The sequence below is a fragment of the Paraburkholderia fungorum genome (assembly GCF_046027605.1).
GTDB lineage: Bacteria > Pseudomonadota > Gammaproteobacteria > Burkholderiales > Burkholderiaceae > Paraburkholderia > Paraburkholderia fungorum_F.
The window spans coordinates 1-57671 of sequence record NZ_JAQQEF010000035.1; the positions used below are offsets into that span (position 1 = coordinate 1).

General features: G+C 59.4%; 47 protein-coding genes and 1 pseudogene (1 of these 48 running past the window's edge). 39 read left to right on the forward strand and 9 right to left on the reverse strand.

Features of this window, described 5'->3' with window-relative positions:
• Nucleotides 1-67: 67 nt before the first annotated feature.
• The 3 genes from PQR53_RS34700 to PQR53_RS34710 all read right to left on the reverse strand — a co-directional run bounded on the left by PQR53_RS34700 (nucleotide 68) and on the right by PQR53_RS34710 (nucleotide 4666).
• Nucleotides 68-1153 carry a lipocalin-like domain-containing protein gene (locus PQR53_RS34700; protein ID WP_408464455.1) on the reverse strand — a complete coding sequence of 362 codons (1086 nt, stop codon included), beginning with the start codon at nucleotides 1151-1153 and terminating at the stop codon, nucleotides 68-70.
• Nucleotides 1154-1356: 203 nt separating this feature from the next.
• Nucleotides 1357-3927, reverse strand: a complete 2571-nt coding sequence (locus PQR53_RS34705; protein WP_408464565.1) for an FtsX-like permease family protein — start codon at nucleotides 3925-3927, stop codon at nucleotides 1357-1359.
• Nucleotides 3917-4666, reverse strand: a complete 750-nt coding sequence (locus PQR53_RS34710; RefSeq protein ID WP_408464457.1) for an ABC transporter ATP-binding protein — start codon at nucleotides 4664-4666, stop codon at nucleotides 3917-3919. Before PQR53_RS34710 ends, PQR53_RS34705 begins: the two co-directional genes overlap by 11 nt.
• Nucleotides 4667-5354: 688 nt before the next feature.
• Between PQR53_RS34710 and PQR53_RS34715 the strand changes: the two genes are divergently transcribed.
• The 5 genes from PQR53_RS34715 (at nucleotide 5355) to cyoD (ending at nucleotide 11163) form a co-directional block, all read left to right on the forward strand.
• Nucleotides 5355-6908: an NADH-quinone oxidoreductase subunit M gene (locus tag PQR53_RS34715; protein ID WP_408464459.1), complete on the forward strand. Its 1554-nt coding sequence runs from the start codon at nucleotides 5355-5357 to the stop codon at nucleotides 6906-6908.
• Nucleotides 6909-7282: 374 nt separating this feature from the next.
• Nucleotides 7283-8182 (forward strand): ubiquinol oxidase subunit II, encoded by a 900-nt coding sequence (gene cyoA, locus PQR53_RS34720; RefSeq protein ID WP_408464461.1) that lies wholly within the window; start codon nucleotides 7283-7285, stop codon nucleotides 8180-8182.
• 3 nt (nucleotides 8183-8185) lie between these two features.
• Nucleotides 8186-10204: a cytochrome o ubiquinol oxidase subunit I gene (gene cyoB / locus PQR53_RS34725; protein ID WP_408464463.1), complete on the forward strand. Its 2019-nt coding sequence runs from the start codon at nucleotides 8186-8188 to the stop codon at nucleotides 10202-10204.
• A complete protein-coding gene (gene cyoC / locus PQR53_RS34730) occupies nucleotides 10204-10821 on the forward strand; it encodes a cytochrome o ubiquinol oxidase subunit III (RefSeq protein ID WP_408464465.1) in 618 nt (205 codons plus the stop codon). The genes cyoB and cyoC overlap by 1 nt, the downstream gene beginning before the upstream one ends.
• The gene (gene cyoD, locus PQR53_RS34735) at nucleotides 10822-11163 is read left to right on the forward strand and encodes a cytochrome o ubiquinol oxidase subunit IV (RefSeq protein ID WP_408464467.1); all 342 of its coding nucleotides are present in this window, start codon (nucleotides 10822-10824) and stop codon (nucleotides 11161-11163) included.
• Between the two features lie 95 nt (nucleotides 11164-11258).
• Here the strand turns inward: cyoD and PQR53_RS34740 are convergent, their stop codons facing one another.
• The gene (locus tag PQR53_RS34740) at nucleotides 11259-11825 is read right to left on the reverse strand and encodes an MASE1 domain-containing protein (RefSeq protein WP_408464469.1); all 567 of its coding nucleotides are present in this window, start codon (nucleotides 11823-11825) and stop codon (nucleotides 11259-11261) included.
• A 92-nt stretch (nucleotides 11826-11917) separates the two neighbouring features.
• Between PQR53_RS34740 and PQR53_RS34745 the strand changes: the two genes are divergently transcribed.
• From PQR53_RS34745 to PQR53_RS34825, 17 genes and pseudogenes are all read left to right on the forward strand, one after another.
• Nucleotides 11918-12265, forward strand: a complete 348-nt coding sequence (locus tag PQR53_RS34745) for a winged helix-turn-helix domain-containing protein (protein WP_159002849.1) — start codon at nucleotides 11918-11920, stop codon at nucleotides 12263-12265.
• Nucleotides 12266-13337: 1072 nt separating this feature from the next.
• On the forward strand, nucleotides 13338-13982 hold the full coding sequence (locus PQR53_RS34750; protein WP_408464471.1) for a hypothetical protein: 645 nt from the start codon (nucleotides 13338-13340) through the stop codon (nucleotides 13980-13982).
• Nucleotide 13983: 1 nt separating this feature from the next.
• Nucleotides 13984-16950 (forward strand): YjbH domain-containing protein, encoded by a 2967-nt coding sequence (locus PQR53_RS34755; protein ID WP_408464473.1) that lies wholly within the window; start codon nucleotides 13984-13986, stop codon nucleotides 16948-16950.
• 496 nt (nucleotides 16951-17446) lie between these two features.
• On the forward strand, nucleotides 17447-18634 hold the full coding sequence (locus PQR53_RS34760) for an MraY family glycosyltransferase (protein WP_408464567.1): 1188 nt from the start codon (nucleotides 17447-17449) through the stop codon (nucleotides 18632-18634).
• 106 nt (nucleotides 18635-18740) lie between these two features.
• Nucleotides 18741-21197: a polysaccharide biosynthesis/export family protein gene (locus PQR53_RS34765; protein ID WP_459251638.1), complete on the forward strand. Its 2457-nt coding sequence runs from the start codon at nucleotides 18741-18743 to the stop codon at nucleotides 21195-21197.
• Between the two features lie 2 nt (nucleotides 21198-21199).
• Nucleotides 21200-22435, forward strand: coding sequence for a GumC family protein (locus PQR53_RS34770; protein WP_408464475.1), 1236 nt, complete (start codon nucleotides 21200-21202; stop codon nucleotides 22433-22435).
• A gap of 132 nt (nucleotides 22436-22567) precedes the next feature.
• Nucleotides 22568-23701 carry an NAD-dependent epimerase/dehydratase family protein gene (locus tag PQR53_RS34775; RefSeq protein ID WP_408464477.1) on the forward strand — a complete coding sequence of 378 codons (1134 nt, stop codon included), beginning with the start codon at nucleotides 22568-22570 and terminating at the stop codon, nucleotides 23699-23701.
• Between the two features lie 11 nt (nucleotides 23702-23712).
• Nucleotides 23713-25056 carry a hypothetical protein gene (locus PQR53_RS34780; RefSeq protein ID WP_408464479.1) on the forward strand — a complete coding sequence of 448 codons (1344 nt, stop codon included), beginning with the start codon at nucleotides 23713-23715 and terminating at the stop codon, nucleotides 25054-25056.
• 56 nt (nucleotides 25057-25112) lie between these two features.
• The gene (locus tag PQR53_RS34785; RefSeq protein WP_408464481.1) at nucleotides 25113-25691 is read left to right on the forward strand and encodes an acyltransferase; all 579 of its coding nucleotides are present in this window, start codon (nucleotides 25113-25115) and stop codon (nucleotides 25689-25691) included.
• A 4-nt stretch (nucleotides 25692-25695) separates the two neighbouring features.
• On the forward strand, nucleotides 25696-26304 hold the full coding sequence (locus PQR53_RS34790; RefSeq protein ID WP_408464483.1) for an acyltransferase: 609 nt from the start codon (nucleotides 25696-25698) through the stop codon (nucleotides 26302-26304).
• Nucleotides 26305-26353: 49 nt separating this feature from the next.
• Nucleotides 26354-27232 (forward strand): glycosyltransferase family 2 protein, encoded by an 879-nt coding sequence (locus tag PQR53_RS34795; RefSeq protein ID WP_408464485.1) that lies wholly within the window; start codon nucleotides 26354-26356, stop codon nucleotides 27230-27232.
• Nucleotides 27229-28491, forward strand: coding sequence for a hypothetical protein (locus PQR53_RS34800; protein ID WP_408464487.1), 1263 nt, complete (start codon nucleotides 27229-27231; stop codon nucleotides 28489-28491). Before PQR53_RS34795 ends, PQR53_RS34800 begins: the two co-directional genes overlap by 4 nt.
• 3 nt (nucleotides 28492-28494) lie before the next feature.
• Entirely contained in the window at nucleotides 28495-29517 is a 1023-nt protein-coding gene (locus PQR53_RS34805; RefSeq protein ID WP_408464489.1) for a glycosyltransferase family 4 protein, read from the forward strand.
• A gap of 44 nt (nucleotides 29518-29561) precedes the next feature.
• Nucleotides 29562-30122, forward strand: a complete 561-nt coding sequence (locus PQR53_RS34810; RefSeq protein ID WP_408464491.1) for a serine O-acetyltransferase — start codon at nucleotides 29562-29564, stop codon at nucleotides 30120-30122.
• Nucleotides 30119-31165 carry a WaaS/CpsH family glycosyltransferase gene (locus PQR53_RS34815; protein ID WP_408464493.1) on the forward strand — a complete coding sequence of 349 codons (1047 nt, stop codon included), beginning with the start codon at nucleotides 30119-30121 and terminating at the stop codon, nucleotides 31163-31165. Before PQR53_RS34810 ends, PQR53_RS34815 begins: the two co-directional genes overlap by 4 nt.
• Nucleotides 31166-31471: 306 nt before the next feature.
• Nucleotides 31472-32102 (forward strand): annotated as a pseudogene (locus PQR53_RS34820) (sugar phosphate nucleotidyltransferase).
• A 1340-nt stretch (nucleotides 32103-33442) separates the two neighbouring features.
• Nucleotides 33443-34873: a mannose-1-phosphate guanylyltransferase/mannose-6-phosphate isomerase gene (locus tag PQR53_RS34825; RefSeq protein WP_408464495.1), complete on the forward strand. Its 1431-nt coding sequence runs from the start codon at nucleotides 33443-33445 to the stop codon at nucleotides 34871-34873.
• A gap of 747 nt (nucleotides 34874-35620) precedes the next feature.
• Here the strand turns inward: PQR53_RS34825 and PQR53_RS34830 are convergent.
• Complete coding sequence (locus PQR53_RS34830; protein WP_408464497.1) at nucleotides 35621-36313, reverse strand: HAD family hydrolase; 693 nt, start codon at nucleotides 36311-36313, stop codon at nucleotides 35621-35623.
• Nucleotides 36314-36559: 246 nt separating this feature from the next.
• Between PQR53_RS34830 and PQR53_RS34835 the strand changes: the two genes are divergently transcribed.
• The 6 genes from PQR53_RS34835 to PQR53_RS34860 all read left to right on the forward strand — a co-directional run bounded on the left by PQR53_RS34835 (nucleotide 36560) and on the right by PQR53_RS34860 (nucleotide 41413).
• A complete protein-coding gene (locus PQR53_RS34835) occupies nucleotides 36560-36880 on the forward strand; it encodes a YXWGXW repeat-containing protein (RefSeq protein WP_408464499.1) in 321 nt (106 codons plus the stop codon).
• A gap of 126 nt (nucleotides 36881-37006) precedes the next feature.
• A complete protein-coding gene (locus tag PQR53_RS34840; protein ID WP_408464501.1) occupies nucleotides 37007-37621 on the forward strand; it encodes an RNA polymerase sigma factor in 615 nt (204 codons plus the stop codon).
• On the forward strand, nucleotides 37618-38037 hold the full coding sequence (locus tag PQR53_RS34845; RefSeq protein ID WP_408464503.1) for a hypothetical protein: 420 nt from the start codon (nucleotides 37618-37620) through the stop codon (nucleotides 38035-38037). Before PQR53_RS34840 ends, PQR53_RS34845 begins: the two co-directional genes overlap by 4 nt.
• Entirely contained in the window at nucleotides 38034-38600 is a 567-nt protein-coding gene (locus tag PQR53_RS34850; protein WP_408464505.1) for a periplasmic heavy metal sensor, read from the forward strand. Before PQR53_RS34845 ends, PQR53_RS34850 begins: the two co-directional genes overlap by 4 nt.
• A gap of 75 nt (nucleotides 38601-38675) precedes the next feature.
• Nucleotides 38676-40259, forward strand: coding sequence for a DUF1800 domain-containing protein (locus PQR53_RS34855; protein ID WP_408464507.1), 1584 nt, complete (start codon nucleotides 38676-38678; stop codon nucleotides 40257-40259).
• Between the two features lie 5 nt (nucleotides 40260-40264).
• A complete protein-coding gene (locus PQR53_RS34860) occupies nucleotides 40265-41413 on the forward strand; it encodes a DUF1501 domain-containing protein (RefSeq protein ID WP_408464509.1) in 1149 nt (382 codons plus the stop codon).
• A gap of 230 nt (nucleotides 41414-41643) precedes the next feature.
• Here PQR53_RS34860 and PQR53_RS34865 read toward each other — a convergent pair whose 3' ends face one another.
• Nucleotides 41644-42006, reverse strand: a complete 363-nt coding sequence (locus PQR53_RS34865; protein WP_408464511.1) for a BON domain-containing protein — start codon at nucleotides 42004-42006, stop codon at nucleotides 41644-41646.
• Nucleotides 42007-42818: 812 nt separating this feature from the next.
• Here PQR53_RS34865 and PQR53_RS34870 point away from each other — a divergent pair.
• The 3 genes from PQR53_RS34870 (at nucleotide 42819) to PQR53_RS34880 (ending at nucleotide 45792) form a co-directional block, all read left to right on the forward strand.
• Complete coding sequence (locus PQR53_RS34870) at nucleotides 42819-43025, forward strand: hypothetical protein (RefSeq protein ID WP_408464513.1); 207 nt, start codon at nucleotides 42819-42821, stop codon at nucleotides 43023-43025.
• 112 nt (nucleotides 43026-43137) lie between these two features.
• Nucleotides 43138-43911 (forward strand): SDR family oxidoreductase, encoded by a 774-nt coding sequence (locus tag PQR53_RS34875; protein ID WP_408464515.1) that lies wholly within the window; start codon nucleotides 43138-43140, stop codon nucleotides 43909-43911.
• A 162-nt stretch (nucleotides 43912-44073) separates the two neighbouring features.
• Nucleotides 44074-45792, forward strand: a complete 1719-nt coding sequence (locus tag PQR53_RS34880) for a long-chain fatty acid--CoA ligase (protein WP_408464517.1) — start codon at nucleotides 44074-44076, stop codon at nucleotides 45790-45792.
• A 6-nt stretch (nucleotides 45793-45798) separates the two neighbouring features.
• Here the strand turns inward: PQR53_RS34880 and PQR53_RS34885 are convergent, their stop codons facing one another.
• Nucleotides 45799-46710 (reverse strand): LysR family transcriptional regulator, encoded by a 912-nt coding sequence (locus PQR53_RS34885; RefSeq protein ID WP_408464519.1) that lies wholly within the window; start codon nucleotides 46708-46710, stop codon nucleotides 45799-45801.
• 160 nt (nucleotides 46711-46870) lie between these two features.
• On the opposite strand from PQR53_RS34885, the gene PQR53_RS34890 reads away from it, so the two are divergent.
• The 5 genes from PQR53_RS34890 (at nucleotide 46871) to PQR53_RS34910 (ending at nucleotide 52353) form a co-directional block, all read left to right on the forward strand.
• Entirely contained in the window at nucleotides 46871-47965 is a 1095-nt protein-coding gene (locus PQR53_RS34890) for a tartrate dehydrogenase (protein WP_408464521.1), read from the forward strand.
• A gap of 111 nt (nucleotides 47966-48076) precedes the next feature.
• Entirely contained in the window at nucleotides 48077-49372 is a 1296-nt protein-coding gene (locus PQR53_RS34895) for an MFS transporter (protein ID WP_408464523.1), read from the forward strand.
• Nucleotides 49373-49559: 187 nt separating this feature from the next.
• Nucleotides 49560-50690 carry a VIT1/CCC1 transporter family protein gene (locus PQR53_RS34900; protein ID WP_408464525.1) on the forward strand — a complete coding sequence of 377 codons (1131 nt, stop codon included), beginning with the start codon at nucleotides 49560-49562 and terminating at the stop codon, nucleotides 50688-50690.
• Between the two features lie 249 nt (nucleotides 50691-50939).
• The gene (locus PQR53_RS34905) at nucleotides 50940-51965 is read left to right on the forward strand and encodes a DNA-binding protein (protein WP_408464527.1); all 1026 of its coding nucleotides are present in this window, start codon (nucleotides 50940-50942) and stop codon (nucleotides 51963-51965) included.
• 52 nt (nucleotides 51966-52017) lie between these two features.
• The gene (locus tag PQR53_RS34910) at nucleotides 52018-52353 is read left to right on the forward strand and encodes a YbjQ family protein (RefSeq protein ID WP_408464529.1); all 336 of its coding nucleotides are present in this window, start codon (nucleotides 52018-52020) and stop codon (nucleotides 52351-52353) included.
• Nucleotides 52354-52437: 84 nt separating this feature from the next.
• Here the strand turns inward: PQR53_RS34910 and PQR53_RS34915 are convergent, their stop codons facing one another.
• The gene (locus PQR53_RS34915; RefSeq protein WP_408464531.1) at nucleotides 52438-53469 is read right to left on the reverse strand and encodes a hypothetical protein; all 1032 of its coding nucleotides are present in this window, start codon (nucleotides 53467-53469) and stop codon (nucleotides 52438-52440) included.
• A gap of 444 nt (nucleotides 53470-53913) precedes the next feature.
• On the opposite strand from PQR53_RS34915, the gene PQR53_RS34920 reads away from it, so the two are divergent.
• On the forward strand, nucleotides 53914-55086 hold the full coding sequence (locus PQR53_RS34920; protein WP_408464533.1) for a porin: 1173 nt from the start codon (nucleotides 53914-53916) through the stop codon (nucleotides 55084-55086).
• Between the two features lie 38 nt (nucleotides 55087-55124).
• On the opposite strand, the gene PQR53_RS34925 is transcribed toward PQR53_RS34920, so the two are convergent.
• Nucleotides 55125-56078, reverse strand: a complete 954-nt coding sequence (locus PQR53_RS34925) for a LysR family transcriptional regulator (RefSeq protein WP_408464535.1) — start codon at nucleotides 56076-56078, stop codon at nucleotides 55125-55127.
• Between the two features lie 142 nt (nucleotides 56079-56220).
• Between PQR53_RS34925 and PQR53_RS34930 the strand changes: the two genes are divergently transcribed.
• Both PQR53_RS34930 and PQR53_RS34935 read left to right on the forward strand, forming a co-directional pair.
• Nucleotides 56221-57066 (forward strand): alpha/beta fold hydrolase, encoded by an 846-nt coding sequence (locus PQR53_RS34930; RefSeq protein WP_408464537.1) that lies wholly within the window; start codon nucleotides 56221-56223, stop codon nucleotides 57064-57066.
• A protein-coding gene (locus PQR53_RS34935) for a hypothetical protein (RefSeq protein ID WP_408464539.1) crosses the window boundary here: on the forward strand, nucleotides 57063-57671 show its 5' portion. It continues 12 nt past the right edge of the window; only the first 609 of its 621 coding nucleotides appear in the window; its start codon is at nucleotides 57063-57065; the stop codon falls past the right edge of the window. Before PQR53_RS34930 ends, PQR53_RS34935 begins: the two co-directional genes overlap by 4 nt.

A 57671-nucleotide genomic window follows, 5' to 3' on the forward strand; every position in this document is an offset into this window, starting at 1 on the left:
CGCCCCAAAAACGCGGCAAAAGAACGCCGGGCGCAATCTTGCCAGATGCGCGCCTACTCTTCCCGCATCACTCCTTCCCCATCCGGAGCGCATTCGCGTAACCCGTCAGCTCCAGATAAGCACGTCCGACGTCCACGCCTTCGCGGCTCACCCGCACGGCGCCTTCCCAATACACTGCGCCGGTCGATTGACGGGAATCGAGTTCCTGGTCGTCCATCAATGGATCGAGGTGCCATGTAAGCGTACCGGTTTTGACTGTCATCGAAACGGGATACGGCGTGTTCGTGCGTGGCGAGCGCCACGTGCGCACCGGAGTGAAGTCGACCTGATCGAGGCCGAATGTTGTCACCTGGCCGTCGCGATTTCTCAGCGCTGCATGTGCCCACAGCGCGTGTCCATCGCGACTGCGGACCTTGAAAGCCATCAAGGCCGAGCCATCTGACAAGTTGGCGCCGAGCCAATCCCATCCGACCGCGTCGGTAGCGAGCAGCGTGCTCGACCATTCATGATCGAGCCACGCCGCACCGGTAACAACTGTTTCGCCTCCCGATTTCCCGCCTGCCACAACCGGTCGAACTACGCCGCCGGTCACACGCAATTGCGGCTCGCTGTAGTAATAGCTCGCCTGTTCGGGTCGCGGACCTTTTCGTGAGTAGCCTTGCTCACCCTGTACCAGTGGCGATTGCGTTGGCGTCAGCGCGAGATGCAATGCGAATCCGTTCGCGTCGACCGTGACGTCGTAGTGGCCGTCGGCAGCACGGGTGATTTTCCATGCGTCGAGTTTGACGTCGGTATTGTTCGGCTTCGCATACGCCAGCCCGAAGCCCTGGCGCGCAATGCGCTGATCGTGCGCAAGATGACCGACAGCGGGATCGCTCAATGCGGCATGCGCAATGATCAATTGCGACGGCGCGAACGCACTCGGATCGGCCGCATCATGTCCAGTTGCCGAGCGAAAGAAGGTAATCTGGAAACCGAGCGGTTGATTGTCCGGGGTAGTGAGCCAGCCCGTCGCGTACCACCACTCGGTGCGAAAAGCCGGGTGTGCGCCAGTGTCTTGAGGCAGCACGATCGAATGGCCCGGCACGACCGCCGCGAACTCGGGTGTCGCGGCGACCGCAGATGCGGTGGCCACCAAACCCAGGCAAAGCAACGCCGCATGAATCGCAGCGCTAAGTCGCCGTGCACTTGCCAGGCGGGGCAGTGTAGCCGATGACCCGCCTGGAACGCTGTGCGCCAGACAGACCCGACCGCCTCGATAAGAGCGAGCCGCCACTCGATACGTCACTCGATACGTCGCTCCGTCCACCGCGTCATCCATCGACACCCGCACCATCTCACGCGGCAATTCCCTCATCACCAATCCTCCTTCACCGCGCGCACCGCATCCACCGATACCGCGCCGCGTCCTGCCATCACCGCCGTCGAACACGACGAAGCCAGCATCACCAACGCCACTGTGCCGAGCACCGTCCATGGAACATGCAGCGACATGCTCCAATGAAACGACTGCGGATTGACGACGAACACGAGGATCAGACTGATCGCGAACCCGAGAACGAAGCCCATCGCAATGCCACAAGCGGTGAGCATCCCGCCTTCGAATGCAAGAATCGCGAGAACCTGCGAGCGGGTCACGCCCACATGCCGCAGCATGCCGAACTCACGGGCCCGCGCGAGTGTTTGTGCGGAAAACGTCGCCGCGACGCCGAACAGTCCGATTACGATCGCGACTCCCTCGAGCAGATACGTGACGGCAAAACTCCGGTCGAAGATAACCAGCGTATGTGCCCGGATCTCTCCCGGTTGCGACAGATCCAGCGACGCGCCGAAGGGCAGCGCCCGCAGCCCGGTAATCACACGTTCAACGCTCGTTCCGGGTTGAACAGTGACAGCCACATCCGTCGCGCTCGTGTCGGCGGTCAAACGCCGATAATCCGCAAGCCGTATCTGGATCGCGCCGGTCTGACGTACGTAATCACGCCATACGCCGGCCACGACGAATACGTGACCGTGTTCGCCGAGCGGCAACTGCACGCGTTGGCCAAGCTTGTATCCATACAGATCGACCATTGCTTCGGATACCCAAACAGGTGTTTCCCCACTATGCAGTTGAGACGAAGGCAGCACCGCGCCCGTCATCTGCAGATTCGCGCCGGGATCGGCGGCATCGATTTCGCGCGCGAGCACGGCGACGTCCGGCCGTGCAGGATCGAGCGTGAGATGTGAGGTACGGGCAAACGCAGCCGTCCTGATGCCGGGCACAGCCGCCAGCAGCGTCTGTTCGTCGGGGCGTAGGGCGCCCGTATCGCCGTTCGGCGCCGCGCGCACGTACAGATCGGCCGAGAGCAGATGGCCCAACCAGTCTTCGACGGAAACGCGGAAGCTCGCCACCATGATCGCCATCGCGACGATCAGCGCGAAGCTCGACAACACGCCGCCCATGGCAATCGACGCATGACCCGGCGCATTCGCGAGGCGCGCCAACGCCAACGTGCTCGCCGCGCCGGCGCGACGCCGCGCGCTGAACGCACGGCTCGCGGCACCAAAAATCAAAGCGGTCACGCGTGGCATCAGTGCGATCCCGCCGACCAGCAGCAGCGCAACGGCCAGGTAGCCGCCGATGGGCGCATCGAACAACGGCGGCACCCGCGTCAAAACGGCGGCAACCAGCAGACATGCCAAAGCGGGCCAAGGCGTAGCGAGCCGCGCCAATGCGCCTTCTTCCGCGCCGGCTTTGAGCGCCGCTGCGGGCCGCGCACGTGCCGCCTCCAGCGCGGGGGCCAGACTGCCTAGCACCGACACGGCAATACCGAGCGTCAGAAACAACGCGGTCGCCAGCGGTTCGAAACCGACGTGCGGTTGCACGCCAGGAAAGTAGCCACCGCCCAGGTCGCTGCCGAAAAAGCGCAACGCACCGCTCGCCATCGCATAGCCAAGCACGAGTCCGGACAGCGAACCGAGCAGGCCGAGCAACGCGCCTTCCATCAGGATCTGACGTAACAACTGGCCACGCGTCAGTCCAAGCACACGCAGCATCGCGAACTGGGCACGGCGCCGCACAACGCCCAGCGCCTGCGTTGAAAACACGAGGAAGGCGCCGGTGAAAAGTGCCACCAGCGCGAGCACATTCATATTGATCCGATACGCGCGCGACAGACGATCGGTGCGGTTTTCGGCATCGCGTGTCTCGGCGATCACCCACTGGCTGCCGAGTCGCGCTTGCAGGTCCCGCTTGAAGCGTTCACGGTCGATGCCGCGTACGAGTTGTACGTCGATGCGAGACAGCTTGCCCACCTTACCGAACTTCCACTGAGCGGCGGCAATATCCATCACCGCCAGACGCTGACCCGGCCGTGTCCTCACGAGGCCACCGGCCACGCGCAAGTGCACGATCGAGGTGCCACTTTGCAGCGCCACGTCATCGCCGATCTTCACTTTCAACCATTGTTGTGCCGCCACCGAGAGAAACACCGTATCAGCCGAGAGCGTATCGAACGGCCGTTGCGGCGATGGCACGCCGATCAGATCGGGCGCAAGGCGGCTCGCCTTGAAGACGTCGATGCCGAGCACCGGCAGCGCCGCGCTCTGGTCCGGAACAGTCACATCAAGAGCGAGTACGGGACTCGTCAGCGCGACACCAGGCTCAGTCGACAAACGCGGATAGATGGACTCGTCGAATAGCGGCTGTGCGGCACGCACCTGCAGATCGGCCTGGCCCGACAGGCTGCGCGCCGCCGCCGAGAATTCATTGAAAGCCGCGCTGTTGATCAATTGAACCGCGTAGCCCAGCGCGACGCCGAGCGCGATCGTTGCAATCGCAACCAGTGCGCGTCCGCGATGACTGCGCCACTCTGCGTCCAACAACCAACGCGCGAGCATGCGATGACCTCGCATTCGCAGCAACAGGCGTGGCTCAGCGTCCATCATCGGCGGAACGCGCAGGGGTTCGAGCGTCGGCGTACGAGGCCGAAAAGGCGTTGCGTCCGGACGATGCATGCAGGCCGCCGTCGCTCAGAATCAGGATTCGATCCGCCACGGCCGCGGCTGCTTCCGAGTGCGTGACCATGATCGTGGCCGCACCGGTTGCCTTGCTTTGCGTGCGGAACAGACCGAGCACGTCGTGTGCGGTATCGGGATCGAGATTGCCGGTGGGTTCGTCGGCGAGAATCAGTTTCGGGCGATGCACAAGCGCCCGCGCAATGGCGACGCGTTGCAATTCGCCGCCCGACAACTGGCGCGGAAAATCATCGCCACGGCCGCTCAAGCCGACCGCCGCGAGCATGTCGAGCGCGCCGGCTGTGGGCAGCTCGTTGAGCAGCAGCGGCAGCGCGACATTCTGCGCAAGTGTCAGATGGGGCAGGACGTGAAACGCCTGGAACACGAAGCCCAGTTTTTGCCGGCGCAAACGCGTCGCCGCATTGTCATCCAGACGCGAGACCGCGCTGCCGTCGATGATCACATCGCCGCTATCCGCGCTGTCGAGTCCTGCCACGAGATTCAGCAGCGTCGATTTGCCGACGCCGGAGTCACCCATGATCGCGACGAATTCACCCGGCGCGAGTGTGAAATCGAGGTGCGCCAGCACGATGCGGCCGGCGCCGTAGGTCTTGCTGAGCCCGCGGCACTCGAGCGCGGGAACGACACCTTCATCTCGAAGCACCATGCGATATCCGATAAGTCAGGCCGGTGAGGGCGGTGTCGCGCTGTGCGAAGAACGGGCGCGCCGCGTATGAGCGTCGGCCCTGTGAACCGCCGAAGTATATTCGGCTTCTGTAAGGCTCGCAGGCGCATGCCGTCATCGTTGAAACCCAACTGAAAGCGGGCCGCCGAGCATTCAAGCCAGTTCATTTCCGAGGCTCGCGGCTATTTCTTTAGAGTGCCGGGTCAAAAAAATTTTCTGTTTGCGGACGCGCTAAATTTTTGATGGGTGCTCGAAATCGGTCTTTATAGCGTCTTATGCACCAGCATGATTCATTCCATTCCTGGACATGGCGTGGAAGCGTTTTTGCAAGAGTAGTTAAGCGGCCTCCAACTGCTTTCTTCTGCGTGCAAAAAGCATGGTGTATACCCTGCCTCGAAGGCTTTGTGCATCTGCACACTTTTCGATGTTTCGCAAGGGCCGACGTGGAGACGATGCGTTGTTTCAAGCGTTTCAGCCTTTGTTGCGCTGCAAAAGTATTCTTATCTTGGTAATCTCCCACCCTTGTTCATTCGACTGCGGGTAAACGCGAGGCAGGCAGCACTGTTTCGACGTCGATTTCAGCGAAATCCAGCCTACATATCCATTTCAATGCTTTCGTTTTCGAAGGCGTTGATGCGGCGTTTTGTATCTCAAGTTTTCAACAGAACACATGTCATTGCCTCCGCTTCTTAGCCTACTCATCTGGATCCCTATTGTCGCCGGCCTTGTGGTTTTGCGTGCCGGATCTGACGCGGCACGTAGTCGCACGCGATGGCTCGCGCTGATCGGCGCGGTCGCGGGTTTCCTGCCGGTGATTCCGCTGGTGTCGAATTTCCGCAACGACGTGACGTCGATGCAGTTCGTCGAGAACGTGCGCTGGTCGCCCACGTTCGATATTGCGTGGCACGTGGGTGTGGACGGGATTTCGCTGTGGCTCGTCGCGTTGACGGCGCTGACCACGATCATCATCGTGGTTGCCTCGTGGGAGTCGATCACCGAGCGCACCGCACAGTACTTCGGCGCCTTCCTGATGCTCTCGGGTTTCATGCAGGGCGTGTTCACGTCGATGGACGGCATGTTGTTCTTCATCTCGTTCGAAGCGACGTTGATCCCGCTGTACCTGCTGATCGGTACATGGGGCCATTCGAACCGCTCGTATGCCGCGGTGAAGTTCTTCTTCGTCTCGTTCCTCGGTTCGCTGATGATGCTGATGTCGATGCTGTATCTGTACAGTCAGACACACAGCTTCGACCTCGCGCTGTGGCGTGAAACGCACCTCGGCACCTGGCCGCAGGTCTTGATCTTCCTCGGCTTCCTGGCAGCGTTCGGCGTGAAGGTACCGATGTGGCCGCTGCACACGTGGCTGCCCGACGTCCACCTGGACGGCCCGACCGGCGCCGCCGTGATGATCGGTATGCTCAAGCTGGGCGGCTACGGCCTGCTGCGTTTCGCGCTGCCGATCGCACCGCAGGCCAGCCATTTCTTCGCGCCGATGATCATCACGCTTTCGCTCATCGCGGTGATCTATTCGAGCTTGCTGGCACTGGTGCAGACCGACATGCGCCGTTTGCTCGCGTATTCGACGATCGCTCACATGGGTCTCGTGACGCTCGGCCTGTTCGTCTTCAACCGTATCGGCCAGGCGGGCGCGATCGTACAGATGCTGTCATACGGTGTGGTTTCCGGTGCCATGCTGCTGTGCACGGGCATGCTTTACGACCGCACGAAGACCGCTTCGATCGCCGAGTACGGCGGCGTCGCCAACACCATGCCGCGTTTCGCCGCCTTCGTGATGCTGTTCTCGATGGCCAATATCGGTCTGCCGGGTACCTCGGGTTTCGTCGGCGAGTTCATGGTGTTGATGGGCGCGATTCGCTTCAATTTCTGGATCGGTGCCATCGCGGCTTCCACGTTGGTGCTCAGCGCGGCCTACACGCTGTGGATGTACAAGCGCGTGATTTTCGGCGCGATTGCCAATGCACGCGTCGCGAAGCTGCAGGACCTCGGCAAGCGCGAGTTCGTCCTGCTCGGCGCGATGGCTTTGCTGGTGCTGGCCATCGGTATCAATCCGAAGCCGTTCACCGATGCAATCGACCCTTCGGTCGGTACGCTGCTGGCCCAATCGGAACGAAGCGAGCATCCGTCGGACGCCGTGCCGGCTGACGGTGGCGAGCATCTGCAGGCGGCGGCACCTGCAACCGTCGCGGCACGCACACCGGGCTGATCGGAACGAAGCGCTGAGCGGGTGCAGCATTCGAAGCAAGGATGCTGCCTTCGCCGGCGCGGGCCTTTTCGCATCGACACACGTCTCTTTGCGAGCGTATAGCGCGGCGCAACCATTCAGATGGCGCTGCGTTTTAATGCTTGTTTGAAGGGACTTTAGTGATCCGGCGGCTCAGTCGGTACGTTGCGGAACCGCATGGTAGACCCTCGCGTGCGCACAGCCATGCGGCAACATGTCACACGGTGCTGCGACGCAATAGATCGTTGCGAAAATGAGTGTTTATATCCACTTGACGCGCCCTTATTATGCGAGCGCTTATTAATGGAGAACGGTTCAATGACGTTCGTGGAAGACGTAAAGAAAGGGCAATGCATATGAAAGGAAAGACTCTGGGCGGGTCGATAAGTTTCCTTTCCACCGGCCTCGTGTTGTTGCTCTCGGGTTGCAGCAACCTCGATATTCTGAATCCGAAGGGGAGTGTGGGTCTGGCCGAACGTGAGCTGATTACCACGTCGACCGTGGCCATGCTGATCGTGGTCGTTCCGGTGATCGCACTCACGTTGCTGTTCGCGTGGCGTTACCGCGCTTCGAACAGGAACGCCGAATACCGTCCGGGCTGGGTACATTCGACGGGTATTGAAATCGCCATCTGGACGATTCCGACGCTGATCATTCTGTTCCTCGCCGTGCTGACGTGGAAGAGCACGCACGAGCTCGATCCGTATAAGCCGCTCGAGTCGCAGGTCAAGCCGATCAACGTCGAAGTCGTCGCACTCGACTGGAAGTGGCTTTTCATCTATCCCGACCTCGGCATTGCCTCGGTGAACCAGTTGGCGATTCCGGTCGGCACACCGGTGAACTTCCTCATTACGTCCGACACGGTGATGAACTCGTTCTTCATCCCGCAACTCGGCGGCCAGATCTACGCGATGGCGGGTATGCAAACGCGTCTGCATCTGATCGCGGACGAGGCCGGCAACTATGCCGGCACCTCGGCGAATTTCAGCGGCAAGGGCTTCTCGGACATGAAGTTCCGTACGCTCGCCACGTCGCCTGAAGAGTTCAATGCGTGGGTTGCGAAAGTGCGCGCGTCGTCGGACACACTCAGCATGGACCGTTACCACGCGGTCTCGGCGCCGAGCGAGAAGGATCCTGTGCGCTACTTCTCGTCGGTCGATCCGAAGCTCTTTCACAACATCATTGCCCGATACAACAACGGTAACGTCATGGACAACATGAAGGACGCTAACTGTGCGCCAAAGGGTAAGGGGTAACGCATGTTCGGAAAACTTTCACTAGACTCGATCCCGTACCACGAGCCGATCATCATGGTGACGGCTGCCGGGATCGCCCTCGGCGGTGCGCTCGTTCTGGGTCTGATCACCTATTTTGGCAAGTGGCGCTACCTGTGGACCGAATGGCTCACGTCGGTCGACCACAAGAAGCTCGGCGTGATGTACATCGTGGTTGCGCTCATCATGCTGTTCCGCGGCTTCTCGGACGCGATCATGATGCGTACCCAGCTAGCGCTGTCGTATAACGCGCCAGGCTTCTTGCCGCCGCACCATTACGACCAGATCTTTACCGCGCACGGCGTCATCATGATCTTCTTCATGGCGATGACGTTCATGGTCGGCCTGATGAACATCATCGTGCCGTTGCAGATCGGTGCCCGCGATGTTGCGTTCCCGTTCCTCAACTCGTTGAGCTTCTGGATGACCGCTATCAGCGCGATCCTGATCAACATCTCGCTGGTGGTCGGTGAATTCGCGCAAACGGGCTGGCTGGCTTATCCGCCACTGTCCGAATTGCAGTTCAGTCCAGGTGTCGGGGTCGATTATTACCTGTGGAGTCTGCAGCTCTCCGGTATCGGCACGTTGCTGACTGGGGTGAACTTCTTCGCGACCATCGTCAAGATGCGCGCGCCGGGCATGACGTTCATGAAGATGCCGGTGTTCACGTGGACCGCGCTGTGCACGAACGTGCTGATCATGGCTTCGTTCCCGATCCTGACCGTGACGCTCGCGCTGCTCGGTCTGGACCGTTACCTCGGCATGCACTTCTTCACGAACGACGGCGGCGGCAACGCGATGATGTACCTGAACCTGATCTGGGCATGGGGTCACCCTGAGGTGTACATCCTGATCCTGCCGGCGTTCGGTATTTTCTCGGAAGTCGTGGCGACCTTCGCGAAGAAGCCGCTGTTCGGCTACAAGACGATGGTGTGGGCGACCTGCGCGATCATGGTTCTGTCGTTCCTCGTGTGGCTGCACCACTTCTTCACGATGGGTTCGGGCGCTGACGTCAACGCGTTCTTCGGTATCGCGACGATGGTCATTGCCATTCCGACCGGCGTGAAAGTGTTCAACTGGCTGTTCACGATCTACAAGGGCCGTCTACAGTTCACGACGCCGATCCTGTGGACCCTCGGCTTCATGGTCACCTTCACGATCGGCGGTATGACCGGCGTGATGATGGCGATTCCGGGCGCGGACTTCGTGCTGCACAACAGCCTGTTCCTGATCGCTCACTTCCACAACGTGATTATTGGTGGCGTGCTGTTCGGCTACCTGGCTGGTTTCAACTACTGGTTCCCGAAGGCGTTCGGCTTCAAGCTGAATGAGAAGTGGGGTAAGGCGTCGTTCTGGTTCTGGCAGATCGGTTTCTGGGTTGCGTTCACGCCGCTGTACGTGCTGGGCTTCATGGGCATGACGCGTCGTCTGAATCACTATGACAATCCGGATTGGCACCCGTGGCTGATGTTCGCGTGGGTCGGTGCTGTGCTGATCGCCATCGGTATCGTTTGCCAGGCGGTGCAACTGGTCGTCAGCATCCGCGACCGCAACCTGCCGCAAAACCGCGACGTCACGGGCGATCCGTGGGACGGTCACACGCTGGAATGGGCAACGAGCTCGCCGCCGGCCTCGTACAACTTCGCGATCATTCCGGACGTGCGTGAACTGGACGCATTCGCTGAAATGAAGTTGCGCAAGAATCAGCCGAAGCCGGTGTATAGCGACATTCACATGCCGTCGAACACATCCGCGGGTCTGGTTGTGGCGATGTTCTCGCTGGTGCTGGGTTTTGCCGCTGTGTGGCATATCTGGTGGCTCGCGATTATTGGTCTGGTCGGCGCGATCGGTACTGTGATCATTTACAGCTTCCAGAAGAACGAAGGTTTTTACATTCCGGCCGCCACGGTCGCGGCGATTGAAGCAAACCGCTCCGGTTCCGGTGCGCAGGTCGGGATTGACGGAAAACGCGTTGGTGCGCAGGTCACGTTGGAGGTGGATTGATGTCAAACAACACGCTTACGGCGGACTCGCATCATCACGATGCGCATCATGCCGATCATCCGCCGTCGCATTCGGTATTCGGCTTCTGGCTGTACCTGATGACCGACTGCATCATCTTCGCGTCGCTGTTTGCGGTGTTCGCGGTGATGGGCCACCAGTTCGCCGGCGGTCCGAGCGGCAAGGATCTCTTCGAGATTCCCGGCGTCGCGCTCGAAACGACGATGCTGCTGCTGAGCAGCATCACGTACGGCTTCGCAATGCTGGGCGCGCACAAGAACCGCAAGGGCGTGCTGCTGTTCTGGCTCGGCGTGACGTTTCTGCTGGGCCTCGCGTTCCTCGTGCTGGAAATGCGCGAGTTCTCGCACCTGATCGCTGAAGGCGCGGGCCCGAGCCGCAGCGCGTTCCTGTCGTCGTTCTTTACGCTGGTCGGCACGCACGGTTTGCACGTGACGTTCGGCCTGATCTGGATGGTGGTGCTCTCGATTCAGGTGATGGGTCATCGCGATCTGACCGAACGCGACATGATTCGCCTGACGTGCCTGAGCCTTTTCTGGCACTTTCTGGACGTCGTGTGGATTGGCGTCTTCACCTTTGTCTATCTTGCGAGCGTGATCTAAATGGACCATAGCCATAATGGACACTCGTCACATTCGGGTGAAAGTCACGGCAGCCTTGGCAGCTACGCGACGGGTTTTATCCTGTCGGTCATCCTGACTGTTGCGGCGTTCGGCCTCGTCATGAACGGGACGCTGACGGGCGAGAAGGCACTGCTCGCCATCGCGGGTCTTGCTCTCGTGCAGATCGTCGTGCATCTGGTTTTCTTCTTGCACATGAATACGTCGTCGGCGCAGCGGTGGAACGTGACGGCATTTGCTTTCACGGTGTTGACCGCGGTTATTGTGGTTGGCGGTACGTTGTGGGTTATGCATAACGTTAGTATGAATATGATGTCGCGCTGAGCTTAAAAAGTTTTAGCGTGAAATAAAGCCCCGCAAGATGAAGATCTTGCGGGGCTTTTCTATTTGGCCAGTGCAGTGCTTGCTGCCGGCTATTTTCAACTGCCGTCGCTCAAGGGAGCGACGTAGCGCTTCGGCAGCAGGCACAGCAGGAATTTCATCGTGTAGATGACGATCAGGGTGCCGAGCAGATCTCCGACGAACATCGCGATAAAGCGGTTGAAGATATCCTGCGTATCGCCGCGCAGAAAGAACCAGATGTGATGCAGAAGCGGACTTGCTACAGAGTACGCGAGCACCAGTACGAGCAGACGCTTCGCGGTGAGATTGGTGAGCGAAGAACGCAATCCGTAAAATTCCTGCGCGAGCCGATAGACCGCGTAGGGCGCTACAGCCGCGATGATGCCGCCCATGAAAGAGCGCACCACGTCGTTCGGAAAGAAATAGAAGCAGTTGACGAGCCAGCTGGCCAGCAGCAGGCCGAGCGCGCCGTCGCCGCCGAGCAGGAGCGTTGCCAGCAGTCGGATGCCTGCCGGCAAATAGATCCAGTTCACGCCACGCACGAATTCCGAGTGTGTGAAGATATCCTGATTCGCCCAGAGCGCAAAGATGAATACCGCGGCGGTGCCGACGACCGAGCAGAAATGCAAACGTAAGCTTGCCATCGAGGTAGAATTATTGGACCCGCAGTCATTAACGTTGCCATGTTAGCGCACGGGTTCTATTCCCTGCGCATCGCTTGCCCGCTAGAGCACACATGACCCGTCCCGCTGATATCTACCTTCGCTTTCTGCAGTTGACCGATGCCTTGCGCGGCTTGCCCTCGCTGCCGTCGCTCGACCCGCTGGAGGAGCGCATTCTTGCGCTGGTGGCGCGGGCCAGTCAGACGCGCGAACGGCTGTCGGTGAGAGACATGATGGCGAAGAGCGAGCTGGGTTCGCCGGCCATGCTGCATGCGCGTTTGAAGTCGATGCGCGAGAAAGGATGGATCAGTCTTGCCGACACTGAAGACGCGCGGCGCAAACAGATCGAACTCACGCAAGCGGCGTTGCGGCATTTTGATAAGTTGTCGGAGTGTCTGGTTAAGGCGGCGAAGAACGGGTAAGGCTTCGGGCAGTACGGATTGATACGCTCGGTCGCGTTATTAAATGCTTTGCGGACGCTGTTGATTAGATAGAGCGAGTCCAGTTTATAAAATGCCTAAACGTATATATCGGCAAGCTCGGCAAAAACTTGAGGATTTTTTTCGGCACTGACCGCGTGCTGAACTACCGCGCCAAAATAACCTTCTGGATGCTTCCTCGCGCTTGCGAAGCGGCGCGTAAACCGTTATATTTTTTATATCAAAAAAAGAACCTGAGAGAGTTGTAGTGCGGCAAGCGCGAGAAGACCAGGACCGCCGGGGCGTTAGTGATGACGCTTCGGCGGCGCCGCATTGTCAGTGAGCGAGGCGGGCAGCGCTGCGCGGTTGCAACAGTTTGAACTGTCGAGAAATTGTGGTAAGCCGCCGGAAAAGTTGCAGTGCGTGAGCTTTTCAGAGCGTTTAACGTTTGCGCGTGTGCCACGGCTATTTTTGTACCGGATAGATGCAGACGCTCAGTGTTTCAAACGGATGAAGGCGGCCTTCGGCGCATCAATAAAGCAACGGGAAGATTAAGTGTGAAGTTAATAGATGCGCAGTCTCAATATTTCTCATATACTCGCGATGAAACACACCTAGGAACGGATTTAGTCGTTCCGAGTTGAAGACCTCCTTCCAGAAGAGATAGAAGAACTATGAAGACCTTGATTGCTTCGGCGGTTGTACTGGCGTTGGCCGCGCCTTCGTTTGCGTTTGCGCAGACGGCTCCGGCGGCAGTGGCTGGCCAAGTTTCCGGTGCGGGCGCCGGTGGTGGTGCTGCGGGCACTGGTGCCGTTGCTGGCGCAGCTGGTGCCGCGGGCGCCGGTACTTTCGCCGGTGTGAGCATCGGTGTGGCGGCTGCTGTCGGTGCCGGCGTTGCAGCGGCGGCTGCGGTTGCAGCTGTTGCGGCTGCGGGCGGCGGGGGTGGCTCCACTGGTACGACGGGTACCACTGGTACGAACTGACGCTATTGCACTTATCTGCTCGGCTGAATGCAAAGGGCCCCGTTGGGGCCCTTTGTTTGCGCCTGAGATGTATGCCGTATTCGAACTAAAACATGTTGGCGCGTCTGCTTTCGCTTTGCTGCATCACATTGCTATGCAGTTGCTCGACCTCGATGCAGGCCATCGTCGATGTCACTAATCTATTTCGCCACACCAGTGACGGTCAGGTGGGGAGCGCTCAACTTGACAATCGTTACCGCTATTTGCGCGTGTCCATTCGTGGTCGGGCGACGTTGTTGATTCTCGGCTATGTCGACAACGATCCGCTTGGCCCGGTCGAAACCTGGTATAGCGGTGGTGGTAAAGAAACAGTGCGGCTGCAAAATGGGCGATTCGTCGGCGGTGCGGGGCTGCCGGTCGAATGGGTTAACGTGAGTCTATCGGCGCAGCCTGACTGGAATACGGTGAAGCAGCCGGTGCAAATCACGCGCCGGCGCGACGTCATGCCAGGCTACGAATACGGGCTGACCGACACGCTGACCGTCACTCCGGTCCGGGCGCCGCGCGGCACAGACTTTTCCGGCAAGACTGATGGCTCATTGCAGTGGTTCGAAGAATCATCGTCCGGTAGCGCGGCACTTCCGCCATCTCACTACGCGGTGCGGACCATCGGCGGTAAATCGCAGGTGATCTACGGCGAGCAGTGTCTCAACCAGTCCTTATGCATTAGCTGGCAACGCTGGCCCGCCAATTCCTAGCATGTCCATAAAGAAAACTGCGAGCCGCGACCGCTGCGGCTACGCGTGGCTGTCCTGCGTCTTCGCCTGCGTACTGCCTATGCATGCGCTGGCCGGCGTGAACGAGTCCATTGCGGTCCCCGTCTACCTCGGCGACTGGCTTGCTGCCCGTGAGACCAGCATCCCGCTTGCCGCACCCAGTGCAAAGCCCGGCGCGCTCTATAGTCCGGGATTGAGCTGGCGATCCGCAAAGGAAGTGGACGTTCAGGAGCAGCGCCGTCAGCGCCTTCTTGGTGATATCAATGCGCTGCCCGCGTTGAAGCCCAGTGCCTTGGCCGCGCGCGACCGGATTGCCGATCTGATCGCCGCGCGTAACGCGACAGGTCGCGTCGTCGTCAAAAGCGCCGACGCTCACTGGCTGCAGACCAATGCTGCGCAAGATCCCTATCTGGAGCGCGGCGACGTCATCGTCATACCCGATCGTCCTTCGACAGTGACTGTGGTTCGCTCGGACGGCACGCTGTGCGTGCGTCCCCATGCGCCAGACGTGGAGGCGTTGCAATACGTATTGGCGTGCGACTCGAGCGCGGCGCCCGACATGGCATGGATCGCGCAGCCCGACGGCACCGTCACCGCGAATAAGGTTGCTGCATGGAATCGCAGCGCACAGGATCTACCCGCGCCGGGCAGTTGGATATGGGCACCCGACCGCGGCAGCATCTGGACCCCCGACGTGTCGCTCGCTATCGCCAGCTTCCTCGCGACGCAGGGCGTATCGGGTTTCGACGCAGCCGGCGCTCCGCTGCAACAGTCCGGGCCAGCGCCGCGTCAGCAGACAGAACTTTTCTTTGGCACGCCGACGCGGTCGTCCAGTTTCCCTGTTACCGGTGGCGACTGGGGCACCGTCGGTATTCTGCAGACACCGACCGCGCGGATGAACAAGGCAGGCGAAGGGTCGATCAGTCTGAGTCAAGTAACACCGTATACGCGGCTCAATTTCACTCTTCAACCGCTCGACTGGCTGGAAGTGGGCTTCCGCTACTCCGACCTCAGTAATCACCTGTATGGCCCGGAGTCGTTGAGCGGCACGCAGACCTACAAGGACAAGAGTATTGACGTGAAATTCCGGCTTTGGCGCGAGTCTGCTTACATTCCGGAGTTCGCTGTTGGCTTCCGCGATATTGCCGGAACGGGGTTGTTCTCCGGCGAATATCTGGTCGCAAGCAAACGCACCGGTCCGTTCGATTGGAGTCTGGGACTCGGGTGGGGCTACGTCGGGGCGCGCGGCGACCTGTCGAATCCTTTGTCAGTATTGAGCAGCAGGTTCAATACACGTAACGATGCTTCGACAGCTAGCGGTGGCGCGATCAATACAGGTAGCTGGTTTCGTGGCCGTACGTCGCCTTTCGGTGGTGTCCAATACCAGACGCCATGGGAACCGCTGGTCTTGAAGCTGGAATACGACGGCAATGATTACAAGCACGAGCCATTCGGCACCGTATTGCCAACGAGATCGCCGATCAACGTTGGCGTTGTATATCGGGCGACCCGCCATGTCGATCTGACAGTGGGGTATGAGCGGGGCGAGCAAGTGATGTTCGGCGTGTCGCTGCACGGCAATCTGGCGAACGCTTCGATGCCGAAGATTGGAGATCCGCCGCGCCCGCCAGTTACCGAACCGGCGATCGGCGCGGCGTCGCCTGTGGTGGCACCGTCGCCCGCTGGCAGCACGGCGCCTCCGGTCTCGCGGATTGTCCCAGTGATTGCCGACCAGGGTTGGAGTACCACGGTCGCGGACCTGCAGAAACAAACTGGATGGCACATTCAGAGTATTCGGGAGCTTGGGCCGGAGTTGCTGGTCGAGTTCGACTATGTCGACGCATTCTATTTGCAGGACCGGATCGACCGCGTTGCCACCATCCTGAATCGCGACGCGCCGCTCGAAGTGCGCAGCTTTCGCATCGTCCCGCTTCGATATGGTGTACCGGTCGCCGACTTCCGGGTGCAGCGCGCGCAATGGCTGGCCAGTCACACGCGGGCGTTGATCCCGCAGGAGCAGGGCGCCGTCGTGACGAACGATGTGCCGCTCACCCGGCAATCGATCGATATGCTGCCTCCGGTATTCGAGCAAGAACCCAAACGTTTCCATATTTCCGTCGGGCCAGCCTACCAGCAGACACTCGGCGGCCCCAATGGCTTTCTTCTGTATCAACTCTCGGCGAACGCACTGGCCGAGTTTCGGTTGACGCGCGACCTCTGGCTCAGTGGCGATTTGAATGTCGGTCTTGTCAACAACTACAACAAGTTCACATACGACGCGCCAAGCGACTTGCCACGCGTGCGGACCTATTTGCGCGAGTACCTTACTTCCTCCCGGGTGACGATTCCTTTCCTCCAGGCGACGAAATTCGGCAAACTCGGCAATGACCAGTACTTCAGCGTGTACGGCGGTTTACTTGAAAGCATGTTTGCGGGTGTGGGTGGTGAGTGGCTTTATCGCCCGCAAGACAGCCGGCTTGCGATTGGTGTGGACTTGAACGCTGTGCGCCAGCGCGGTTTCCGCCAGGACTTTGCTCTGCGTGACTATCAGGCGCTGACGGGCCATCTGACGGCGTATTGGAATACAGGTTGGCAAAACGTGCAGGTGAATCTGAGCGTCGGGCAGTACCTTGCCAAAGACAAGGGCGTAACCCTGGACATTTCGCGGCACTTTCATAACGGCGTAATTATGGGTGCGTACGCAACTAAAACGAATGTGTCGTCCGCTGAGTTTGGTGAGGGCAGTTTCGACAAGGGTATCTACGTAACGATTCCGTTTGACGCGATGATGACGCGTTCGAGCGGTGGTGTTGCGGACCTCCGTTGGTCCCCACTTACGCGCGATGGTGGCGCAAAGCTCGATCGCCAGTATCCGCTTTACAACATGACCGACATGAATGATCCACGCAGCCTTTGGTATGGCCCAGGCGGTGAACCTGATGCGCCGTAAGGAGGTGAGCGCGTTACGTGAAAGTTCTTGCGCCGTAATCGTATTCTTGTCTTCATGTTGTAATAGTGTGGCCGTGCAGTCGCAAACGTTTGCGTTAGCGCAACTGCACATACGCGCTGAATTGAGTAGCTAATTAGTAACAAAGAGCTACGCTCCGATTTTTTTTTGCTAGACTTGCCGCAATCATTTTTACGTTGTCGAGGCAACATAACGCGGTAAAAAACAATTGACTGAGAGAGCGTCTCCATAGCCTTTGACGCCGTATTTCTTAAAACACCCGGCATGTTCTTTCCGGACGATCCGATCGGGTCGGCGGAGTAGCTGTGCGCCTCCACCCTCATGGTGGGCGCAATGCCGCTAACTTTGCAAGGCCAAGCATTGTTTTAAGGTGTCAGCGGAAATTCGTATCGGGGGCACGGTTGTCGAACCAATGCTAAGCAGCATGTTTCGCGACTTGATGCGGACGGACAAAGTATTCACAAAAAAGAGTCGTTCGATGATCGGCATAGCATTGGCATTTGCAGCGTCGTTTTCTGTGACGTGGGCGGTAGTGTATTTTTCACCTCAGTTTGGGCGATTCTTATTCGACCATGATCTCGATGGCGTGCAGAAATTCCACGTTGCGCCCGTTCCGCGCATTGGCGGTCTGGGCATATTTATCGCAGTCATTGTGTGCATTGGCGCGGCCATCGTCGTCAACACGGGGCTCGGCGATGAGTTGTTTTGGCTCGTGTGCTGTTCCTTACCCGCGTTTGGCTCTGGCTTCATTGAAGACCTGACCAAAAAGGTCTCTCCTCGTGTGCGTCTGCTGAGCACCATGCTCGCCACGCTGCTGGCTTGCTTTGCATTTAATGCGATCGTACGACGCCTCGATTTGCCGCTGATCGATGTCGCACTCAGTGCGGCGCCGGTAGCGATCGGTTTTACTGTGATCGCGGTAGCGGGCATGGCCAATTCGATCAATATTATTGATGGATTCAACGGGCTCGCGTCGACGGTGTCGGTGATGATCTTCGCGTCGATCGCATTTGTCTCGTATCAAGTTGGCGACCCGCTCGTGCTCACGGTCGCGCTGACGATGATCGGCGCAATTCTCGGTTTCGTGATCTGGAATTTTCCGGGGGGTGCGATTTTTCTAGGTGACGGCGGGGCGTATTTCATCGGTTTCATGCTGGGCGAGTCGCTTGTGCTTTTGATTGTTCGACATCCGGAGGTGTCGGCATCTTATGCAATGGTGGCGCTGTATCCGTTGTTCGAAACGTTATTCTCCATCTACCGGCGCAAGTTTGTTCGAGGCACATCGCCGGGTGCGCCCGATGGCGTACATCTGCATACGTTGATCTATCGTCGCGTCATGCTGATTGGCGCCGGAGCGTCTGAACTGCGCACGCGCACGCGACGTAATTCGATGACATCACCTTATCTATGGGTGCTGAACCTGTTTGCGGTGGTGCCGGCTACATTGTTCTGGGACGATCGCGGGTGGCTTCTTGCTTCCACGATCCTCTTTATCGCGCTGTACGTTTCCTTGTATTCGTCCATTGTCAAATTTCGCACACCGTCGTGGTTGATTGCACGGCATCGGCCGCCGTTGCTTGTCGAGCGGGTGTTTGAGAATATGTCCGATCAGGAGTCCCACGCAGCCGAGATTTGTGAAGCGGAGTGCGTTGCCGAGAAGCAATAACCCGGAACCACCCGTCTACGCGCAGTGTGTGGTTCTAATGTCAACTGCGTCGCGTTACCCGCCAGCTGTTGTCCCATTAAAAGTTTTTGCTGTTCGAGCGATGATCGTGTTCAAGAAGCCCCGAGTTTTGCCGCATGTCCGTTTGTCTCGCCTAATTAGTAGCCGCTTTGCAACTCGCGCGCGGATCGTCCTTGCGGTCATGCTCTGTCCTATTGCGCCCTTGTCGTATGCGCAGACGGCTGCGACAGGAATTCCGGCATTGCCGCCGCTTCCGCCGTCGATGCAATCCAGTGACGTGTCTTCGGCGGGTGGTGTATCTGCATTGCCATCTATCGCACGCGATGCGCGGGCGAGCGGATCTCAATCGTTGGGCGATGTAGGTGTGGTCAATCTGAACGACCCGTCGGGTAACAATGCTAACCCGGCTGATCCGTCGGCAGCAGCGACCAATGTGCATCGCATGGATTGCGTTAATGGGGCGACAGACGGATGTAGACCGGCGTCTGCGCCGAGCGCGCAGCCGTCGCCACCGACTGAATTCGAGAATTTCGTAACACAGAATACCGGGAAGAGGTTGCCGTTGTTCGGCTACAACCTCTTCTCGCGTAGCGGGGGAGCGTACGGCGCGGTTGAAAATATGCCCGCGCCGGCCGATTACACTATCGGACCGGGCGATGAAATATTGATGCATGCCTGGGGTGGTGTGGAAGGCGATCTGCACCTGGTGGTCGACCGTAACGGGCAGGTCGCCATTCCCAAGGTCGGCACTGTGGTGGTTGCGGGCGTTCGCGCGTCCGATCTCGATAGCGTGCTGAAGAAACAGATTGGGCGCTACTACACGAACTTCAGTGTCAACGCGACGCTTGGCCGCCTCAGGTCGATTCAGGTGTACGTCGTGGGGCAGGCCATGGCGCCCGGCGCCTACACCATATCGAGCCTTTCGACGCTGGTAAGCGCGTTGTTTTCGACCGGCGGTCCCGCTCCCACGGGCTCTATGCGTGCAATTCAGCTGCGTCGCGGCGGCGCAGTGATTGCCACCGTAGACATGTATGCGTTCATCACGCAAGGCAGTGCGGCGGGCGACGTGCATCTGCTGCCAGGCGACGTGATTGTCATTCCCCCGGCAGGACCCCGCGTTGCAGTGATGGGTGCACTCGATTCTCCTGCGATATACGAGTTGCGCGGTCAAGAAGAGTCGTTGCGCGGTCTGCTCGGCTATGCGGGCGGGACCACGGCACTTACCACACCGGACAAGGTCCAGATCGAACGTGTCAACCGGGACAATCCTTCTGCGCCGCGCTCGGTCGAAGAACGCAAGCTCGATGAGCAGGGCCTCGCCAGTACTGTTAAGGACGGGGATATCGTTACGCTCTTCGGTACAAGTCCGGCGTTTGCGAATGCAGTGACACTACGCGGCAATGTCGCGGCGCCGTTGCGGTATCCGTATAAGCCGAATATGACGCTAGCCGATCTGATCCCAGATCCGGAGGCGCTTCTTACGCCCGATTACTTTCTGCGCAAGAACGTGCTGGTTCAGTTCGACGGCCAGAGGCGCGCTGACGCGAACCAGGTAGCGGGCGATGTTAAAAACCTCATCGACGAACCGAACTGGAACTATGCAGTTATCGAGCGATTCGATCGTGCGACGCTGAGCGAGAGGCTGATCCCTTTCAATCTCGGCGATGTGGTGCTGAGGAAAGATCCCCGTGCGAACATCGCGCTCCAACCGGGTGACGTGGTGACCATCTTCGGTAAGAAAGATTTGCGTAATCCGCTCGCGACCAGCTCTCGGCTGGTACGCGTCGATGGGGAAGTGCGCGCACCCGGCGTTTACCAATTGCATGCTGGCGAATCTCTGCAGCAGGTGTTGCAGAGGGCGGGGGGGGTCACGCCGCAAGGGTATCTGTTCGGAACGTTCTTTACTCGAGAGGCGACACGGCGCCAGCAGCAGCAGAATCTCACGGCCGCGTTGGATCGCGCTGAACAGCAAAGCAGCAGTCAACTCTCCGCTGCAATCGCGAATCTGCCGAATAGCAGTGACAACTCGTTATTGCAGACACAAATTGTTAACGCACAACGCGCTCAAATTGCCCGATTGCGCTCCCTTAAGCCGACGGGCCGAGTTTCGCTGGAGCTTGATACGCGAGCCAGTAGGATCTCGGATCTGCCCGATCTTCCACTAGAAGACGGCGACGCGATCTACGTGCCGCCCGTGCCGGCCTTTGTCACGGCGATTGGCGCCGTCGACAATGAAAATGCGCTTATCTGGAAGCCGCATCGCACGGTGGACGATGCCTTGAAGATTGCAGGCGTTGAGCAGGATGCAGCGGACATGCGCTCAGCGTTTGTACTGCGTGCGGACGGAAGTGTGATTTCGTCGGGCGGCACAGGGTGGCTCAGTTCGTTTGGATCAATTGATCTGATGCCAGGCGATGCGGTTGTGGTGCCGGAAAAACTGGATCGCCGGTCGCCGATGACTAAATTTGTTGCGGGGCTCAAAGACTGGTCGCAAGTGCTTGCGAACTTTGGTCTGGGTGCGGCTGCGATTCAGGTCCTTAAATAAACATGAGCACGGAATTTCAAGGTGGCGCGCACAAAGGCGCCGACATGGCAACCGATGTTGTCCCAAACCCGGCGTTGCTATCCGCGTTGCAAGTCCTCCAGTTGTTGGGTCGTGGAAAGAAGGTCGTCTTTCTGACGACTGCAATTTTGTCCGGGCTAGCGCTTGCAGTCGCACTGATAAAGACACCAACCTATACGGCTTCGACGCTCATTCTGCCTCCGCAGCAGTCGATAGGCGCGACCGCTAGTTCATTAGCGGGATTGGGGGCTCTAACAGGCTTGGCCGGCTCTGGACTCGGCGTGAAGAGCTCCGATGAGATGTATGCCAGCCTGATGGTGAGTGAGTCGGTCTTAGACGGATTGATTAATCATTTCGATCTTAAAACGCGTTACCGGGCCGATACGATGCAGGACGCACGTACTCAATTGATGAAGCGGCTGTCCGTCGTTGCCGATAAGAAATCGGGTCTTTTGACGCTGAAGATTGAGGACCGAGACCCAATGTTCGCTGCGAATCTGGCAAACGAAGTTGTCCCGGAATTTCGCCGGCTTCTCGACCGGGTGGCAGTAACCGAGGCACAGCAGCGGCGACGTTTTCTGGAAGACCGAATTGCGCGGACACGTACCCAGATTGCGGATGCAGAAATGCGTCTAAGATCTGCGCAGGCTAGCTCCGGCCTGCTCAGCATAGATGCACAAACTCAGGCAGCCATTCGGCAAGCTGCCGAACTACGTGCGGAAATTGTCGCGGTACAGGTCAAGATGGATTCGATGGCTGCATTTGCGACTGCGGAAAATCCGGAAATGAAGCGGTCCGCAGCCGAGCTTTCCGGCCTTAGGCAGAGGTTGTCCGAGCTTGAGGCTGGCACTGATGCTGCCCGGCCCGATGCTGCAAGCGACGCCAAAGGACTCGACAATGTGCGCGCATACCGAGACCTTAGATACCAGGAAGCGATGCTTGACACGTTAACCAAGCAAGTCGAGCTCGCACGGATTGACGAAGCGAAAGAGGGTCCCCTGGTGCAGGTGATCGATGTAGCGAGGCCGCCCGAGAGACGATCTGGACCTAAGCGATTGCTCATCGTCGTCGGCGGCCTACTTGCAGGGTTGATCGTCGGAGGCGTTATGGCTGTGGTTTCCCAGAGCAAACTGGCGGGGCCATACGCAGAGAGCCTTGCTCGAGTTCGCGAGGCATGGTCCGTCTCCCGAAGCGCGAGCAGTAACAGAGAGCGCCTGTAGACGGCCGCGTATGAAGCGGATGCATTCCGCTGAAACGCAGTGGCCGTGTGGAAAAAGTAGACAGATGACCAGGCCGCGGGTTTTCACAACGCGATCGATCTTAGATGCATTAACGATATTGAAATATATATTATGAAAGTCCTTGTTACAGGTGGCGCTGGTTTTATCGGCTCATGGTTGGTGGATACATTGCTTTCCGCCGGGAATGCGGTGTCGGTGCTCGACAATCTAAGCCCTCAGATCCACGGTAGCATCCCGAAGCTGGACGTGCCCTGGATGGATCGTGATACGGGAGTGGAGTTTGTCAGGGCGGATATCAGAGACATGGATGCACTGGATACTGCGTTGGCCTCATGCGATGCGGTCGTCCACCTTGCTGCGGAGACTGGGACCGGACAATCCATGTATCGTGTTGCGCATTACTACGAAGTCAACCAGCAGGCAACGGCCACGTTGCTGGAATTGATTGCAACGAAGCATCGACATGTTCGGCGCGTGATCCTTGCGTCGAGCCGGTCTGTCTACGGTGAGGGCGCGTATCGGCTTGGCGACAAAATCGTGGTGCCGGGCTCGCGGGACCCGAATCGACTCAAAGCCGGTCTGTTCGACCCGATTGACGAACAAGGAAACTCGCTGACGCTAATTGCGACTCCGGAAACGGTCATGCCTCAACCGTCATCGATTTACGCTGCCACTAAATTGGCAAACGAAACGATGGGCCGCGTCATGGCCGAGGCATATGGAATAACAGTTGTTGCATTGCGTTTCCAAAATGTCTATGGGGAGCGTCAGTCGCTGAAAAATCCTTACACCGGAATTCTGTCGATATTCTCTAATCGCATGCGTCAGAACTTGCCGATCAACATCTTCGAGGACGGTAAGGAAAGCAGGGATTTCGTGCACGTCAGCGACGTGGTGAAGTCGATCGCGCTCGCCTTGGTGGCTGAACTCCCGGCCTACACGACTGTCAACGTCGGTAGCGGCGTGGCTACCTCGGTGCTCGATGTGGCGGCGGAACTCCGGACCTGTCTCGAGAGCCGGTCAGAGTTTCAAATTACTGGTGACTTCCGCGCTGGAGATATTCGGCATTGTTATGCGGACGGTGCACGCGCACGTTCACTACTTGGATTCTCGCCAGCCGTATCGTTGCGAGACGGTCTGCGAGCATTTAGTCGCTGGGTGCAAACGCAACCGGTGCTCGAGGACCGCTCGGCTCAGGCGCAAAGCGAAATGGCCAGCTTGGGACTGGGTAAGACGTCGGAATGATATCGCGCCGCTTGGCGTCCAATGCATTCGCCAATCTGGTAACCGGTGTCAGCGCAACGGTTTTCCAGATTGGACTGACGGCAATCGCGACGCGCAGTTTTGGAAGCAACGGATTCCCAATCTGGGCGTTGGCTATGTCATTGGCAGCGCTCGTTCCGTTGTTTTCAGCGAATCTGTCGACGGTGGTGACTAGGAGGCTACTAGAACGTTCGCCGACAACGAGCGAGATGGTCGTGGTTCAAGCGGCGGCGAAATATGCGAAGCGTCTGAGCTGTGTGGCTATCTTCGCCATCTTGGCGATATCGGTTGGTTTGCATGGTTGGTCAGTTCCATTAAGGAATGTGGGCTTAGCCGGGTTTGTTTCGCTTGTCGCGCTTCTAGTCGCTGGGCAAATGTGGCAAATCATGCTGCAGCCGGGATTTGGCCGCTACTTCGCCCGCGAGCGGAACTGGAATGTCGCGCTTACCACCATTTTTGCGCGACTAGGCGCACTGGCCGGTATGGGATTTCTTTGCTGGCTCGTAGCCGGTCGCCCGCAGCTTGCGGCGGCTTCGTTGACACTGGGGGCGTGTATAGGACTTTATCTGGTGCATAAGGTCCTGAAAGGCGGCGATCTGCTCGAGAAGGTGCCTGTTGAGCAGACGGAGGACGAGTACGCAGCGATGAGGCCCTTCTTGAAGGCTTTCATTGTGTGGTCGATCAGCGCTGCTGCGATCCAGTACGGGTTGCCAGCGATCATGTCGATATTGTCGCCTACTGACTTCAGTGCGTTCTACTTGGCCTATACGCTAAATCTGGTGGTTGTAGGGACGGTGGCCGCTGCCGCGTCAGCATTGCTTGCTCCATTGGGGCGCAAGCGTCTAGCGGGGCATTGGGATTCGCTTGAGCGATGGATGAAATTCGCGCCAATCATGACTGGATTGATGCTGCTTTTGTTTCTGACAATAGTCTGGTACGCATTGCCTGTTCTGCTGAGAGTATGGTCAGCGGGCGTTTCGCCCCCTGACCAGGTTCGGCACTCGCTGTTGTGGCTTGCATTGCAGACCATCGCCCGATCGATGACGATGGTTTATTCAGTTCTTCTTTCATCGGGGGGGCGGCCAGGTCAACTAAGCCGACCAGTCATCCTTGAACTCACATTAACCTGTTCGGTGGCGCTTGCTGCTGGTTTCGTATTCGGAGAGACAGCTTTTCTCGCGACCCTCGCAATAACCGGACTCGTGACGGCTGTTTACACAGTTTGGATCACCTTGAATCTTGATATGTGCCCATCGCATTCACGCTTCCGACTCATGGGTATCTTCCTGTTGTCGCAAATATTCACGTTGGGGTCATGGATTCTAATCACACGGTAGGCTACTCGCAGAATCGGTACGCCAGCCAGTTGCTCGAAGGAGGACCACTAGCTCGCTTGATCAGAAGCGTGCGCTGGAAAATCCGACGTCCGAAGGACCTGCGACGCCTAGGCAGCGCCACGCGCATTACATTTCCCGTACGCTGGACGAGTGGACACTGCATCGAGATCGGCGATCGTGTCATTATCGGGCGGAACTGCCTGCTGCAACCCATTGAGCGATATCTCGATCAAGTGTTTACTCCTCGATTGATTATCGAGGACGATTGCTATGTTGGACACGACTGTCAGTTCCACTGTGTGAATTCAATTTGTCTCGGTCGCGGCAGCGTGCTGAGCGACCAGGTCTACATCTCGGACGTCGGACACGGACTCGATCCGCGAGCTGGGCTGATCATGGATCAAAGCGTGCGAAGCAAGGGCCCGGTGCACGTAGGCGACGGTGCTTTTGTCGGCTTCGCATCGATGCTTCTGGCCGGGATCTCGGTCGGCAAGCATAGCGTGGTTGGAGCGCGCAGCGTGGTGACGCGTTCTGTGCCGGACTACACCATGGTGGGTGGCAATCCAGCTCGCGAAATAGCCCGGTTCAACCATGAAACCGGCGAGTGGACGGCGATCACCCGTCCAGGAGATTGACTCCATGAGTCCTAAGTCGGTATTTTGGCGCGTCGTGTCGCTGGTTTGGTGGCGCAGACGGTTTGGCAGTCTGGGGAAAGGCTCAATACTTTTCTCCCCGGTACTTTTGACATATCCAAAGTCGATTTTTATCGGCGATAAGGTTTGTATCCGGGACGGTGCACGTCTCGAGATCATCCGGAATCCTGTTGCAACTTGGGAAGCGCGCCTTGTTATCGGCAACCGGGTCAACATAGAGCAGGGCGCGCACATAGTGTGTCAGTCCCGGGTCGTCATTGAAGATGATGTGTCGATCACGCCATATTGCGTGATTGTCGACACGTACCACCCGCATGACCCGCCGGATACCAGTGAAAAGATAGGAGATCGGCTGCCCGACCGGGCAACTAGCGTGCGTATCGGCAAAGGGACTTTTGTCGGCACACATAGCGTTATCCTGCCGAACGTGAATATCGGACGCGGTTGCGTGATTGGCGCGGGTTCGGTGGTAAGCCGTAACTTGCCGGACTATTGCGTGGCTGCGGGTTCTCCCGCGCGCGTGCTCAAGATATACGATCCCGATACACGACGGTGGTCGCAAGTGAACGACCTCCCAGCAGGTAACCCTGCCTAATAGCGGAAAGATAATGTCTGACTCCTCCAAGACCCCCCTGATTGGCGTGGTGACGGTGCTCTTCAATAGCGACGATGTCCTGCCGGGCTTCTTCGCAAGCCTCGCAGCACAAATCGACGTGAAGATGCATCTCTACGTCATTGATAACAGTGCATCGGATTCAGGCGCCTTGCTCAGCAAGAAGCTGGCGGAGTCGCATGGCATTCAGGCGACCGTGGTTTTCAACAATGCAAACGTTGGAGTCGCGCGGGGAAACAATCAGGGGATAGAACTCGCGCTGGATGATCGCTGCGATCTCGTTCTTCTGGCCAATAACGATACTGAGTTCTCGTCCACCACGATCCGAACGTTGCAGGCTGTGGTCTCGAATGATTCCGCGCGTGTCGCAACGCCAAAAATCATGTACTTCGATAAGTCCGATCTCATCTGGTACGGCGGCGGCCATATCAATCCATGGACCGTGCGAACACCTCACTACGGCGTCGGCCAGAAGGATCAGGGCCAGTTCGATATCGCGCGGAAAGTTGGATATGCGCCGACGTGCTTCATGATGTTTGATGCACGCGTGTTCGGTGAAGTGGGTCGAATGGACGAGGCCTACTTTGTCTACTACGACGACACCGACTTCGTGTGGCGAATGGCTTCACGTGGGATCGATATTCATTACGTGCCGCAAGCCGTGGTCTTGCACAAGGTGAGCAGCTCGACCGGCGGAGGCCAATCGCCTTTTAGCCTGCGCTTCGTCAATCGCAACCGGATGTACTTCATCCGCAAGAATCTCGTGGGCGTTCAGAAAGCGTTCGCACTGTCTTACGCATTGGCCACGCGCGTTCCGCAACTGCTATTTCTGCGGCCGGCGATTGCCTCGCATGGATGGAAAGGTGTATTCGAGGGACTTAGGATGCAGATCGCCAAGGAAAAGATATGAAATCTCAGCAAGCCAGTGAATGCGGCTTGCATCAGTTTCCGAGCAGGGCGCCTATGCGTAGCCTGTTGCTGTTTCTGTTGCTCGTACCGACTCTGCTTTTTTACAGCAAGCTGGCGTCTTCCATGGCGCTCGGTACAGCATTGGTCGCTTGCATCGCGATCTTCGTGTTAGTTCTTCTTGATCCGCCGGTGCGCGTCCGAGCCCGCGCTTTCAAGTGGATCACAATCATCGTCGGCGTTATCACTGTTCATGCTGTGGTAGCCTCCGCCTTCACGCCAATCGATTACCCAAAAGCCCTCGGATCGCTGTTCATCCTGATCATTTGTCTTGCTGGCAGTGCGGCCATGGCTGACCTGTTGGCGGCTTCGACCACTGACGAACTGGTCAAAGCGGCTCGTCTATGTTTGGCGGTATTCTGGCTGGTCGGCATGCTAGGTTGCGCCGGGTTGGCGCAGGTAGCAAGTGGGGACTATCCCAAGCCCGTTTTTCCGTTTACTGAGCCTTCGCATCTGGCTGTTACTGTAGCCCCATTGCTGATTTTCGGTTGTGTAACCTCGGGTGGTATGAGGCGAGTGTTCTATATCGGCTCGTTCCTCATCATTGCCGCTGTGCTTCAAAACGTGACGCTTGTTGCGGCCTGCTTGATAGCGGCTGCGGTCTGTATCCCGCTGCGCTACATTTTCGTGCTACTGCTTGCGGGCACCCCGCTATTGCTGAATGCCGACCTTAGCTACTACTTGGACAGGTTGGATTTTTCTGATCAAAATCAGAATCTCTCAGCCTTGGTTTTTGTTCAAGGCTGGCAATTTATTGCGGAAGCTTGGACACGCACACATGGTATCGGGTATGGCTTCCAACAACTCGGCACGACAGAATCAGGCAGTGCCGCCGGCTATCTGATTTATGCGATTTTGGGGCAAAATCTAAACGTTTTCGACGGAGGTTTTACTTTGTCGAAACTTGTGAGCGAAGGAGGCCTCCTAGGTCTTTTGCTGGCCACCCTATATGCAATTAAAGCAGCGACAGCGATAGTTTTCCTTAGGAGTGTCGCGCGCGCAAAACGGAAGGCCGATATTTTGCAGGTTTTTTCTGCTAGCGTCATTGCCGGGTACCTACTTGAGATGTTTATTCGCGGCTCGGGATATTTCACACCGGTGGGCTTGTTGCTGATTTCGGCGATCTGGATAGAGCAGTCCGCACGAGCTCGGACGTTGAGAAGTCCATCTAATTGCCCGAATAATATTCAAGAGAAGTATTGAACTATGCGGCCACGAGAGCTAATAGACTTTGACAACATTATTTTTAATATTCAGCGTTTTGGCGGAGCGTCGACGTACTGGCGCGAGCTGACTACCCGAGTGAGTGGATCGCTTCCCGGGCAGGTTTCGTTCTCGACAGGAAGTGTCCGTTCGCGTCTCTTGCGGCCGAAATCAAGTGCACGGGTCTTTCATTCCAGCCACTTCCGGATCACGCGCTCGAAGCAGACGAAGAACGTGGTCACTATCCACGATCTTATCTACGAGAAGAGACTAACGGGGGGAATAGGAGCAGCCGTCAATCTCTTTGAGAGACATAGAGCCGTGGCAAACGCTGATGCGATCATTTGCATTTCCGAATCGACGAAACGTGATTTGCTCGAGCACTACGGCAGACACGCGACGGGCAAGCCGATATTCGTGATTCACCATGGGTGCGATAATTTTTCCAGAGAAGGTGCGGCCGACGCCCTCGGGCAACGTTCGGTAGGGCGCAGCGAACGTTCCGCGTATTTCATCTACGTTGGAGGGCGAACTGGCTACAAGAACTTCGATGTTGCACTCGGGGCGTTTGCCTCAGGGGGGTTTTCAGCTGATGGAATTGAGCTCATTTGTACGGGCTCTCCATTTTCTGCACCCGAACTGGCAAAGATTCAAGGCCTCGGCATCGAAAAGTCGGTGAAGGCAATCGGGACAGTGGCGCCCGTTGAGTTGGGACGGCTCTACTGCGGCGCACTGGCATTACTGTATCCGTCTTCTTATGAAGGGTTTGGATTGCCTCCGCTGGAGGCCATGGCATCAGGCTGTCCAGTTATATGTTCGGCGTCGTCGTCGCTGCCTGAGGTGGTAGGGGACGCTGGCCTGCTAGCGGAGGCGGGATCGGTCGATTCATTTGAAGACGCAATGAAGCGATTCACTGACTCGAGCGTCAGAGCGAACTATATTGAGCGTGGATACGCGCGTGCTGCGATGTTTACGTGGGATGTGTCTGCAAACAAGCACATGTACGTGTACAACACGTTTGCTTAGTTGCGACCTCCAGAAAGCTGTGTTTTAACTGAGGGATTGTCGCTGTGAATCTAAAGAATGTGCTGACCGCCGATCTGAACAGACTGAGGGGGTTGCAGGGAATGCCCATGGTCGAAGCATCATGGTGGGTCTTGGTCTGCGCGTGTGGATCAGTCAGATTTCTGCCAGTGGCGTTTTTCCGGTTTTCCCATGCTGCTCACTCAAGAGGACGTGGAAAACTTGCGCATCTCTTTTCTCTGTTGAATTTCATTCTGTTTGGTCTCGAGGCATCTCCACAAATAGAGATCGGACCTGGATTGTTCTTCCCTCATACCCGAGGCACGGTTATCGGCGCAAGATCGATAGGTGCCAATGCAACGATTTTCCACCAGGTTACGATCGGCGCGAGCCAACTCGATATGGACTTCAATCCACATCTTCGTCCTGCACTCGGCGACGAAGTCACACTGGGTGCAGGGGCAAAGATACTTGGTGCAATAGAAATCGGGTCAAGGGTGATAATAGGTGCAAATAGCGTGGTGGTGAAAGATGTACCCAGCGACACCGTGTGCGCTGGAGTTCCAGCGAAGGTAGTCAGACAGCGAAACGCATCAATTGAAAAATGAAAACTGAGAGTACGGTTCTCCTCATAGCCCCGTTGTACTTTGGATATGATCAACTGCTAGCGCAATGCTTGTGCGATCGTGGCGTAAAAGTTGACTTTCTGCCGGACCGCCCATTCGATTCCAGTGCGGGCAAGGCTATGATTCGCCTGAATCGAAAGCTGGTTCTGCCGTATGCAGATCGATTCTATAGATCCAAAGTCGCCGATTTTGCACGTAAATCCTACGATGCGATCTGGATCGTTCAGGGGGAGGCCATATCGCCGATTCTGCTGAAATGGTTGAAACGTGAGTTTCCCAATACACCAATCGTTTGGTATCTTTGGGATTCTTTTGGAAATAAGCCAGCGCTTTTAGGCAATCTGGCGTATTTCGACAGCGTATTTACTTTCGATCCCGAAGATTCCAGTCGATTCGATATAGGTTTTCAGCCGTTGTTTTTTTCACCGCACTATGCGAGTATTGATGAGAATAGTGCTCCGACGTACGATATGTGCTTCATCGGAACCGGCCATGAAGATCGTTTCCGCGTGGTGCAGTCGCTCAAGGCGGCTTGTCCGGGAAAGAGCTTTTTTACATTTTTCTATTTGCAATCGCCACTGCTTTATTGCATCCGTCGGTCCACCGATAGAAATCTGTTCGGGACAAAGCCAAGCGATTTTTCATTCAAAAAAATGGCGCAGAACGACGTGAAGCGTATTGTTAGCAATTCACGCGCTGTGATTGACATTCAGCACTCGGCCCAACGTGGTTTGACTATGCGTACCCTCGAAGTATTGGGGGCGCGCCGGAAGCTCATCACAACAAACGTAGAAATTCGGGCGTATGATTTTTTTGATCCTGATAATATCGCCGTCGTTGACAGACATAGTCCGTCCATACCATTGGAGTTTTTAGAACGACCATATCGAGAAATTGCCCCTGCAATTCGTTCAAAGTACAGCATTAGTGGGTTCGTGGATTCGGTCTTGGGGAAGCATCTGCCTGCCAGCGCCACCGCTCACGTATCGGACGTTGTGCGAGGGGCACTTACGATGACCGCTTGAGGATTTGGGGTGCATTTTTAGCGTTCCCGGAAAAGGCTTCGACTTCCCGATCCTTTCCCCACGTACCGTCGGCACCTGGCCGCGGGTGAGTCAATTGTCGTTGTTTCCATTTAGACTTGCTCAGTTTGCCATCGCCGCTTCACGGAAAAGATTATCTGACCGTTAATACACTGCGTTAGTCGCAGTGACTTGGCTCGATTTGCATGAGTAATTAACGCAGATGCGGTGGCGCGTGGCAAATATCCGCAGGTGCAGTTTAATAAATCAACGAAATAACTGCGCGACCCAAAAAATAGGAAATCGATCGTGGCACGCAAAGGTATTATTTTGGTAGGCGGCTCCGGTACGCGGATTTATCCTATCACGCATGCTGTTTCAAAGTAGATTTTGCCGGTTTACGACAAGCCGATGATTTACTGCCTGCTATCAACTCTAATGATTTCGGAAATCCGTGACGTATTGATAATTCCAACCCCTCGGGATACGTCTTGTTTCGAGTCAGTGCTTGGTGGTGGTAGTCAATGGGGAGTGAATATCCAATATACGGTACAGCCTTCGCCGGATGGACTAGCGCCGGTGTTCATTATTGGCCGTGATTTCATAGGTCCAGATGAGGTGACGCTCGTGCTCGGAGGTAACATTTTTTTACGGACACGATCTTCCTGCGCAATTGAAACGGGCAAACGCATAGACGATCGGTGCTTCCGTGTTCGCCTATCACGTGCACGATCCGGAGCGATACTTTGCGAATCGAAGCATTTGCGTTCATTGCGACGCTTCAAAAGCGGCAAGGTCTCGTAGTCTTGTGCCCGGACGGAGGTCGCATTTCGAAATGGCTGGATTGATGCTGATCGATTTCTGACGTTGGCCCAATTGGTGTCGAAAAAATGCGTACGGCAAACACTTGATCCATCTCTTGATGGATCAGGTTGTCTGATGATCCCGCTTTATCGAGTTCGATTCAAGCTAACAGCGTTGCATCACAGGTTTTATGGAAGCTTGGTCGCAAGTGCGTTGCAGGTCCAGCGAGGGGTCTCCACGCAGTGCTCGCCGGTGTCTGTTCCATTGCTCGTGTCGAACTGGCGTTGAAGTAGTAACGGAGGACGGCTGCAGCATGTGGCTTTGCTGTAAACCAGCGACGATAGATCTGACGTTCGCACACTGGCGCTTCTGGTCGACTATCCAGCGGCCGTCGCGATCCAACAATTCACCTTGGCGTACGTGCCCTGTAACCGTCGATGGCGGGGCCGGCGCGGATTGTCGTGCTGCTGGTGAATGACACTGTGGCCTCTGCCTACGCTTCGTTGGGGCTGACCATTCGGTGGGTGCATGTGCTGTTTGCTTCCCGGCATGGTTAGGGATATGTTACGTACGCTAGCCCGTTGTTCACTGTGGTCTTGGAACGGTCGTTTGCTTTCACTTCGGGGTCCGACTGAGTTGGACCGTGACGAGCTTGTGCAGCTCTGTGCCAATCTTTGTTCACCATGCACGTTGTCGAGATGTGCTTCAATACGGAGCGTATGGACCAACACAGATTCGCCCCTGTTCTGGTCAAGGGTCGGAAAAGGGCGCGGAAGCAGCCTTAAAAAGCATACTAGAAAGCTAGGAATGCGAGTGCCGGCTTATTGTATTAGTTTTACGGAAGAGGGATTTTAGGGTGAAAAGTTCACGTTAGATAGGTCAGCGCACGAGGTCGACTGATGGTAATGGACCTGATTGGTATAGTTATAGTTGTTGCCATATTGGTGTTGGCGATCGTCGCCGTGGTCGATACTTTGCGCAAGAAAAAATGAGTTCTTGGCGAAATCGACATCAAGTCCTCCCTGCGCAAGATGCTTGAAGGTGCTGCGGCATGTCTCGGGTAAGATGGAAATACGGCCGTCCGAGCCCAGACGCGTCAATGTATGTTGCGTGCTGGCGGCGTAACCCGATCGCCCTTGTTTCCTAAACATGACTCGTCGAACGGGGCGCCATAATCGAATGCACCGCTGGGCGTTAACTTTATTGGAGCGCCTCAAGCATATGGCGACCGTCCACTCACTAGCCCATCCACACTAGTTCGACTTTTTGAAGGGTTGGACGGGTGAACTGGAAATCAGCACCGAACAGCTAGTGGATGACTGCGATAGGCCACATCGATGCTACCATTTCACATAATTAAAAAATCCAGTGGGATTCAGATTGCAGCGCTCGGGGTTTGAGCGTTCCCGCAAAGCGAACAGCTTTGCCATAAGAATGTTTCCAACTCATAAAAGTAAATGGAAAGGTAGGTAGACCATGCGCGTTCATCCCGTAATCCTTTGCGGCGGAAGCGGCACGCGGCTGTGGCCGATGTCGCGCGGCGGATATCCGAAGCAATATCTCAAGTTGACGGGCGAAAACACGCTAGTTCAACAAACCGCACTGCGCCTGCGCGGTATCGCCGACGTCGCGTCGCCGATCGTCGTCACAAATAATGAACAGCGCTTTCTTGTCGCCGAGCAGTTGCGCCAGGTCGACGTCGTGTCGTCGGCGATCGTGCTCGAACCGTCCAGCCGCAACACGGCGCCGGCTATCGCGGTGGCGGCGTTACTGGCCTTGCGAGAAAGTCCGGACGCGTTACTGCTCGTTCTGCCGTCCGATCACGTGATCAAAGGCGAAGAGGCTTTCGTCAAAGCGGCCGGCGCCGCGGCCCAGATCGCCAAAGATGGCTACCTGGTCACCTTCGGCGTCACGCCGACCGAACCGCATACCGGTTATGGCTACATCCGTTCGGGTGCGAACCTCGTTGAAGACGAGCAGACCTTTACGGTAGATTCCTTCGTTGAAAAGCCGGATGCGGAGACGGCCCAGCGCTTCCTCTCTGAAGGCAGCTACTACTGGAACAGTGGCATGTTCATGCTGAAAGCGTCCACCTACATGGAGGAGCTGCGTCGCTACGAGCCTGACATCGCGAGGCAGGCGGAGCTTTCGCTGGAAGGCGCGCAGCGCGACAACGATTTCGTCCGTCTCGAAGCACAAAGCTTCTCGACCTGTCCCAGCATCTCGATCGACCATGCCGTGATGGAGAAAACGAAGCGTGCCGCCGTGATCGCGGTCGCGGATCTGGGCTGGAACGACATCGGCTCGTGGACGGCGCTTGCCGACATTGCGCAGCGTGATGGACAGGGCAATGCGCTGATGGGCGACGTGCTGACCGACGCCGTGACCAATTCGTACATCCGCGCAGAACACCGGCTGGTGGCCGCGATTGGGCTGGATAACGTCGTGATCGTCGAGACCGCCGATGCTGTGCTCGTCGCGCATCGCGACCAGGCGCAGGACGTCAAAAAGATCGTCGAGCAGTTGAATGCGATGGGACGCCACGAGTCGGTCACGCATCGTCGCGTGGTACGGCCGTGGGGATCGTACGAAGGCATCGACAGCGGCGAGCGCTTCCAGGTCAAGCGCATCGTCGTGAGTCCCGGCGCGCAACTGAGCTTGCAGATGCATCATCATCGCGCGGAACATTGGATCGTCGTCAAGGGCACCGCGGTCGTCACCAATGGCGACAAAGAGATCATCCTGACGGAAAATCAATCGACGTACATTCCGCTCGGGGTCACGCATCGATTGCTGAATCCGGGCAAGATTCCGCTCGAGTTGATCGAGGTGCAGTCCGGCGCTTATCTTGGCGAGGACGACATCGTCCGCTTCGAAGACACCTATGGTCGTGTAGCGAAGGCTTGATCGCGATCGCACGGCTCGCCATGCATACGGCGGCGACATCGTTGCCGTGTGCCGTGTGCCGTGTGCCGTGTGCCGATTGCGGTTGATGTTTGCCCGCGTGGCTAAAGGCGCACCGACAGGATTGAACGTCGATCGGCGCGTGAAAAGAGGCGCAATGAAGATAGACGAGCCGCTTATGCCGGCCCATCTATCTTCTTTCGGTTTCTCGCACGGTCTAAAGCGGCACCACCTTCGGTTCACAGTGCGAAGGCGGGTTCCCATATGGCTGAAAGACCGGGCCACACCCCCAATGAATCGGCGGACACTCCCACCCACGCCGGACGACAACAGGTGGCATCATGCCGCCGGGACAAGCAGACGGCGCTTCTCGCGTGAGGTAGGCAATGCCGCCGCGAATGGATTGCGAAGCCGAGCGGTCGAGTTCATCGACGCGGGGCAAATCTTTGAGGACTAGCGTTTTCATGGTGGATCTCCGGCAGGGTTGGATTAACAATGAGCCCGGTTATCGCGGTGCTCATGAATTCCAATTGCACACACCGTGCCACCCACCGCGGAACCGCGCGCGCTCCACCTGTGCCCGATTTTGCGCGCGCAAGGTGGTTGAGATAGCCCGACTCGCGACGCGACGGTGTCGGTGCGCCGCCAACAGTCACACCCGTTATGGCGAACGAGCCTAACCGCCTCGCGGTGGAAGATCGCGTATATCGCGTGCCGATCGATCCTGCATTCGCGTAACGGCGCGTGCCCTCAGCGCGGCATGCCTCGCCATCCCGCAAGCAGCCCAGGCAATTCGGCCATGTCCCGAAACACATGCACCGCGCCCGCGCCATGCAACGCGGTCGCGCTGCTGTGGCCCAGCTCTTTCGGGCAATAGCCGAACACGGTGGCGCCGGCGGCCACGCCTGCCGTCGCGCCCGTGACGGTATCTTCAACAACCGCGCAACGTTGCGGGTCCACGCCCAGCCCCGCGGCCGCGGCCAGGTAGACATCGGGATAGGGCTTGCTGCGTGGGGTTTCGTGGCCGCTGAAAATGCGGCCTTCGAAACAGTCGAGAATCCCGGCCTTCGCCAGTTGTAGTTCCACTTTGACGCGATCGGCGCCCGACGCGACAGCGATGCGTCCGTCGAGTGCCGCGTAAAGCGCGCGCACGGCAGACGCCGCGCCGTCAATCGCCACCAGTTCGCGATCCAGCGCCTCATTACGGCGCGCACGAAACTGCGTCAGCCAATCCGTCGTAATCGCGAAGCCGGTGCGCGCTTCGATCAGCGGCGCTTCGTCCTTGACGGCCTTGCCGACAAAAATGCGCATCGTCTCTTCAACGCTCAATTGCCAGCCCAACTCGCCGAGCATCTCGGTCAGCACGCGGTTGGTGATGGGTTCGGAGTCGACGAGCACGCCGTCGCAGTCGAAGAGTACGGCGTCAAAAGGGAAATCGGCCATCGGGCAGGGTACAGGTAGAGGTCGCGGAACCAGCAAGGATACCTCACCGGCTCGCGCCGCCGAGTCTCGCCGTTCACCCGATGATCGACGCGGTTCTTTAACTTTGAACGATTTCTGGCCACCGCGAGTCGCACGCTTTCAGCGCGGTTCTTCTCCATGCAAATCAAAGCGACGGATTTTTCCGGCTGCTGCGTTCAAGAAGAAACGGAGCCGCTTCCGGCTTCGGCTCGGATGGGAGAAACCAGCATGACAACGACCAAACCGGTCCGCTTTCTGACCTCGGTGCTCGCAGCTGCAATTACTAGCGCCGCCGCGCTGACGGCGGCGCCCGCCTTCGCGCAGGCGGTGATCGTTGCGCCGATGGCGCCACCGCCGCCGCGCGTCGAAGTGATGCCGGCGCCGCGTGCCGGCTACGTCTGGGATCAAGGCCGCTGGCGTTGGGACCATGGACGTTATGTGTGGGTGCCGGGCCATTGGCGGCCGGTTCGCGTCGGCTACCGCTGGGTGCCGGGGCATTGGGTGCAGCGCGGCCCGAACTGGCGCTGGGTCGAAGGGCATTGGGCCTGAAGGTTGAGCGTCGTATATTGATGCCATGCACGCAGTCGTCCAATCGCGGTGCGCCGTTCGGATCGGTGCGCGCACAACCACCCGATTCGCGCTGCGCCCCCGGCGCGCGCTGCGGAGCCGCACGCCTTGAGCGAACGCGAGCCCCATGGCGATAGCCATCCCGATCGCGCAGACCATCCCGATGGCGAACGCGATCCCGACGCGGAACTGCTGGCACGGGTTGCCCGCCAGGACCCGGCCGCCGTCTGCTCGCTCGTCGCGCGCAAGCTGCCGCGTCTGCTCGCGCTCGCCACGCGCCTGCTGGGCGATCGCATGGAAGCGGAAGACGTCGCGCAGGAAGTCTTCGTGCGGATCTGGAAACAGGCTTCGCGCTGGCGCGAAGGCGAGGCGAAGGTCGATACGTGGGTGCATCGCGTCGCGCTCAATCTTTGCTATGACCGCTTGCGCGGCCGCCGCGAAGTCCCGCACGACGACCTGCCTGACGAGATCGATCCGGCCGCACTGCCCGACGCCATGCTCGAAACGCGCGACCGGGACGAGCGTGTTCGCGCTGCGCTCGCCGCATTGCCGGCACGGCAGCGCGAGGCGCTGGTGCTCAATTACTACCAGGAAATGTCGAACCTCGACGCTGCTGCCCTGATGGGCATCACGGTCGATGCGTTGGAAAGTCTGCTGGCACGCGCGCGCCGCAATCTGCGCGCTCAACTGGCCGGCAGCGGTCTTAGCAAGGACAAGTCATGACGCCCGAAAGATTCCATCAGATCGTCGAAGCCTACGGCGCAGATCCACACCGCTGGCCGCAACAGGAGCGCGCGGCGGCGGAGCGCTGGGCCGCGGCGCATCGTGTTGAGGCCGATACGGCGCTGGCGGACGCGGTCAGCCTCGATGCGTGGCTCTCGGCCGATAAGCTCGAGCCGCCTGGCATGGCGCTGCAGCAGCGCATCATCGGCAGCGCACCGGTACGGCGCCCGAGCTCGCCCCGCCGGCGATGGTGGTGGTCGGGCGCCGCGGTGGCCGGCGTCGGACTGCTGGGCGGCGCGGCCGGCGCTTTTGCGGTGTCGTTTTTTGTGGTGACGGGGACCGTTCCGCAAGTGCATGAATCCTCTTATTTAACTTCGAGCTTCGGTGGTTCTCCCGCCGATTGGAGCGGCGAATGAACGGCCGGTCATGGAAAATCGTGCTGGTGGCGTCGCTGGTACTCAACGTGTTCTTGCTGGGCGCGATCTTCGGCGGTGCTTATCAATGGTTTGCCGCGCGTGCCGCGGGTGGCGTGGTGATGGCACAGCAGCACACGGCGCTGCGCTTCGCCGCCGAATCGCTGCCGGCTGAGCGTCGGAAGTCCTTTGCCGACGGTTTGAAGAATGCGCGCCACGACGGACGGCAGTTTGCGCGCGAGGGCCGTGAGGGACGTCGCGACGTATTGCGCCTGCTGGCCGCGCCGCAATTCGATCGTGCGGCGCTGGATGCCGCGCTGGCCCGCACGCGCGAGGCCGACAGCAGCCTGCGCGCGAAAGTGGAGGGCAGTGTGGCGGACTTTGCGGCCACGCTGTCGCCCGAACAGCGCGTCGAATTCGCCGAGAGCCTGAAGCTGCGCGGACAGTGGCGTGAGCCGCAACCGGCCGCCAATGCGAACAAGCCGGCGAAGTCGGGCAATGCGGCCGCGAGTGACGCATCGAGTGACGCATCGAGTAACGCATCGAGTAACGCTGCGGCCGATTAAGAAAATGCTAAACGGGCGCGACGGATTTCATCGTGGCGCCCAGTTAAAGAAATATCCAACGCCGAAGAGGATGGCATGGCTACCTCACCGAACATGAATCCCGCGGCGATTGCGCTGAACCGCTTCGGGCTGGGCGCGCGTGCCGACGACACGCCGCCCGCCGACCCGAAAGGCTGGCTGCTCGCGCAGTTCGAGCAGTATCAGCCACGGCCTGCCGCGTGGGCGAGCCAGCCTGATTCAGTCGCGCTGTCCACCGAGTTGGCACAGCAGCGCATGCAGATGAACCAGTTGAATCAGCAGGTCCAGCAGACCCAGCAGAATCCGCAGAACGTCAGCGAAGGCGCGGCGGCTAGCCAGGGGAATGCGCAAGCCAACGGACAAGTCAGCACGCAAACCAACGGAAAAACCAACCCGCAAGGCACCGGACAAGCCGCAACAGAAACCACTGCCCAAACTGCTAAGCAAGCCGAAAGAAAGGCGCTGCGCGGCGAAATCCTCGGTATGTACCGTTCGTCGGTGAACGCGCGGGTCGTCAGCGCGCTGACCACGCCGACGCCTTTCATCGAGCGGCTGGTTCATTTCTGGGCGAACCATTTCGCGGTATCCACCGAGAAACCCGGTGTGGCCGCGCTGGCCGGCTCATTCGAAGCGGAAGCGATCCGCCCGCACGTGCTCGGCCGCTTCGAAGACATGCTGGTCGCGGTCGAACGTCATCCGGCCATGCAGTTGTTCCTTGACCAGACGCGCTCGGTCGGGCCGGACAGCATGGCGGCCATGCGTGCCGCACAGCGCAATCCGGACATCAAGCGTGGTCTGAACGAGAATCTGGCGCGCGAAATCATGGAGTTGCATACCCTTGGCGTGAGGAGCGGCTATAGCCAGGACGACGTCACCGAATTCGCTCGCGCACTGACCGGCTGGAGCCTCGCCGGCAATCCGGGCAATCCCGGCAATGCTCGCAGCGCGGGCCGGCAGGCCATGCCACCAAACGCCGCCCCAGGCACCTTCGTGTTCCGCGTCGCGCTGCATGAACCGGGCGCGAGAACGATCATGGGGCGCCGCTACGATCAGCCGGGAGAAGAGCAGGCGTTGGCGATCCTGCACGACCTCGCCAGCGCGCCCGCGACAGCGCAGCACATCGGCGGCAAGCTCGCCCGTCACTTCGTCGCGGACAATCCGCCGCCGGACGTGAGCGCGCGGCTGGCGAGCGCGTTCGCGCGCAGCGGCGGCGATCTGCCGACCGTGTACCGGACGCTGATCGACATGCGGGAGGCGTGGTCGCCGGTCGCCGTGAAGTTCAAGACGCCGTGGGAATGGACCATTTCCTCGATGCGCGGGCTCGGCTGGCAGGACCTCGGCAACCTGCAGGCCGCGCCTGTTCTGACGCAACTCGGTCAGCCGGTATGGCGTCCTGGTTCGCCCGCCGGTTACGACGACATTGCCGCGAGCTGGGCGGCGCCGGACTCGCTCGTGCGCCGGGTCGAAGTGGCGCAGCGCTTCGCCTCGCGCGTCGGCGACCGGCTCGACGCTCGCTCGCTCGGGCCCACCTTGCTGGCCGGCTCGCTCAGTGCGCCGACGGCCATGGCGGTGTCGCGGGCCGAAAGCGCGTCGACGGCGATTGCGCTGCTGCTGGTCTCGCCGGATTTTCAACGGAGATGAATCCCATGCTTTCACGCCGCCAGTTTCTGGGCATCGCCGCCGCGGGCGCGGGCGCGATGCTCGTGTCACCGCAAATCGCTTTTGCCAGCGTGGCCACCGATCGCCGCTTCGTGTTCGTGATCCAGCGCGGCGCGGCCGACGGCCTGAACATCGTCGTGCCGTATGCCGAGCCCGCGTACGCGACACTGCGGGGTGCGCTTGCGATCGATGCATCGAGCGCGACCAGGCTGGACGGCACCTTCGCGCTGCATCCCTCGCTCGCACAGACTGCCGCGATGTATGCGGATCATCAGGCGCTGTTCGTGCACGCGGTGGCGTCGCCGTATCGTGACCGCTCGCACTTCGACGGGCAGAACGTGCTGGAAACCGGCGGCACGTCGCCGTATCAGATGAAGGACGGCTGGCTGAACCGGCTCGTCGCGTCGATGCCGGCCACGCGCGCGAACGCGATCGCCTTCGCGCCGACCGTGCCGATGGCGCTGCGCGGCAACGCGGCGGTGACGTCGTATGCGCCCTCGGGCTTGCCGCAGGCGCCTGACGATCTGCTCATGCGGGTCTCACAACTGTACGACCAGGATGCGCAATTGCGGCCGCTATGGGAGTCGGCGATGACCGCGCGTGGGCTCGCGGGTGACGCCGGCGCGCGTCAGGACCCGGCGAGCCTCGGCAAACTCGCGGCCGGTTTTCTGTCGCGCGACGATGGTCCGCGTATTGCGATGATCGAAACCGGTGGCTGGGACACGCATACCGCGCAGAACGCGCGCCTTGCCAATCAGCTGAAAGCGCTCGACACGATGCTCGCGGCATTACGCGACGGCATGGGTCCGTCATGGAGCAAGACGACCGTGGTGGTGGCAACCGAGTTCGGCCGAACCGCCGCCGCCAATGGCACGGGCGGCACCGACCATGGCACCGGCTCGGTGGCGATGGTGCTGGGCGGTTCGGTAGTGGGCGGACGCGTGCTCGCCGATTGGCCCGGCCTGAAACCGGGCGAGCTTTACGAGGCGCGCGACCTCAAGCCGACCTTGTCACTGGATGCGCTGATCGCGGGCGCCGCGAGCGAAAGCCTCGGACTCGATCCGCAACGCACGGCCGCCACGCTGTTCGGCCAAACGGCGGGCACGCGGCCGATGACCGGGCTCGTGCGCGCCTAGTGGTGGGGCGCAAAACACAAGGCGCTAGCATCCCGGCGAGCGGACTGGAGCGCTGTGCGCCGGGTGAGCGGTACGGCGGGACGCTGAAACGGATGTCGTGAAGTCGTCGGCCTGGCCCGACGATGATGGTTTCAAATACCAGGACAACATCAGGACGATAGGCATCGCTGCAGCGTGGTTCTTGCGGCGATGCCTATCGCGACCAGTCGTCGTTCAATCGCCAGGCGAGATCAACCCCCGCCGCCACCGCCTTGCGTACCGAGTGTCAGCTTGTTGTTCACCGACTTGACGCCGGCCACGTTCTTTGCCACTTCCTCCGCTTGCGGGATCTGCGCGCCATCGGGCACCGATCCAGTCAAGGTCACCGCGCCGCCACGTGCCCGAACAAACACGTTCGACACGTCAAAGCCCTGCGCTTTCGACAGAGCCTTGCGCACGGTCAGCCCTAACTTGCGGTCCGCGCTCTTCACGGCCTTCGCAGACGGAGCCGCAGCCGGCGCCGCCATCGCGTCGCTGGACTGGGCATAGGCACTGGACGCAGTCGCTACACACAACGCGATGCCAAGCGCCTTCAATAGATTCACTGTTTTCACGTTTTCTCCATCCTCGAAAAGTTGAGTTCGCATCGTTGCATGCAAAAATCACGCGCCTGCGGGCGCTTTGCTGCCCGCATGGAGTTCCCTGTCTTGTAGAAGAGTGACGTTGTGAAGCTCCCAGCGCGCTTAAACAATACTCCAGCAAACGCACTAGTGTTGAAAAAACTGACCTGAGGGGTTGGTGCTGGCCGCCAGTGGCGGGATTTGGCTATCGATGGAGCGATGCGCTGCGATGCTGGTGCGAGGAGGAACGTCTCGCTGCATCGCAGCACGTGGTTGGGGTTTCCTTGAACTGACTTTTTGGCCTTTCCTTGAATTGATATTGGTCTATTAGTGTTGCCCCTGTGCGGGGCGGCACTTACTTTCTTTGCCGCGGCAAAGAAAGCTAAGCAAAGAAAGCCGCTCACCCCGCCAGCTCATAAGCGGGTCCCCCGCACAGCTATGGTAGTGGTGCATCTGGAATCCGTGTTCTCGCACATTCGACGTGAGTGACAAGGGCGTCATCAGCTCCCACTCCGCACTGCGTGCGTCGCGGATGGGGGCTGCATGGGAAACCAGTGGGTTCGTTTGGGGTATGAGGACCATCGGATTCGCCTCGGCGAAGCACCCAGTTATCCTAAAGATTCACTCTGCTAGCGAATGAAAATGCAAAAAATCCAGCTAAATGACTACGCATAAATAACGCTTCGGCGCGCGCAGCGCCGCCGGAAGTATGACGCCTTTGTCACTCCCTTCGAATGTGCGAGAACACGGATTCCAGATGCACCACTACCGCGACTGTGCGGGGGCCCCGCTTATGAGCTGGCGGTGTGAGCGGCTTTCTTTGCTTATCTTTCTTTGCCGCGGCAAAGAAAGTAAGTGCCGCCCCGCACAGGGGCAACGCTAATAGACCAATAACAATTCAAGGAAAGGCCAAAATCAATCAAATGCCAAAGAGCCAGATCAAGGAAAGGCCAAAAACCCAGATCAAGAAAACCCCACCGCCGCAGGCAACCACCCATCCACATCGAAAATGAATGACCGTGCTTTTATTTACACGCCGAACTCCGCCACGTATGATGGCCAGAACCCTGCAATAAAAAACTCTGCATCGCAGCACAACCGAACCACACCCGGAGGCGCACCGTAATGTCTGTGAAAGACCTGTTTCAACTGGACGGCAAGGTTGCACTGATCACCGGAGGCTCGCGCGGGCTAGGCCTGCAAATGGCCGAGGCGCTGGGAGAAATGGGCTGCCGCGTGGCGATCACCGCCCGCAAAACCGACGAACTCGCGGAAGCGAAAACGCATCTCCAAAGCAAGGGTATCGAGGCGCAGACCGTGGTCAACGATCTGCAGCGCTTCGAGGGTATTCCCGGTCTCGTGGATGAAGTACTCGGCGTGCATGGCCACATCGACATTCTCGTGAACAACGCGGGCGCGACATGGGGCGCACCCGCCGAAGACTATCCCGACGAAGCGTGGCACAAGGTAATGAACCTGAACGTCAACGCGCCGTTCTTCGTCGCTCGCGAAGTAGGCAAGCGCAGCATGATCCCGCGCCATGCGGGCAAGATCATCAACATCGCATCGGTGGCGGGTCTGAAGGGTTCGCCCCCCGGCATGAACACGATCGCGTACAACACGTCCAAAGCCGCGGCAATCAACTTCACCCGCGCGCTCGCGGCGGAATGGGGCAAGTACAACATCAACGTCAACGCGATTTGCCCAGGCTTTTTCCCCTCGAAGATGTCGGCAGGCTTGCTCGACAAACTCGAAGACACCATCGTCTCGCACACGCCTTTGCAGCGTCTCGGTGGTGACGAGGACCTCAAAGGGCCGATCGTATTTCTTGCGAGTGAAGCGTCGCGTCACATCACGGGTCAGTATTTCACGGTGGACGGCGGTGCGATCATCGTCTGATTGACCGACCCATAGCGCAGCGCGAGAACCCAGCCGCGTTGCGCTTGCGTTGCGAACAAGGAGACGCCGCGGTTAGCCAGCCGCGTCCGTCACGCGGTGGATGTGAACAACGCGCGCGCCGTCAGCGTGAAACGCGTACAGACAGTCAGGCAGGAGACGCCCATGAACGAACGCCATCACCCGAATTGGCCGCCGCACGTGCCGCTACATCTGACGCTGCCCGAAACCAGTATCTTTTATAACGCCGAGGTATCGGCGGCGCGCTTTCCCGACAAGCCGTTCATCGTCTTTTATGATTCGCCGGTCACGTTCCGCGAGTTCAAGGACGAAGCCGAGCGTATCGCAGGATTTCTTCAGCAGGAATGCCACGTCAAGGCGGGCGATCGTGTCCTGCTCTACATGCAGAACAGCCCGCAATGGATCATCGCTTACTACGGCATCTTGCGTGCGAACGCCGTCGTGGTGCCGGTCAATCCGATGAACCTGAGCGGCGAATTGGCTCACTACGTCGAAGACAGCGGGGCGACCACAATCATCGCGCCGCAATGCCTGTTCGCGAACGTCGAGCCGCTGATCGGCACGGGTCCAGGGCAGGGTATCGAGCACGCGATCGTGGCCACCTATGGCGACTATCTGAAGCGCCCGTCGCCGATTACCGTGCCGGAATTCGTGGCAGCGCCGCGCAAGACCTTCGATATTCCCGGCGTCACGCCGTGGCGCGAGGTACTCGAACGGCGCATCGCGCCGGGTCCGCTCACCACCGGTCCAACCGACCTGTGCGTGATGCCGTACACGTCCGGCACGACCGGCAAGCCGAAGGGCTGCATGCACACGCACCGCAGCGTGATGAGCACGCTGCTCGGCGGTTGCGTCTGGTTCTCGTCGCCGTCCGACGGTGTGTATCTATCGGTATTGCCGTTCTTTCACGTGACCGGCATGCAAGGGGGCATGAACAGCGCGGTGTTTTCGGGCGCAACGATCGTCGTGTTGCCGCGCTGGGATCGGGAAGCCGCGGCGCTATGCATGCAGAAATATCGCGTGAGCGCGTGGCAATCGATCACCGCGATGATGGTCGACTTTCTGTCGAACCCGAAGCTCGGCGAATACGATCTGTCGAGCCTGACGGGCGCGCGGGGCGGTGGCGCCGCCATGCCGGATGCGATTGCCAGAAAGCTCAAATCGCTCACCGGGCTCGATTACGTCGAAGGCTACGGCATGTCCGAGACGATTGCCGCCACGCACATCAATCCGCCGCATCGGCCGAAGCCGCAATGTCTGGGCATTCCGGTGTTCGACGTGGACTCGCGTGTCATCGATCCCGTCACGTTGCAGGAACTCCCGCAAGGCGAAACCGGCGAGATCATCGTGAACGCGCCGCAGGTCATGCAAGGTTACTGGCGCAATCCCAAGGCAACTGAAGAAGCGTTTATCGAACTCGACGGCAAGCGCTTTCTGCGTACCGGCGACCTCGGTCATATCGACGAGGACGGGTATTTCTTCATGACCGATCGCCTCAAACGCATGATCAATGCATCGGGTTATAAGGTGTGGCCCGCGGAGGTCGAGGCGTTGATGTACCGGCATCCGGCTATTCAGGAGGTGTGCGTGATCGGCGTGAAGGACGCGAAGCGCGGCGAAACCGTCAAGGCACTGGTGGTGCCCGCTGCGGCGCATGCCGGCACGCTCAGCGAGCAGGAGGTCATCGACTGGGCGCATGAGCAGATGGCGTCTTACAAGGCGCCGCGCATTGTCGAGTTCGTGACAACGTTACCCAAGTCGGGCAGCGGCAAGATTCTGTGGCGCAAGTTGCAGGAAGAGGATGCGGCGCGCACGGCAGCGGCCAATGAGAGCAATGGAGGCGAGGGAGGCGCCTCGTCATGACATGACTCAGCGCGCTCCCAGCGTCTCTATCAACATATCGACGAACGCCTTGACCCGGGCAGTCATCTGCAACTGTTGCGGGTACACCGCGTAAATATCGGCGCCCGGCGTACGGTATTCCGGCAGGACATGAATCAGGCGGCCATCGGCGAGATACTCCGCGATATCCCATTCCGCCCGCATCAGAATGCCGTGGCCGTCCAGTGCCCACTTCACCGCGATCTCGCCGTCATTGGTGGTGAGGTTGCCGCGCACGCGAGCCGTCTCGGTCTGTTCGGTCGACCCGCGTCCGGTGGTCAGACGCCACAGCCCGTAGCCATCATCGCCCTGACGAATGCCGATGCAGTTGTATTGCGATAGCTCCGCCGGATTGCGTGGCGCGCGCCGGTCGACGAAATACGCGGGCGATGCGCAAAGCAGCCGCCGGTTCGACGCGACCCGGCGCGCAATCACGCGCGCTTCCGGCGGTTCGCCGAAGCGCACGCAAACGTCGAAGGCGTCGTCGCTGATGGGCGGCGGATCGACAGAGAGCTGCAATTGCACGTCCACCTCGGGAAAGCGCCGCACAAACCGGGATATCAGCGGCGCCACATGACTGCGGCCGAACCCGAGCGTCGCGTTCACGCGCAGCAGGCCTTTCGGTGCCGCTTGCGAGCCGCCCAGCAACTGCGCCAGGTCATCCATTTCGCTCAGAATGCGCCGCGCGCGCGTCAGATAGAGTTCGCCCTCCGGCGTGAGACTCATGCGCCGTGTCGTGCGGTTGACGAGCGACACGCCTGCACGCGATTCCATTTGCGACAGATGCTTGCTCACGGCTGCCGTACTCAAGCCGAGTTCACGCGCAGCCGCCGTCAGGCTGCCGCTTGCAGCGAGCGTGGAGAAGAAGGCGAGGTCGTCCGGTTGTATCGACGAGGTCATGTTGAGGAGGCAGTTGAGCAGATCGGTGAGCCGGCCGCCAGGTAGCGCATGAGCAGCCCATTATTAACTCAAGGTTAAGGATGCTTTAAGTCTAGCAGCGTTTTCGCGCGCGACCCTTGTTCTAGGATGCTGTCCTACGTTCAACGTCATGGAGACGCCAGTGAAGACCTACCAGATCGCAACCATTCCCGGCGACGGCATCGGCAAGGAAGTCGTGCCCGCGGGCCAACGGGTTCTCGAAGCCATTGCCGCACGAAGCGACGCCTTCAGATTCGAGTTCGAGAACTTCGATTGGGGTGGCGACTTTTATCGTCAGCACGGTGTGATGATGCCGGCCGATGGGCTGGACGCCATTCGCAACAAGGACGCGATTCTGTTCGGCTCGGCGGGCGACCCGCATATTCCCGATCACGTGACGCTCTGGGGTTTGCGCCTGAAGATCTGCCAGGGCTTTGATCAGTATGCGAATGTGCGTCCCACGCGCATCCTGCCAGGCATCGACGCACCGTTGAAGCGTTGTGGGCCGAAGGACCTCGACTGGGTCATTGTTCGCGAGAACTCGGAGGGCGAGTACTCCGGCGTCGGCGGCCGCGCGCACCAGGGCCATCCCCTCGAAGTGGCAACGGACGTTTCGATGATGACCCGCGCAGGCGTCGAGCGGATTCTCCGGTTCGCGTTCCGCCTCGCCCAGTCGCGGCCGCGCAAGCTGCTGACAGTGATCACCAAGAGCAATGCGCAACGTCACGCGATGGTCATGTGGGACGAGATTGCACTGGAAGTATCGAAGGAGTTTCCCGACGTCAAGTGGGACAAGGAACTCGTCGACGCTGCGACGGCCCGCATGGTCAACCGTCCCGCAACCCTCGACACGATTGTCGCGACGAACCTTCACGCGGACATTCTCAGCGATCTGGCGGCGGCATTGGCCGGCAGCCTCGGCATCGCGCCGACCGCGAATCTCGACCCCGAGCGCCGCTATCCGTCGATGTTCGAGCCGATTCACGGTTCCGCTTTCGACATCATGGGCAAAGGTCTTGCCAATCCGGTCGGCACATTCTGGTCGGTCGTGATGATGCTCGAACATTTTGGCGAGACGGCCGCCGCCCAGCGATTGATGAATGCCATCGAGCGCATCACGGCTGACCCGGCGCTGCATACCGGCGACCTCGGCGGCACGGCCACGACAGCGCAGGTGACCGATGCGGTATGTGCCATCCTCGCAGCGGAACCGGCGGCGCAGTTCAAGGCAGCCTGAGCACGCCAAACACCGCAGAACACGCCACGCGCAGCCCACAGCGCGTGCGTTACACAAAAACATAACGCCCGGACGAACACGTCACGGGCGATTAAAAGTACGGAGACAGGCATGACCAATGAACTGCAAGCCCGTGTGGTTCGCAAGCTGACGTGGCGCATTTTGCCCTTCGTCATGCTGCTTTACTTTGTGAGCTTCCTCGACCGTGTGAACGTGGGTTTCGCGGCGCTGACGATGAACAAAGACCTCGGCCTCTCGCCAACCATGTTCGGCCTGGGCGGCGGCATCTTCTTTCTCGGATACTTTCTGTTCGAAGTACCGTCGAACCTCATTCTCAACAAGGTCGGTGCGCGCATCTGGATTGCACGCGTGATGGTGACGTGGGGGCTGGTGTCGGCGGCTTCCGCGTTTGTCGTCGGACCGAACTCGTTCTACACGCTGCGTTTCTTGCTCGGTGTGGCGGAGGCGGGTTTCTTCCCGGGCATCATTCTCTATCTCAGCCAATGGTTTCCCGCCCGGCAGCGCGCGGTTGCGGCGGCCGCGTTCATGGCGGCCGCGCCTTTGTCGACGGCAATCGGCTCGCCCATTTCAGGCGCCCTCATGCAGATGCCGGCGCTGTTCGGTTTGAAAGACTGGCAATGGCTGTTCCTCATCGAAGCGATTCCTGCGGTCGTTCTCGGATTCGTGGTTTTGAAAGCACTCACCGATTCACCGGAAAAGGCGAGCTGGCTCGCCGCGGATGAGAAGGCGTGGCTTATCGCGACCTTGCGCGAAGAACGGGCGGGACGCGAGTCCCAGGCTGGGCACGCGGCCGGCGCACTCGCGGCGCTGCGCGATCCGCGCGTGTGGATCATGTCGATGATTTACTTCGGCACGTCCGCGGGTCTTTATACGCTCGGACTGTGGGCGCCGCTGATCATTCGTCAATTCGGTTTTAGCGCGCTTGGCACTGGCGCATTGAATGCGATTCCCAGCGTGCTGGCCGTGGTCGGCATGGTGATGTGGGCTCGCCATTCGGATCGCACTGGCGAGCGCACGTGGCATGTGGTGATTCCATGCGTTGTAGCGGGTGTCGGGCTCGCATGGGCCGGCTTTGCGGACACCGTCGTTGCAGTGGTGCTCGCACTGATCCTCGTGAACGTGGGTATTAGCGCGGCCAAGGCGCCGTTGTGGGCCATGCCGAGCACCTTTCTCTCGGGCGCCGGTGCGGCGGCCGGCATCGCCATGATCAATTCGATCGGCAATCTTGGCGGTTTTGTCGGACCGTTTGCAATTGGTTGGCTGAAGAGCGTGACGGGGGGCTATGCGGCCGGGCTTTTTGTGGTGGCGGCGAGTCTTGCGGTATCCGCCATACTTGCCCTAGCTGTCGGCCGGCGGGGATATCGGACGGCACCCGCGCCGCAATGATCTGGTGGTGAGAACCTATCCCCGATGAGGACACGTATGAGCATGCTGAAGAGAACATCGTGCGGAACAGAATCGGGATGAGAATCGGTGGCGTTCTCGCTAAAGATGGGTTTTAGGGGCTTCATGATTTTCCGTGCCTGAATCGACTACGCTTCGTTGTTAGCGACCCGATAAGCAGGCACGGCACATGGCATCCAAACATGAAGTCAAACGGTACAGAGCCAATCTCTCTGATGAACTCCATAGCGCCGCGCTCTATGACACGCTCGCGAAAGTCGAGAAGGACGACACACGCAAGCAGGTCTACAGTGACCTCGCGAAGTCGGAGCACGATCATGCACAGGTCTGGGCCGATAAGCTGAGAGCGAACGGCATCCAGCCGAAGGGCAGCGGCCAGGCCGTGAAGACCCGCTTGATGAAAACACTTGTGCGCATGTTCGGCGCGGGTTTCGTGCTGCCCACGCTCGCTGCGGCCGAATACGCCGACCGTAACAAATACCAGGGGCAGCCGGACGCGGGCCGCATGTCGGCCGACGAGCATCACCACGCGGCGGTGGTCCAGACCCTCGCTCACGGCGGCGGTGACCTGGACCTGTCGCAAGGTGCGCGCATCGCCGCAGCGGAGTCGTGGCATAAGGGCGTCTCGTCGGGTAACGATCTGCGCGCGGCCGTGCTCGGTGCGAACGACGGCCTCGTTTCGAACTTCTGCCTGATCATGGGCGTGGCCGGTGCGGGAACCGGCAACAAGGCGATCCTGCTCACCGGGCTCGCCGGCCTGATCGCCGGCGCGTGTTCGATGGCATTGGGTGAATGGCTGTCGGTGACCAATGCGCGCGAACTGGCCACGACGCAGATTGCTAAAGAAGCGGAAGAACTGGAGATGTCGCCGGAAGCCGAAGAGCACGAGCTGGCGCTGATCTATCGCGCGAAGGGTCTTGACGCAATCGAGGCCAAACGGGTGGCATCGCAAATGATGCGCGACAAGGACAAGGCGCTCGATACCCTGACGCGTGAGGAACTCGGACTCGATCCCGCCGAGTTGGGCGGCAATCCGTGGTCCGCTGCGGGAGTCTCGTTTTGCCTGTTCTCGGTCGGCGCAATTTTTCCGGTGATGCCGTTCCTGTGGACACATGGGCTCAATGCGATCGTGCAGTGCGTCGTCCTTAGCACGCTTGCGCTCGCGTCCATTGGGGTCTTTACCTCGCTCTTCAACGGACGCAGCGCGGGGTTCTCCGCCATGCGGCAGATCGTCATCGGTCTCATTGCCGCGGGATTTACATTCGGCGTCGGGAAGCTATTGGGCGTCTCGATCTCGTAACAGGGATCGTGGCGTCGGCCGATGCCGCCGCCACGTCGTTTATTCCCGTCTCCGTCTCCGTCCCCATCCCGGCTGTAGCTTCACGCCACCGTGGTCGAATCCACAGTCCGATGTGCGGATCGGGCGGCGGCATTCGTTCTGGTTCATTCAGCAGCATGTTCAAGGTTACTCATCGTTAGAAGATGATGTGGGTTGGATATTTAACGATTTACGTTATATTATTGACTAAATCAACCCAAAGCCCTTCCCATGTCCGATGCCCTGCCTGATGAAACGCGCCTCGCTGGTGAAATCGATCGCCTGAAAGCCGAATTCCCGAAAACCCGCGAGTTGTATCGGGAGGTCTGCGCGCTGTTGTTCTTCCGCTTCGGCGTTACGCCGACCGCAAACCGGCTGTATCAACTGGTGAAACGCGGCAGCATGAGTACGCCGACTCAGGTGCTTGGCGAGTTCTGGGTTGAGTTGCGCGAGAAGAGCAGGGTGCGGATCGAGCATCCGGACCTGCCGGCGGATCTGCAGGCGGCAGCCGGGGAGTTGGTCGCCGCGCTGTGGACTAAGTCCGCCACCTCGGCACAAGCGGCGCTCGAGGCACTGCGGGCCGACGCCGAAGCGGAGAAGGTCGAGGCGCGCAAGGGGGTAGAGACACTGCGGGCCGAGCTCGCGCGAACCGAAACGGCGCTCGAGCAGCGCACCGGTGCGTTGCTCAATGCGCAGGTGCGGATTCAGGAACTCGAGCAGGCGCAAGCTGCGGGCGAGGCGACGCGTCGGGCGCTCGAAACTGAAATCGCGCGGCAGCAGGACGAGATCGGCGCGCGTGATCGTGCACTGGTGCAGGCGAGGGCGGATTTTTCGGGTGAGCTGGAAAAGTTGCGCGGTAGCGCGGCGCTGGCGGAAGAGCGTCTGCGGGCGGCTGAGAAACGGGCATTGCTTGAGATCGAGCGGGAGCGTAGCACCGGCGCGCGCCTCCATAAGGATCTCGCTGCCGCGGCGCGCCGGGCGGAACAGGGCGAGAGCCGACATCGGGAGGAAATCCGGGCGTTACAGGTTCAGCTTGGCGATGCGCGCCATCGCGCAGGTGTCGTGGAAGGGAGTCTTGAAGCCCTTCGCCATTCGAACACCGCATACGTCACGGAACTCAACGAACTAAGGCTGCGGTTGGCAACCGCCAAAACGAATCAAGCCACGACACCCAAGCGTCCGAGATCTCCCGACGAGACGGGTAAGCCTCGCCGCGCCGCATCCAAAACCGCGACACGGAAACAATCAACGTCCTGATCCTGGGGTGACGGCTTCGCGGGAGCGGTGAAAACTCGACATTGAGAAAGCAATGATAGAACGACATATGGTTACGACCGCGTTCGAGCTTCCAGGGCACAGGATTGAACGCTCTTTCGGCGTCTCGCGTGGAATCATCGTGCGGTCCCGATCTATCGTCGGCGCGTTTGGAGCGTCTTTGCAGACGATCTTCGGAGGCAACATCACGCTATACACATCGCTGTGTGAGCGGGCGCGACAGGATGCATACGAACGCATGATTGCGCAGGCTGCGGACCTGGGCGCGAACGGCATCATCGGCATGCGGTATGACGCGACCGAGATAGCCAGGGGCATCACAGAGGTGCTGTGTTATGGGACGGCGGTGCACGTAACCGTGCCGGTTTGAAGTGCGTGTGCGGATCGATGTTCACAGGCCCCGACGCCGCTACCAATCCAGGGATCGCCGGGGTCCCGAACACCACCATTAGCCTTAGCCGCCTGTAACCCGGTCCCAACCGTGCCGCACGGCAGCCTTGAATCGTTCCCAGCCACTTTCCGGGTAGCGCGACTCCCAATTCTCGCGAGCGTTCGCTTCCACCCCTTGCCAGTCATGGCCGCGATACCGCTCGTCTTTTCCGAGCGTGGCGCCGTGCGTGTAGGCTCGCTGATATTCGTCGTATGACGCACCGGTGTTCGCGTAGTGAGCGTCATAGTCCTCGCGAAATTGATCGTCATAGGGAGCGTCGTCCAGCGGAGTACCCATGACGGGATCGGTCACAGGGCCTGTCCCAGATGTCCGCTCCGTTTTTGTCCCGCTCGTGCTGTCATCTGGCGGGTACGCTGCGCGTGATTTGACACTCTCGCGCCCGCCCTCGGGTGTACGCGTGAGACCGACGGCGGGTTCCCCCGATAACTGCTGCTCGTTCTCCCTGGACGCAGTCGATCCGAGCCCCTCCGTACGCGTCGCTACCTGTTGCATCCCACCTACCATCTTCGCCCCTGCCGAAGAAGTAGCAGTGCCCTGCATCACCGTGCCTCCGGCCGCAGGCTCCTCGCGATTGGAGTAATCGCGGGTCGTCAAGCTATCCCGATGCAACGCGGGTTCTGCGAGACCCGTCTCTACGGAACCATTTCGCCATACCTTGGCGCTTTCCTCGATGTCGGCTGCGCCGGTACGGCGCATCAAATCACGAGCGAGGTCGACTTGCATTTCGGAAACGTCGGCGCTGACGATCGTTCCGCCGCGACGGATCAATTCTCTGTAGTCCTCGGTTTCCGGCGGATACTGGCCACTTTTGAACAGACGTGAAAACAACTGCTCGAGTTGATCGAATACCGGGTTGTGATGGCGCACATCGCCGCTGCCCGGTGCATAAACACGCGGCCCCTTTTCGACGGGTGCGTCATTTGACATGGAATAGATGGCAATATCGGCCTGGGCTACGCCAGCTTCGCCCAATATCCGTTGTGCCGAGCGTGCATCGGCATAGCTATCGAACACGCCTAATACGGTTTGTCTCATGATTGTGTCCTCCGCGATCGTAGCGCGGCATTCTCGCCGCCGTGATGGTAGCGGACGCAACCCGCGTGCCCGGGGCCGGACGATGAAGCAGGAAGCGATGCAAGTCATGCCGTGCCGGCATGACTTGCTATCGACAAAAGGTTTTTGTCAGCGAGCGTCTCCACAGGCAAAGTGCTGGAAAAATGGAGACGCAACTTGAATACCACCTCGTTTATTGCCCTCTGCCGTCCTGGCTGAGTGCTTCCTTCCCCTTCTTTGCGCGACGCGCGCGGCTCACGTATTTCGTGACGCCGAGACGTCAAGTCGTGCACTTGCGCCGGCTGCGGCGAGTTCAAACCACTCGGGATCGACGTGGTTCGGCCGTGCTCGTCCATGGGTCGTAAGTGCTTCAGGCATACCTGCGCCTTTTTGCTTCACCTACATCGATAAAACCCGGAGAATCAGATGAAGAAGACCTTGCTCGCGGTTGCCGTCGCGGCGACCTTGCCACAACTCTCGTATGCCCAGAGCAGCGTGACCCTGGCAGGCGTGATCGACGTCGGCATCAACGACGTGACCAACGCCGGCGGAGCGCATCAGTACATGATGTCGAGCGGCGTGAACAATGGCAGCCGGGTCATCTTTAGGGGCATCGAAGATCTGGGCGGCGGTCTCAAATCGTTGTTCTTCCTCGAAAACGGCTTTAACGTCAACAATGGCGGCCTGGGGCAGGGCGGCTTGCTGTTCGGCCGGCAGGCTTATGTCGGCCTCGCGAGCGAACGGTTCGGGTCGGTGACGCTGGGCCGTCAATACGATTCGGTGGTGGACTATGTCGGCCAGATTGCTGCAGCAGACAACTGGGGCGGCTATATCTCGGCGCACCCGGGCGACCTCGACAACTTCAACAATAGCTACCGTACCAACAACTCGATCAAGTACACGAGTCCGACCTTCGGCGGTTTCACCTTTGGCGGCGTGTACAGTCTTGGCGGCGTGGCCGGCGATGTTTCGCGCAACCAGGTGTGGTCGCTCGGCGCGGGTTACGCGAACGGGCCATTGAGCCTCGGCGTCGCGATGATCAATGCCCGCAATCCTAACCTCAGTTTCTTCGGCAACAACTCGCAGACCACGCTTACGGCAGCGACTGCAAACGGCACGGTCACGCCGGTGTATAGCGGCTTCATGTCGGCGCGCAGTTACACGTCGATCGGCGCTGCTGCTGCCTACACGATCGGCAAGGGGACGGCGGCAGTCACGTACTCGAATGTGCGCTTCAGCAACATGGGTGACGCGAGTTCGGGTCCGAATCCGGTGCACTACACGGGCACGGCCATGTTCAACAACGCGGAGGTCAGCTTCCGCTACCGTCCCACCCCTGACTGGCTGTTGGGCGCAGCGTATGACTTCACAGACGGCAACGGCGCCGGCGGAAACGACGGCGCACGCTACCACCAGGGAGAGATGAGCGCGCAGTACTTCTTGTCGAAGCGGACAACGTTGTATGTGCTCGGCGTCTACCAGCATGCGGCGGGCGTCGACTCGACCGGCAAGCGCGCTGTGGCGGCGATCAATCTGCTGACGCCGTCGTCATCCGACTCGCAAACCGTGCTGCGCGTGGGCTTTCGGCATAAATTCTGAGCGACGCCTGCCCGCGTGAGCGCACGCGCGGCATCCCGTCACGCTTCCTCCAGCACCTGAGTGTCGTCGCCAAGCCACGTGACGTGGTCTTTCCATGCACCGATCGTGGCGAGGTCGTGCAGCTTTTCCGCGACCACGTCCGACATGGTGCGCACCAGCCGCGACGCGCGTTGTTCACGCAGGGTGGCCAGCGCGACAGTCGATCGGATGGCCGGGCGCTCGATGGGCAGCGCCTTCAGTTCGCCGCGCTGGACCTCTTCCTTGATCGCCGTATAGGTGAGCAGCGAATATCCCAGGCCGCGGCGCACGAGTGCCTTGGTGAGCGTCACGCTGTCCACTTCCAGAGCGATGCGCAGATGCACGCCATGCTGTACGGCAGCCTGTTCGAGAACGCGCCGATTCGCGTGCGGAAAGCCCGGCATGATGAACGAGAGTTCGGCGAGGTCGCGAATCCGCAGCGGTTCGCCGCCACGCTCCTGAATCAAGGTGTCATCGGGCGGCCCCACGATGACCATCGCTTCGCTGCATAGCGGCCGCACGTCGAATGCCTCGAGCGGCGGCTGGTTGTAGACGATCGCCAGATCGACGCGGCGGTCGAGAAGCCATTCCTGCAGCGAACTGCTCAAGCCTTCGCGCATGTGCAACGCGACCGCGGGCCATCGTTCGCGAAACGCTTCGACAATCGGCGCGGAAACCCACGCACCGACCGCCGTGGGCAAGCCCAGTGCGATATGGCCGCTCAGACGATCGGTCGATGCGCGGACCTGTTCGCTCGTCTGTGTGACGAAATTAATGATCATCTCCGCGCGTTCCAGCAATTGAGCGCCTGCGCTGGTGAGCCGGACGCCGCGTCCATAACGCACGAACAGAGCCGTGCCGAGTTCGGCTTCGAGCTTCGCGATCTGTCTGCTGAGAGCCGGTTGCGCGATGTAAAGCTCGGCGGCCGCACGGCTGACGCTGCCCACGCGCGCGATGTGCACGAAGGACCGCAATTCCCTGATTTCGATGATCCTCTCCGGTGATTTACTTCTTCGTCTTGACCCATGCCATGACGGCATAGCTTCTCATCGTAAAAAGGTTTTTGTCAATCGCATGCGTATCGCGCACAGTATCGGGAAACGGAGACAGGCAACCTTGAAGCTAATTTCGAACGATGTCGGCGACGCTTCGCCGACAGATAGCAAAACGGCATGGATGGCGCTGTCGGGTGGCAACCTACGCTACGCACTGAGCGGATCGGGTTCGGCCGGCGCGGTGATGATTCACGAACTGGGCGGCAGCATCGAGAGCTGGGACGAGGTCGCAATGGAGCTTGAAACCTCGACGCGACTGCTTCGCTACGATCAGCGAGGCCAGGGACAATCGGATAAGGTCCACTCGGCTTTTTCGTTGACGGACCAGGTCGACGACCTGCGCGAACTGCTCGATGCGACCGCATGGCCGCAGCCTTGCTGGTTGATCGCCGCCGCAGCCGGCGCGGCGATTGCCGTGAGTTTCGCCGCCCGCTTTCCCGACGACGTTGCCGGTATCGTGCTGTGCGCGCCTGCGCTCGATGTCGACCCGGCGCGTCGGCACTATCTCCACGAGCGCGCCGGGCTTGCCATGCGCGAGGGAATGGCGGCGATCGTCGATGTAACGCTCGACAACTCCTGGCCGCCGGTCCTGCGCAATGATGCGTCGGCGTTTAACCGATACCGTGATCGGTTCGTCACCCACGACCCTGCGGGTTATGAACTTGCCAGTCGCGCATTGAGTGGCATCGACCTGTCGGTCGCGCTCGAGACGTTGGCGTGCCCGTGTCTGGTTCTTGCCGGCGAACACGATCTCCAGCGTCCGCCCGAGCGGCTCGCACTGCAGGCGGCTCGCATGGCGCGGACTAGCTTCGCGGTCGTGCCTTCAGCAGGTCACCTGATGGCTTTGCAACAGCCAGCGGAAGTGGCGAAGCATATCGGCGCGTTTATCGGCCGGGGGCGCGCATGAATCAGGTCAGGTATCCAGCGATTCTGATGGTGTTGATGGAGCCGCCGGCGTCCCTCGAGGAGGAGTTCAACGACTGGTACGACACGGAGCACTTCCCGCAGCGTCGTTCGCTGCCAGGATTCAGGAGTGCCTCGCGTTGGGTCTGTCTCGATGGCTGGCCTCGCTGGCTAGCGCTGTACGACCTCGAGTCGCAGGAGGCATTGCACACCGACGCTTATCGGGCGGTGTCGGGCGCGCATTCCACGCCCTGGAGCCGCCGCATCCTGCCACGTACGGTCGGACGCGCGCGCGTGGCCGCCGTCGGACTGATGCCTTCCGTACCACTCGCGCAGCCTGTTCCCCAGGGTGCGTCCAGATTGCTCGTGATGGGTATCCAGCCGGTACCGGACAGTGCACCCGTGGAGGCCATCTTCGGCGCCATCGAAAAGGCGCTGTCGGCGCGCGCGGACCTGTTGCAACTGCGCGGGTTCGTCGAAGCAAACGGCACGCTCTGGATGCTTGCCGCTTTCGACGCGCCTGTCACGTCATCGGCTGTCGCGTCGCAGATTGGACGGCCTTGCGGTTGCGGTATCTCGACATTCAATCTGTACGCGCCCTATCTGCGC

Coding starts and splice junctions, on each gene's coding strand:
- PQR53_RS34775 (WP_408464477.1), top strand. CDS start 22,568: ATGAAAGTCCTTGTTACAGGTGGCGCTGGTTTTATCGGCTCATGGTTG.
- PQR53_RS34885 (WP_408464519.1), bottom strand. CDS start 46,710: ATGACCTCGTCGATACAACCGGACGACCTCGCCTTCTTCTCCACGCTC.
- PQR53_RS34880 (WP_408464517.1), top strand. CDS start 44,074: ATGAACGAACGCCATCACCCGAATTGGCCGCCGCACGTGCCGCTACAT.
- cyoC (WP_408464465.1), top strand. CDS start 10,204: ATGTCAAACAACACGCTTACGGCGGACTCGCATCATCACGATGCGCAT.
- PQR53_RS34745 (WP_159002849.1), top strand. CDS start 11,918: ATGACCCGTCCCGCTGATATCTACCTTCGCTTTCTGCAGTTGACCGAT.
- PQR53_RS34860 (WP_408464509.1), top strand. CDS start 40,265: ATGCTTTCACGCCGCCAGTTTCTGGGCATCGCCGCCGCGGGCGCGGGC.
- PQR53_RS34800 (WP_408464487.1), top strand. CDS start 27,229: ATGAAATCTCAGCAAGCCAGTGAATGCGGCTTGCATCAGTTTCCGAGC.
- PQR53_RS34710 (WP_408464457.1), bottom strand. CDS start 4,666: ATGGTGCTTCGAGATGAAGGTGTCGTTCCCGCGCTCGAGTGCCGCGGG.
- PQR53_RS34830 (WP_408464497.1), bottom strand. CDS start 36,313: ATGGCCGATTTCCCTTTTGACGCCGTACTCTTCGACTGCGACGGCGTG.
- cyoD (WP_408464467.1), top strand. CDS start 10,822: ATGGACCATAGCCATAATGGACACTCGTCACATTCGGGTGAAAGTCAC.
- PQR53_RS34855 (WP_408464507.1), top strand. CDS start 38,676: ATGGCTACCTCACCGAACATGAATCCCGCGGCGATTGCGCTGAACCGC.
- PQR53_RS34905 (WP_408464527.1), top strand. CDS start 50,940: ATGTCCGATGCCCTGCCTGATGAAACGCGCCTCGCTGGTGAAATCGAT.
- PQR53_RS34915 (WP_408464531.1), bottom strand. CDS start 53,469: ATGAGACAAACCGTATTAGGCGTGTTCGATAGCTATGCCGATGCACGC.
- cyoB (WP_408464463.1), top strand. CDS start 8,186: ATGTTCGGAAAACTTTCACTAGACTCGATCCCGTACCACGAGCCGATC.
- PQR53_RS34895 (WP_408464523.1), top strand. CDS start 48,077: ATGACCAATGAACTGCAAGCCCGTGTGGTTCGCAAGCTGACGTGGCGC.
- PQR53_RS34835 (WP_408464499.1), top strand. CDS start 36,560: ATGACAACGACCAAACCGGTCCGCTTTCTGACCTCGGTGCTCGCAGCT.
- PQR53_RS34750 (WP_408464471.1), top strand. CDS start 13,338: ATGTTGGCGCGTCTGCTTTCGCTTTGCTGCATCACATTGCTATGCAGT.
- PQR53_RS34770 (WP_408464475.1), top strand. CDS start 21,200: ATGAGCACGGAATTTCAAGGTGGCGCGCACAAAGGCGCCGACATGGCA.
- PQR53_RS34900 (WP_408464525.1), top strand. CDS start 49,560: ATGGCATCCAAACATGAAGTCAAACGGTACAGAGCCAATCTCTCTGAT.
- PQR53_RS34850 (WP_408464505.1), top strand. CDS start 38,034: ATGAACGGCCGGTCATGGAAAATCGTGCTGGTGGCGTCGCTGGTACTC.
- PQR53_RS34910 (WP_408464529.1), top strand. CDS start 52,018: ATGATAGAACGACATATGGTTACGACCGCGTTCGAGCTTCCAGGGCAC.
- PQR53_RS34815 (WP_408464493.1), top strand. CDS start 30,119: ATGAAAACTGAGAGTACGGTTCTCCTCATAGCCCCGTTGTACTTTGGA.
- PQR53_RS34805 (WP_408464489.1), top strand. CDS start 28,495: ATGCGGCCACGAGAGCTAATAGACTTTGACAACATTATTTTTAATATT.
- PQR53_RS34790 (WP_408464483.1), top strand. CDS start 25,696: ATGAGTCCTAAGTCGGTATTTTGGCGCGTCGTGTCGCTGGTTTGGTGG.
- PQR53_RS34845 (WP_408464503.1), top strand. CDS start 37,618: ATGACGCCCGAAAGATTCCATCAGATCGTCGAAGCCTACGGCGCAGAT.
- cyoA (WP_408464461.1), top strand. CDS start 7,283: ATGAAAGGAAAGACTCTGGGCGGGTCGATAAGTTTCCTTTCCACCGGC.
- PQR53_RS34875 (WP_408464515.1), top strand. CDS start 43,138: ATGTCTGTGAAAGACCTGTTTCAACTGGACGGCAAGGTTGCACTGATC.
- PQR53_RS34920 (WP_408464533.1), top strand. CDS start 53,914: ATGAAGAAGACCTTGCTCGCGGTTGCCGTCGCGGCGACCTTGCCACAA.
- PQR53_RS34740 (WP_408464469.1), bottom strand. CDS start 11,825: ATGGCAAGCTTACGTTTGCATTTCTGCTCGGTCGTCGGCACCGCCGCG.
- PQR53_RS34760 (WP_408464567.1), top strand. CDS start 17,447: ATGATCGGCATAGCATTGGCATTTGCAGCGTCGTTTTCTGTGACGTGG.
- PQR53_RS34705 (WP_408464565.1), bottom strand. CDS start 3,927: ATGGACGCTGAGCCACGCCTGTTGCTGCGAATGCGAGGTCATCGCATG.
- PQR53_RS34715 (WP_408464459.1), top strand. CDS start 5,355: ATGTCATTGCCTCCGCTTCTTAGCCTACTCATCTGGATCCCTATTGTC.
- PQR53_RS34755 (WP_408464473.1), top strand. CDS start 13,984: ATGTCCATAAAGAAAACTGCGAGCCGCGACCGCTGCGGCTACGCGTGG.
- PQR53_RS34825 (WP_408464495.1), top strand. CDS start 33,443: ATGCGCGTTCATCCCGTAATCCTTTGCGGCGGAAGCGGCACGCGGCTG.